We start from the raw sequence: 57,671 nt of genomic DNA on the forward strand, positions 1-57,671 counted from the left end.
GACACTCATTGAATTTGTGCAAGAGCCTTATTTTACCGAAAAAACAGTCGAAAAAGAAAAGGGCATCATTGGTCAAGAAATTAATATGTATGATGACAATCCGGACTGGCGTTTATTCTTTGGCCTGATTGAAAATCTTTATCAAGAACATCCGGTGAGAATTGATATTGCTGGAACAGTAGAGAGCATTGCTCCTATTACAAAAGACCATTTGTATGAATGCTACGAAACGTTCTATCACCCAAGCAATATGCTCCTTTTTGTTGTCGGTCCTGTTGATCCGAAGCAAATATTAGATCAAGTAAGAGCGAATCAGGCGAAAAAACCGTTTACAGACCAGCCTGAGATCAAGAGAAAAGAAATCAATGAGCCTGAAAGCGTGTATCGAAAAGAATACGAACTGAAAATGAACGTACAAGGCTCTAAATGTATGTTCGGTTTGAAAACAAAAAACCCGCATAAAAAAGGCAAACAGCTTCTAAAGCATGAGCTTGGTATGAATCTAATTTTAGAGACATTGTTTGGTAAAAGCTCCTTACAATATGAGCGGATGTATGAAAAAGGCTTGATTGATGAGACATTCAGCTACGATTATACAGAAGAGGGCGGCTTTGGTTTTACTTCAGTTGGCGGGGATACAAACGATCCTGATCAACTGGCAAAAGAATTAAAAGAAACCCTTCTTCAAGCAAAGAGCCTGATCACAGAAGAAAAAATTGAGCTCGCGCGTAAGAAAAAAATTGGCAGCTTTTTAAAAGCCATGAACTCTCCAGAATACATTGCCAATCAATTCACGAGATATGCGTTCTTGGATATGAGCTTATTTGATGTCGTGCCAGTGCTTGAGCAAATCCAATTAACAGATATTCAGCAGATATTAGAGGAAGAAATGGATGAAGAGCGGATGTCTGTTTTCAAAGTCGTCCCGAAAACAAAATAAATGAAAAAAGACAAACTCAGGTCAAAGGAGTTTGTCTTTTTTATGTCTAATGGAAGAAAGCGCTTGATTTGTGAGGATAATGATTGACAATTGTTTCGGTCATTAGTTAAACTCTTTAATAGTTAAACACTTAAACTAAAAGGAGCAGCGTATGGAACAAAATAAAATTGCACAGCTCATTCAGAGGTATGCAGACGTTTATCTCATGATGGAGAAAAAAGTATCGAGTATGATCACAGAAAAGCTTGATAAAGAGCTTACCCTTGATCAGTATTACTCGCTTCGATACATCAATTTACATCCAGGGTGTACATCAACGGACCTAGCTGATGTATGTAATGTGAATAAAAGTGCTGTGACATCAATGACGAACCGTCTATTTACAAAGAACTATATTGTTCGTGAGCACGATCAAGCTGATAGAAGAAATGTGCATCTGTACGTAACTCCAGAGGGCAAAGATGTCGTCAGCCGAATGGAAAAACAGCTTCAGGGTCTTGTTCGATCTTATTTTGAAAAGCTGGAAGAAAAGGAAATGGAATCATTTATTCAAACTTATGAAAAGATTTATCAGATTATCATCGAAGAGGAGGCACAAAGTACAAATGAGAGCAATCATAAAGGGTAGATGGCTTATCACGATCCTTTGGGTCGCATTAGCGGCAGTGTTACTTATCACCGCTCCTAATATGGCGCAATTAACAAAAGAAAAAGGGCAAATTTCCGTTCCGGATGGTTATCCGTCCTCATATGCGAATCAGCTATTAAAGAAAATGTCTGATAGCGGAGATACGGAAAAATCAATCGTCATTGTCTTTCAAGAAAAGAACATTGTCAAAGAAAGAGAAACATCTTTAAAAAAGGCAATGGAGATTATAGAAAAGGATAAAGATCTCCACGTAGAAGACATCACTTCTTATTTTGAAGCGAACAAAGATATCAAAAAACAAATGCTCTCTAAAGATCAAACGACGCTCCTTGTTCCAGTTACATACGACTCAAGTAAAATCAAAGCATCCGATTTTAAAGAAAGAGTCAATGAAAAGCTAAAGAGCCTGAACCTAAAATTTGAAATGACAGGGCAGCCGTTAATAGATGATGATGTTCTCACAAGCTCCCAGGAGGGCCTGAAAAAAACGGAGTTCATTACGATCGGGTTTATTTTAGTCGTTCTTGTACTTGTCTTTAGGTCAGCGGTGGCACCACTCGTTCCGTTAGTCGCAGTGGCACTTTCTTACTTAGTCAGTCAATCGATCGTAGCTTACTTAGTCAAATATCTAGACTTTCCGCTCTCAACCTTTACCCAGATCTTTATGGTTGCGATCATGTTTGGGATTGGAACGGACTATTGTATTTTACTCCTAAGCCGGTTTAAAGAAGAGCTGTCACATGGAAAAGATAAAATTGAAGCGATTATTACAACGTATAAAACAGCAGGGAAGACGGTTTTATTCAGTGGTATTGCTGTGCTGATTGGCTTCACTTGTATTGGTTTAGCGCAATTCCAGCTTTATAAATCAGCTGTTGCAGTCGCTGTTGGGGTCGCCGTGTTAATCTTGGCACTACTTACCGTTGTTCCATTTTTCATGGCTGTTTTAGGGAAAGTGTTGTTTTGGCCGATTAAAGGTGACATTGCCCACCCGCAATCGAAAATATGGGAAACAGCAGGTCGTTTTTCATTTAAGAAACCGCTTTTTAGTTTATTAATCGTAGGGATCATCACACTTCCGCCAATTCTGATGTATAAAGGGACTCTTTCCTATAACAATCTTGATGAAATCGGTAATAAATATGAATCCGTCAATGCGTTCAATACGATTTCTGACAAATTCGGACCAGGGGAAGCACTCCCGGCAACGGTTGTGGTGAAATCATCTGATCTGTTAGACAACAATAAAGGGCTGATTGCCGTTGAAAAGCTCAGCCGTGCGATTGAACAAACAGATGGCGTGAGTAAAGTAAGGAGTGCAACACGTCCTGTCGGCAAAGGCCTGAGTGATCTGTACGTGAAGTCACAAGCTAAAGAGCTGAATAGCGGACTGGATAAAAGTAATGAAGGCTTGAAAAAAATCCAAGATGCACTTACGAAAATGAGTAAATCCATTGAGGATCAAACGCCGCAAATCAAATCATCTGGAAAAGGCATTAATAAATTAATTTCTGGTACAGAATCAGTGCAAACAGGCATTCAAAACGTCGAAAAATCGTTAAAAGATTTGCAAAGCGGAATCGATCAAAACAAAAAAGGTGTAGCAGCCATTAAAGAGAAAATCAAAGGTGCGAAAAAGGAATTAACGGCTCAAGTCGCACAAGTGAATCAGCAAGTTGCCCTATATAAAAGCATTTCCAAAGAATTAAAGGCAGCATTAGCGCAAGTGGATACGTCATCCTCTGCCGCAGCGGATGTAAAAGCATTAATCACACAAGCAAATAAACAATTTAGTACACTCGAAAAACAAATTCCGCAGGTAAAAGAAAATCAATCGTATCAAGCCATCAAAGCTTCATACAATGAACTTTCTACTACCTTACAAGAAGGTGCCAAACAGGCAGACAGTTACGCAAAACAAGCAAAAGAAGCAAAAAAACAGCTTGAAGCAGCTGATGCTTTTATCGTAAAAGCTTCAGAGCAGCAAAAAGTGTTTACAAATCAAATCGATCAGCTCATTGCAGGCTTAGAAGAAATTGAAAATGGATTGGCTCAAACGTCTAAAGGGCAAGGACAGTTAGCTGATGGTATGCCAAAGCTTGCAAATGGAGCAGGTGACATCATTAACGGTCAAAAGCAAATGAAAGAAAAGATTGGCGGCTTTGGTGATGACCTCACCAAGCTGACAGATGGCCTGAACAAAAGTGTAGATGGACTTGAGAAAATTTCAAGCGGCTTAATGGGTGCAGGTGACTACTTAGACGAACTGAAAAATGCACCAGATCAAGACATGGCCGGCTGGTTTATTCCAAATGACGTCCTGAAAAATAAAGCATTCAAGCAAGTATTTGATTCATACATGTCGGATGACCGCAAAATGACAAAGATTGATGTCATTTTAGAAAAAAATCCATATGGCAATGAAGCCTTGTCGACGATTAAGCAAGTGGAAGCTTCTGTCGAGCGGGCACTCCCTGAAACAAACCTAAAAGATGTATCATTTGGCGTTTCGGGCGTATCAAGTATGAACGCTGATTTAAAACAGCTGTCAGACCAAGATTTCAATAAGACGGTTTTTTACATGATGATCGGTATTTTCCTCATATTGGTGATTCTGTTCCGGTCGCTTGTCATGCCGCTTTACTTAGTTGGTTCACTCATTTTGACTTACTTTACAGCAATAGGTGTAACGGAATTTATTTTCACCCATTTCTTCGGATATCCGGGTATCAACTGGGCTGTTCCATTCTTTGGCTTTGTCATATTGATGGCGCTGGGAGTAGATTATTCTATTTTCTTAATGGAGCGGTTCAATGAATACAAAACAAAAGACATTCAGTTTGCAATGACCGAATCAATGAAGAATATGGGATCTATTATCATGTCTGCTGCTGTTATTTTGGCAGGAACATTTGCAGCGATGCTGCCTTCAGGTGTGCTGTCGCTTTTACAGATTGCAACACTTGTCCTGACAGGACTTTTACTGTATGCACTTGTTGTGCTACCATTGTTCGTACCTGTTATGGTCAAATTGTTCGGATCAGCAAACTGGTTCCCATTTAAACGAAAAGAATAGGTATTTCATAAAGAAAGTAGGAACAATGTATGAGTCGTTGGGCGCTTATTACTGGTGCCAGTGGAGGGATTGGGCAGGCGGCAGCCAAAAAGCTTGCCCAGGAAGGCTGCCATCTGCTGCTTCATTATCACCAAAATGAACAGGCAGCCATGCGTCTCTCCGCTCATCTGGAAGAGACATATGAAATAGAGACGCACGTCGTTCGTGCAGATTTAGCTAAAACAGGCGGAGCAGATGAGCTTGTCAGGTGCCTGCCGTTATTTCCAGATATACTTGTTTTGAATAGCGGTAAGAGCCATGTCGGTTTAGTGACAGATACAGAAAAGGAAGTTCTAGCCAGCATGGTGCAGCTTCATGTCACAAGTCCATATGAGCTCACCCAATCCCTTTTGCCTGCAATGATTCAAAAAAAAGCAGGTCATATCATTGCGGTTAGCTCCATCTGGGGAGAAACGGGCGCATCGTGTGAAGTGCTGTACAGCATGGTCAAGGGTGCACAAAATGCCTTCATTAAAGGGCTCGCAAAAGAGCTTGCCCCAAGCGGAATTAGAGCAAATGCCGTCTCGCCCGGTGCTGTTCAGACTGACATGATGCAAAGCTTCACGCAAGAAGACATTGCGATGCTTGAAGAAGAGATTCCACTCGGCCGGCTTGCAGCACCCGAGGAGATCGCAGATGTCATTTGGTTTCTCGCTTCAAAACAATCAAGTTATATCACGGGTCAAATTTTATCCGTGAATGGCGGCTGGTACTGTTAAAAAACGTGTATAATTCGTCTCTCCATGACAAAAGCTATGGCTGTAATTCATCTTTTCGAATGGAGGAATCGACATGTCTGTACTTGAGAGCTGGGACCATTGGAAAAACTTTTTAGGTGACCGTTTAAATCATGCGCAGGATAAAGGTTTATCAGATGATACAATCAACAACCTTGCGTATGAAATTGGCGGATATCTAGCTAACGAAGTGGATGCAAAGAACGAGCAGGAAAGAGTGCTTGCTGACCTTTGGAGCGTTGCATCAGAAGATGAGCAGCGCGCCATTGCAAATATGATGGTCAAGCTAGTTGAAAATAATAGCTCGCACTAAACAAAAAGAGGGGTCGTTTGTGCCTCTCTTTTTATTTTAACCGTTTAGCAACATTGTGCTTTCTAAAAATGTGAAAATGCTTTATGATAAAGGAAGGTAAAAATTTGCCACAATGAAGGGGGTAATATCATTTGGCAAAGCTCGAATGGTATTTTGAATATGAGATATATGTAAACCGTCCCGGACTTTTAGGAGACATTTCTTCTCTAATGGGGATGCTTTCAATTAATATTGTGACAATTAATGGTGTTGATGTATCAAGACGCGGAATGCTTTTGCGCTGTGACCACACAGATCAAATTAAGCGCCTTGAATCAATTTTAAATACAATGGAAACGATAAAAGTAACAAAATTAAGGCAGCCAAAACTTCGTGACCGTTTAGCTGTTCGTCATGGACGATACATCCAGCGGGATGCTGATGACAAAAAGACGTTCCGTTTCGAAAGGGACGAGCTCGGTCTTCTTGTTGATTTTATGGCTGAACTATTTAAAAAAGAAGGACATAAATTGATTGGTATTCGCGGAATGCCGCGTGTTGGAAAAACAGAATCAATTGTTGCTTCAAGTGTATGTGCAAGCAAAAGATGGCTGTTTGTATCGTCTACTCTTTTGAAACAGACCATCCGCAGTCAGCTGATTGCTGATGAATACAGCCCAGATAACGTCTTTATTATTGATGGAATTGTGTCGACAAGAAGAGGTTCTGAGAAACACTTACAGCTTTTAAGAGAAATTATGAGACTGCCTGCAACGAAAGTGGTCGAGCATCCAGACATCTTTATTCAAAATTCAGAATATACAATGGATGATTTCGACTATATCATTGAACTGCGCAATAGTGCAGACGAAGAAATTACATACGAGCACGCTGAAGAACCACAAGTATTTGATCATTCTGGTTTTTCCGGCTTCGATTTTTAATATGGTAATGGTAGGTGTTTGTTTTGACTGAATTGGGAAAACGGCTCGTTGAGGCCAGAGAGGAAAAAGGGATGTCGCTGGAGGATCTTCAGGCGGCGACCAAAATCCAAAAGCGCTATTTGCTAGCAATCGAACAAGGAAACTATGATATTATTCCAGGTAAATTTTACGTCAGAGCGTTTATTAAACAATATGCCGAAGCCGTTGGACTAAATCCTGAACAATTGTTCGAAGAATTTCGTAAAGATGTACCAAGCACGTATAACGATGAAGTATCTGATAAATTATCAAATATTAAACCGCAGAGAGAGCTGCCAAAGCCTGCCTCGAAGGTGCTGGAGCTATTGCCGACGATCTTAATCATTGGAGGCATACTTGTGGTGATCGCCATCATATATGTGATCGTGCAAGCGGTCAATCAGGATAGCGGACAGAAGAATAATCAGGCAGCTCCTCAGAAATCAGAATCAAAATACGAAGTGTCTGAGGATTCATCACTCGCAAAGGATCAAAAGAAAAAAGAAAAAGCCTCGTCAGATGATAAAGAAAATACATCTAAAAAAGACGATTCATCAAAGGATGATTCATCAAAAGACGATGAAGCTGTTTCTTTGAAGGCGACGAATACAGAAGGATCCACGACAACATATGAAGTGTCAGGTGCAGATGAGATGGAGTTAACCATTTCTGCCTCGCAAGCTTCATGGCTGCGCGTGAGAGACGAATCTGGAAAAGTGCTGAAGATGGGTGAACTGAAAGATGGCGAATCGTTTAAAACAGACCTGTCAGAGCTCTCCCAGATCGATATCCGTCTCGGGAATGCGACTGGAATTGACATCAAGGTCAATGACGAGACACTTAAGTACGAATTAGACCCTAAAGACACGATGACACAAAACATTGTGATTGTGAATAAAGGAAAGGAAAAGTCATCTTAAGCAAGTAGATGACTTTTCTTTTGTTCCTACTATTATATACATAAAAAAATTGCTTTATTGGAGGATTGGATTTCATGTTTAACTTACCGAATAAAATTACTCTTTCTCGGATCGCCTTGATCCCTGTTTTTATGATCATTATGCTTGCACCTTTTGACTGGGGTGTTGCACGCTTTGGTGATGTCAGCATTGAAGTGACTCACCTTGCCGGAGCGATCTTGTTTATTGTGGCTTCGACAACCGATTGGATTGATGGTTACTACGCACGTAAGTTCAATTTAGTGACGAATTTTGGTAAATTTTTAGATCCGCTTGCAGATAAATTGCTTGTTTCAGCTGCTTTAATTATACTTGTTCAATATCACCTCACGCCGGCATGGATGGCCATTGTCATCATTAGCCGTGAATTTGCTGTAACAGGTTTAAGGCTTGTATTAGCCGGAGGCGGTGAAGTGGTAGCGGCCAATATGCTTGGAAAAGTGAAAACATGGGCGCAAATCATTGCGATTTCAGCACTTCTATTGCATAACCTGCCGTTTGAACTTGTATCATTCCCGTTCGGTGATCTTGCGATGTGGGTAGCGGTGTTCTTCACTGTTGTCTCGGGCTGGGATTACTTTGCGAAAAACTGGGAAGCTTTAAAGAATTCTAACTAACAAAGGACGTGTACGCTTTGAAGTCAGAGAGAAAAGCAGAAATTATTGCAGTCGGTTCCGAACTTTTGCTAGGGCAAATTACGAATACGAATGCACAATTCATCAGCAAACAGCTAGCTGAAATTGGTGTGAATGTTTATTACCACACAGCAGTTGGTGACAATCCAGAGCGTTTAAAACAAGCCATTCAAGTGGCGCAGGAAAGATCTAATTTTATTATATTCTCAGGCGGTCTTGGACCAACAAAAGATGATTTAACAAAAGAAACCATTGCAAATACACTCGGAAAAGAGCTTGTGCTAAATGAAGAAGCATTTGAATCGATTCAAGACTACTTTCGAAAGACCGGACGTGACATGTCACCGAACAACCGTAAGCAGGCACTCGTTCTAGAAGGATCTGATGTATTGGTGAACCGGTTTGGGATGGCACCAGGTATGTTTATTCAAGAAGAAGATACGTTTTATATTCTGCTTCCTGGACCACCAAGTGAACTGCACCCGATGTTTGAAAACGAGGCGAAGCCGCTGATTTCTGAGAAACTTGGCTTAAAAGAAAAAATCGTGTCTGTTGTGTTGCGTTTCTTCGGAATCGGTGAATCACAGCTTGAAACAGACCTTGAAGATTTAATCGATGCTCAGACCAATCCGACGATTGCACCGCTTGCAGCTGACGGTGAAGTGACACTAAGGCTCACAGCCAAGCACGAGGATGAAAAAGAAACGGAGCGTCTGTTAAAAGAAACGGAAGCGCAAATTTTAGAGCGGGTAGGCGAGTACTTCTACGGATATGGAGATACATCTCTTGTCCATGAAGCTTCCAAGGCCTTGCACGAACACGGGAAAACAGTAGCATCCGCTGAAAGTCTGACTGGCGGCATGTTCTCCGAATGGCTGACAGATCTCGAAGGGGCATCATCGATTTTTAACGGAAGTGTGGTTTGTTATACCAATCAAGTGAAGCAGCAGGTGCTTGGCTGCCGGGAGGAAACGTTGTCTTCTCATGGCGCTGTCAGCAAAGAGTGCGCTTTAGAGCTCGCTGAGGGCATTAGAAAGCTGACAGGAAGCGATATCGGTATTAGCTTTACTGGTGTGGCAGGACCTGCTAGCCAAGAAGGACAGCCTGTCGGAAAAGTGTTCATTGGGCTATCCACTAAAGATCAGAAAGTCGTGTTTGAATGGATGTTTACAGGCAGTCGATCAGGCATTCGAAAACGCGCTGTGAAATATGGTCTGCATCACTTGCTCAAATTATTAAAAGAGAGTTAATTTTGTTTTTTGTTAGGTTTACTCCTTTATAAAAGACTGTTTTTTCTAATAGAAACAGCTCTTTTCTTAAAAGATCTGCCAAGAAAAAATCGAATATGTGTTCGATTTTTTCTTGGCAAATGACGTAAAACAAGGTATAGTATAGATAGTGGAATTGATAAAGGAGGAAACAATAGAATGAGTGATCGTCAAGCAGCCTTAGATATGGCTCTTAAACAAATAGAAAAACAGTTTGGTAAAGGCTCTATTATGAAACTAGGAGAGCAAACAGATACACGTATTTCAACAGTACCTAGTGGTTCGTTAGCACTTGATACTGCGCTTGGAATAGGTGGATATCCTCGCGGTCGTATTATTGAAGTATACGGCCCAGAGAGTTCTGGTAAAACAACAGTAGCACTTCATGCAATTGCTGAGGTTCAGCAGCAGGGAGGACAAGCTGCATTTATCGATGCAGAGCATGCGCTAGATCCAGTTTACGCTCAAAAACTAGGTGTCAATATTGATGAGTTGTTACTTTCTCAGCCGGATACAGGAGAGCAAGCACTTGAAATTGCAGAAGCTCTTGTCCGCAGTGGTGCAGTTGATATTGTTGTCATTGACTCAGTAGCTGCTCTTGTACCAAAAGCAGAGATTGAAGGAGACATGGGTGATTCACACGTTGGTCTTCAAGCACGTTTGATGTCTCAAGCACTTCGTAAACTATCAGGTGCTATCAACAAATCGAAAACAATTGCCATCTTTATTAACCAAATTCGTGAAAAAGTAGGGGTCATGTTCGGTAACCCTGAAACAACGCCTGGTGGACGTGCTCTGAAGTTCTATTCGTCTGTTCGTTTAGAAGTGCGCCGTGCTGAACAGCTGAAACAAGGCAATGACATTATGGGAAATAAAACAAGAATTAAAGTTGTGAAAAACAAGGTTGCACCGCCATTCCGTATTGCGGAAGTAGACATCATGTATGGTGAAGGGATCTCAAAAGAGGGAGAAATCATCGACCTTGGAAGCGAACTAGATATCGTACAAAAGAGCGGAGCTTGGTATTCTTACCAAGAGGAACGTCTTGGACAAGGCCGTGAAAATGCGAAACAGTTCCTTAAAGAAAACAAAGATATCCTCCTCATGATTCAAGAACAAATCAGAGAACACTACGGTTTGGATACAAACGGAGTGAAAGAAACCGAAGAAGAAGGACAAGAAGAATTGGAATTTAAAGACTAAAAAGACGCTGAAAAGCGTCTTTTTAGATTGTTGACAAAGGGCTAAAATTGATCTTTATTTTAGCCCTTTGTCTTCTTTTTCAGCTTCAGCGTGAAGAGAAAGTGAGAGTTTTTAAGACAAGATGTCCACAAAACCCTCATTTTCGTCTTTTGAACTGTTCAAGAAACGATAAATGGTGTTTTTCACTTGAAAAGCGTCTTTTTTTTACAATTACATGACAGGTAGCGGTCAAAAGTTCTGTCTTCGCTTGAAATAACGACTTACGCCTCAGTCTGACTAGCTTGACAAGTATTTCCGACACAATTACAATGGAAATGTATCACTTGTTTTTCTTAACATGATTGATAACTAATTTAAACTTGACAAGGGCAGTGAGGATCTCATTCCCTGTGAAGGCCCTGTATGTTGAGGTACAAAACAATGTACATGCCGACACTTTATTTGTAAAACCAAGTTCATAGCAAGAGGAGGTGAAAATATGTCGCCTACGATGTTTACGATCATCTCCATTTTGCTGAGCCTAATCTGTTTAGTTGTTGGCTACTTTGTTCGTAAAACCATTGCAGAAGCAAAAATATCCGGCGCAAGAAACATGGCCGAACAAATTGTTGAGGATGCAAAGCGTGATGCGGAAGCATTGAAGAAAGAAGCGCTCTTGGAAGCGAAAGATGAAATTCATTCGTTTCGTGTAGAGGCGGAGCAAGAAGTTCGTGAAAGACGTAATGAGCTTCAAAGACAAGAAAACCGTTTACTTCAAAAAGAAGAAAATCTTGATCGCAAAGATGAAACTTTAGATAAACGGGAGTCCCTGTTGGAGAAGAGAGATCATTCTCTGAATGAACGACAACAACATATTGAAGAGATGGAAAGCAAAGTGGATGATATGATTCGTTTGCAGAAAGCCGAGTTGGAACGCATTTCTAGTTTAACTCGAGATGAAGCGAAACAAATCATTCTGGATCAAGTTGAAAATGAGCTTTCCCACGACATTGCAGTCATGACGAAAGAATCTGAAAACCGGGCGAAAGAAGAGGCTGATAAAAAGGCGAAAAACATTCTTTCACTTGCGTTACAGCGCTGTGCAGCTGATCATGTAGCTGAAACAACGGTATCTGTAGTCAATCTTCCAAATGATGAGATGAAAGGTCGTATTATCGGACGTGAAGGACGAAATATCCGTACGTTAGAAACGTTAACAGGTATTGACCTGATCATAGATGATACACCTGAAGCTGTCATATTATCGGGCTTTGATCCGATTAGACGTGAAACAGCGAGGATAGCTCTGGACAAGCTAGTCCAGGATGGCCGCATTCATCCTGCACGAATTGAAGAAATGGTGGAAAAATCACGCCGTGAAGTCGATGATTATATCCGCGAGATGGGTGAGCAAACGACATTTGAAGTCGGTGTTCACGGTCTGCATCCGGATCTCATCAAAATTCTCGGTCGCTTAAAATTCCGTACAAGTTATGGACAAAATGTCCTGAAGCATTCAATTGAGGTTGCACATCTTGCAGGTCTCATGGCTTCAGAGCTTGGAGAAGATGCAAAGCTTGCAAAACGAGCAGGTCTTCTGCATGACATTGGAAAAGCCATTGATCATGAAGTAGAAGGAAGCCACGTAGAAATTGGCGTTGAGCTTGCGACGAAATATAAAGAGCATCCTGTTGTCATCAACAGTATTGCCTCGCACCACGGTGACCAAGAACCGACATCTATTATCGCTGTTCTTGTTGCGGCAGCTGATGCATTATCTGCAGCACGCCCTGGTGCAAGAAGTGAGACGCTTGAAAATTACATTCGGAGACTTGAAAAATTAGAAGATATCTCTGAATCTTATGAAGGTGTTGAAAAATCGTTTGCGATACAGGCTGGACGTGAAGTACGTATTATGGTGAAGCCAGATTCAATTAATGATCTTGAAGCTCACCGTCTAGCAAGGGATATTCGTAAGCGAATCGAGGACGAGCTCGATTACCCTGGTCACATTAAAGTGACGGTCATTCGAGAAACTCGCGCAGTAGAGTATGCAAAATAAAGCGGTGCGCTTAGCGCCGCTTTATTTTTTTGTGTAAATATGCAACACTGATAGGAAGATCAATTTATAAGAGAAAGGGTACAAAACGCATGAAAATATTATTTGTTGGAGATATCGTCGGTTCACCTGGCAGAGATACACTGAAAGAATACTTGCCGAAGCTTAAGAAAAAATATCAGCCGCACTTTACAATTGTCAATGGAGAAAATGCGGCTCACGGGAAAGGTCTCACTGAAAAAATCTATCACGAGCTGCTGCAAGCAGGAGCTGACGTGCTCACAATGGGCAACCATACATGGGATAAAAGAGACATTTTCGATTTCATCGATGATGCAGCCAATATTGTTCGTCCTGCCAACTTCCCGCAAGGTACGCCTGGAAAAGGACTCACCTTCATTAAAAAGCAAGGAAAAGAATTGGCTGTCATCAACTTACAAGGACGTACTTTTTTACCTCCAATTGACTGCCCGTTTCAAAAAGTAGATGAATTAATTGCAGAAGCATCAAAACGTACACCATTTATTTTTATTGATTTTCATGGTGAAGCCACAAGTGAAAAGCAAGCGATGGGCTGGTATACAGACGGCCGTGCATCATGTGTTGTTGGAACGCATACACATGTTCAAACAGCTGATAACCGCGTATTGCCAAAAGGAACTGCGTATATTTCAGATGTTGGCATGACAGGTCCTTATGATGGCATTTTAGGGGTAGACCGGGAAACGATCATTAAACGATTCAAAACGAGCCTTCCAGTCCGTTTTGACATTGCAGAAGGCCGCACACAATTGAGTGCAGTGATCGTAGAAATTGACGAACAGTCGAAAAAAGCTGTCAAAATTGATCGAATTTTGATAAATGATGACCATATTTTCTTTGAATAAATGTTCACATATTTATTTCAGAAAAATATTAATCAGAAAGAAGGAATATGCGCCCTCTATCGTGAATATAGTAAAAATGGTAGGTAGCCTGCTATTTTTGAAAAACATTTTGGGGATGGATTTTCAAAAAAATAGCATCATCTAACAAAGATTGTTCTAATGAACACTCACTTATCCATTGTAAATTTAAGGGGGAGCAGAAATGGAAATTTTAAAAGTTTCAGCAAAGTCAAATCCGAATTCAGTAGCAGGAGCATTAGCCGGCGTTTTACGTGAACGCGGTGCAGCAGAAATACAAGCAATCGGTGCTGGAGCGCTGAATCAGGCAGTCAAGGCAGTCGCCATTGCAAGGGGATTTGTGGCGCCTAGCGGAGTGGATTTGATATGCATTCCAGCCTTTACTGACATTCTTATCGATGGAGAAGAAAGAACAGCAATCAAACTGATTGTTGAGCCACGATAATTCTAATTTTATTATTTTCAACCTGCTTACATCATGTAAGCAGGTTGTTTTTGTTTACTGCTATACATTTCTTATATAACATATTCAGTTCATGAAATAGATAAAAAAACTACATATTAGAGCTTGCATTTTTTCACCATGATGATAAATTAAGATTAAGTTGAAAATACTTCATCAAAAATAAATATTTAAGTAGGTGAAATAATGATTGAAGCTTTTTTGAAAAGAGGAAAGCTTGTTTTTATTTTGTTTTTTATCGTTCTCATTGCCGGGGGCTATCTATTTACGCAGCTTCCTAAAAGAGAACTGCCAGAATTCCAAGCAAATATCGTGACCATCTCCACTGTTTTTCCTGGTGCTGATGCAAAACAGGTGGAAAGTGATGTAACCAATAAGCTGGAATCAGCCATAACTGATATCAATGGTGTAGAGAAAACGAGCTCTGTTTCTGCCATTGGTTTTTCAAATATTGTGCTTGAAATTGATGATCAAGCCGATTTTCAAAAGGTGGCAGGTCAAATTAAAAATGAAACCACGAGTGCCGCATCTTCCTTTCCTGACGGTGTGATGGAGCCAGATGTAAAGGATGAGTTTGGCAACGTGCCGGTTGGTTCTTACATGATTGTGTCGAGTAAGTCATCTGACTTAGCGAAAAGTCAGGAATCGCTTCGTGCGTTGAAGGAAAAAGTAGAGGACATCAAAGGTGTTGACGGTGTCGTCATCAAAGGCTTCAATGACAAACAAGCGATATTGAACTTAGACTCAAGTAAGCTTGAGGATGAGGGGTTAAATGTGACCGATGTCACAAATGCCATCAATCAGGAATTTGACACTTCTCCACTAGGTGACATTCAGGCAGACGGAGAGAAGGTCAAGCTGTCTATTGATGCCTATGACCGCTTAGATCAAGTCGAAAAAATTGAGCTTTTCTCAAAAACGAATCGAGAGCCAGTCACAATTAGTCAGCTTGGCAGCTTAAAAGAAGTAGAAAAAGAGAAAAGTGATATTGTTTCGTATAACGGAAAGCCCGCCTATTCGTTTACAGTCAATATAAAACCAGGGCTTGATATTCCTAAAATGTATGACAAAGTCAGTGCTGTCATTGAAAAAGAGAAACAGCTGCCAAATGGTGTAGAGTGGGTAGACTACTATTCTCAAAAAAGTGAAGTAGATGCCATTTTTAATGATTTAATCAAAGAAGCCATCGTTGCAGTCATCGCTGTCATTATCGTCACCACACTTGGTCTCACCATTGGCGGTGCCTTTATCGTTTCACTAGCGATCCCATTATCGATCACGATTGGAACCATTCCGCTGCCATTTTTACAAGTGGACCTTAATCAAATTTCAATCATTGGCTTTATCATTGCCTTAGGGATACTTGTGGATGATGCCATTGTCGTTAACGATAATATTTTAAGGCAGATGAAAAAATACGAAAGCCCGCTTAAAGGAACGATTGCAGGGGTGAAAGAGGTCGCAGGCTCCATTTTGACATCAACGCTTGCGGTTGTGTTTGCCTTCTTGCCACTTGTTTTCCTATCTGGTGCGAACGGTTCATTTATTCGAGCATTACCGTCTGTTTTAGTGACGACTGTGCTTGCGTCTATGGTCATTTCATTGACACTTGTCCCAGTCTATCAATATACAGCGAACCGGAAAAGAAAGAACAAGAAGATTCAAAAGGAGCCGGGATTCTTAGGCAAACCATTAAAGAAATTAGCAGATTTTTATGCAGACCGCGTGCTGACAAAAATCGTGAGGCGTCCACTTCTCATTGGACTAAGTGGTTTGCTTGTTGCCACACTTGCCTTTTTACTTATCTTCGTCACACCGTTTGAATTTTTCCCTGCGGCGAATAAGAAAGAAGTTGTTGTCACTGTCACACTTCCAAGTGAAACGACATTAGACAAAACAAATGAAACATTAGAGAAAATAGAACAAGAGATCAAACAGCAAAAAGGCATTGAAGAGACGGCCATTTTTGCAGGTGGCGGTGTGCCGAACTTGTTTAATGAAAGCATCTCAAACGCAAGTGACCATACTGGTCAGGTTGTCGTGAGAGTAGACAATGAACAGATGACAAGTAAAGCATTGATTGACCGTATGACAGAGCCTTTGCGAGAGAAATTTAAAGATGCTGATATCTTTATGAAAACCATTGTTCAAGGGCCGCCAACCGGAGCGCCTGTGACTGTAACCATTGCGGGTGACTCTTTTTCAAAGCTGATTGATATCAAAGGAACGCTTACAAAAGAAATGAAAGAAAATGGAGCAAGCTTGATCACGGACGATGTCAATCAGCCGGTGAAAACCATCTCATTTGAATTAAACCGTGATCGTATGGCAGAGAATGGGCTCAGCGCTCAGTTTGTCAGTAGACAGCTTGGTCTTGTGACAGAAGGACTCCCATTAGGCACCTTTAAACAAGGAACAGAGGACATTGATCTCGTGGTCAAACAGGACATGGGTACACATCAAAATAGCCTGAAGCTAAACGAAATCAAAGTGCCTGTGAATACAAATGAGGGTGGTGTGCCTTCACTGGAGCCACTTAGCCGATATGTGAAAGAAAAAGAGACAGAGCAGTACGAGAGCATTCCACATGAAAATGGTATTCCGACCATCACGTTAAAGGCGTACCCTGGAACGTCAGATACATTTAAAGACGATATGAAAGAAGTTGTCAATCAAGTCGAAAAAAGTGATGCAGCGAAGGATTTGACCATTTCTCAAGGTGGAGAAAATGAAGATCAGACCCAATTTTTTATTGAAATTAGTCTTTTATTTGGAGTTGTCTTGCTGCTCATTTATGTGACGATCGCCTTCCAGTTCAATTCATTGATGCTTCCACTTTTAGTGATAGGAACTGTTTACTTAGCGATATCAGGAGCCGTTATCGGACTGTTTGTCACGCAAACGCCGTTCAGCTTTATGGCGACAATGGGGATTGTATCATTAGCTGGCATCGTGGTTCGAAATGCGGTTGTCTTATTCGAATTTATTGAACAGCGGCGCAAGCTAGGTCTTGATCAACGAACAGCCGTGATTGAAGCGGGAAGAGCAAGGATTAGACCAATTTTATTAACGGCATTTACAGCACTAGTTGCCCTAATGCCTGTTGCGTTAAGTAATGACCCACTCTTTAAGCCGCTTGCAATCTGCATTGTATCAGGTGTCTTTTTCTCAACGATTCTGACACTATTAATTGTACCGGCCCTATATGTTGTTGCCGTTTCAAAAAAACGCTGACAGCTAAAGCAAATCTCCTTCTATTCGGAGATTTGCTTTTTTTTATAGAAAAATATCTAAAAAATTATGTGGAGTGTTCATTTGTCTCTACTGAGTAGACAGTGGTATTTACGACTAAAATAATACGTGTTAAAATCTGATTGGGAGAAGTTTTTTAACAAAGGGGTTGTACGTCATGTGTGGAATGATGAAAGCGATTGTTAAAAAAGAAAGCGCTTACGGAGCGGTGTTGATAGACATGCCGATTCCAGAAATCAATGATCATGAAGTATTGATCCAGGTGAAAGCCACATCGATATGCGGAACAGATGTGCATATTTATAATTGGGATAATTGGGCAAAGGGAAGGGTCAAAGCACCTTACATTTTCGGACACGAATTTACAGGGGAAGTTGTCAAAGTGGGTAAACAAGTCTCACGTGCAAAAGCAGGGGATTTTGTATCGGCTGAGACGCATATTGTATGTAATCAGTGCTATATGTGTTTAACAGGACAGCAGCATTTGTGCAGTGAAACGAAAATTTTAGGGGTAGACATTGATGGCTGTTTTGCTGAGTATGTCAAAGTACCTGAACAAAATGTGTGGCACAATCCAGCCCAAATGCCAGTGGAGCTTGCGTCTATCCAAGAGCCGCTTGGAAATGCAGTTCATACAGTGTTGCACACACCTGTTTCAGGTAAGTCAATGGCGATTTTTGGCTGCGGACCCATTGGTTTAATGGCCATCGCAGTCGCAAAAGCCTCTGGGGCTGTCCAAGTGTTTGCCGTTGATAAAAATGAATACAGGCTTGAGCTTGCAAGGAAAATGGGCGCAGACCATATCGTGGATATCGGAAAAGATGATCCTGTTGCGATGATTAAGCAGCTCACGCGAATGGAAGGGGCAGACGTGATGTGTGAGATGTCAGGACACCCAGTGGCGATTCATCAAGCACTCGAAGCTTGTGCAAATGGAGGGAAAGTCAATATACTGAGTTTGCCAGAAAGGCCAGTGACCATTGACATTACGAATCAAATTGTTTTTAGGGGATTAACTGTTCAAGGGATCACGGGGAGAAAAATGTTTGAAACGTGGCGTCAAGTATCTGAGCTTTTAAGAACGAATACAATTGATGTACAGCCGGTTGTCACCCATACGCTGCCATTTGAAGATTTCGAAAAGGGGTTTGAACTCATGAGAAATGGTACATGCGGAAAGGTCGTGCTTATGATGCCATCATATCAAAGGGGGAAGAAATGATGAAAGAATTCACGTATTTACAAGATGAATTAGAAACAATGAAGCAGCAAGGCACCCACCAAACGCTCAAAGAGATCGACTCAAAACAATCATCCGTGGTCACATTAAATGACCAATCCGTTATACAACTCTCCTCAAATAACTACTTAGGCCTCACCTCGCATCCACGGCTGATGAAAGCAGCGAAAAAGGCGATTGATGAATTCGGTGCAGGAACAGGTTCTGTACGAACCATCGCCGGCACAATGACGATGCATGAACGCCTTGAAAAAAAGCTCGCTTCATTTAAAAAGACAGAGGCAGCCCTTGTGTTTCAATCAGGTTTTACGACCAACCAAGGGGTCTTATCAAGTATCTTAACAAAAGATGATATTGTGATTTCAGATGAGCTCAATCATGCCTCGATCATCGATGGCATTCGATTAACAAAGGCAGATAAAAAAGTATACGCCCATTCCAATATGGAAGAGCTTGAGAAAATTTTAAAGAAATCTATGAATTACCGCGCCCGGCTTATCGTAACAGATGGTGTGTTCTCGATGGATGGAGATATTGCACCGCTTCCTGAGATTGTGAGACTCGCAGAAGCATATGACGCATTTGTAATGGTTGACGATGCGCATGCGTCAGGAGTACTTGGCGAAAATGGACGCGGGACAGTCAACCATTTTAAACTCGACGGCAGAGTGCACATTCAGGTTGGGACACTTAGTAAGGCTGTCGGTGTGCTAGGCGGCTACGTGGCTGGTTCTGCGGTTTTAATCGACTACTTAAAGCATAAAGCAAGACCGTTTTTATTCAGCACCTCACATCCACCAGCTGTAACTAGAGCGTGTGAAGAAGCGATTGAAGTGCTGTTAGACGAACCGGAGCGAATTGATACGCTTTGGGAAAACGCTGCCTATTTTAAAGAAAAGGTCATCAATCTGGGATTTCAAGTTGCACCAACAGAGACACCGATTATTCCGATGATGATTGGAGACGAGGCACTTACTTTCCGCTTTTCAAAGGCATTAATAGAGCGAGGTGTCTTTGCTCAGGGCATAGCCTTCCCAACTGTTGCCAAAGGAAAAGCGAGAATTAGAGCCATCATCACAGCAGAGCACACAAAAGAAGAACTTGACCGTGCACTGGCAATCATTGAAGAAGAAGCGAAAAAACTGAACATACTTGATTGAGAGAGCGCGGCTCTCTTTTTCTTTTTATAAAGAGAATGGTTATGACTGTCCTGTTAAATAGGCATTTTTCATAGAAAAACCTCATATGAATTTATTTTCAATTCATAACAAAATAGTCTATACTGTAGGGTGGAGCTTGGTTTGAAAGGAGTACAAATTCATGAATGAAAAGCAGAGAAAAGAGAGCGGACAAGTAAGTTCATCGGACAAAAAATCCGAGAAGGACTACAGCCAATATTTTGAAGCTGTGTACATTCCGCCTTCCTTAAAAGATGCGAAAAAACGGGGTAAAGAAGAAGTCGAATACAATCAATTTCAAATTGACGAGCGGTTTCAAGGGTTAGGGAACGGCCGCAAGTTTTATATTCGCACATATGGCTGTCAAATGAACGAGCATGACACAGAAGTGATGGCTGGGATCTTTATGGCACTTGGTTATGAACCGACAAACTCAACGGAAGATGCGAATGTCATCTTATTAAACACTTGTGCGATTCGCGAGAATGCGGAAAACAAAGTGTTTGGAGAGCTTGGTCATTTAAAAGCATTAAAACGCGAAAAGCCAGATTTGATCTTAGGTGTCTGCGGATGTATGTCGCAAGAGGAATCTGTCGTCAACCGTATTTTGAAGAAACATCCATTTGTTGACTTGATTTTCGGAACGCACAACATTCACCGCTTGCCGGAGCTTTTATCTGAATGTTACCTTTCAAAAGAAATGGTCATCGAGGTTTGGTCGAAGGAAGGGGATGTCATTGAAAACCTTCCAAGAGCCCGCCAAGGTAAAATCAAAGGCTGGGTGAATATTATGTACGGCTGTGATAAGTTCTGTACATACTGTATCGTGCCTTACACACGCGGCAAGGAAAGAAGCCGCCGGCCAGATGAAATTATTCAAGAGGTCAGACGTTTAGCGGCAGAAGGATATAAGGAAATTACTCTTCTTGGTCAAAACGTGAATGCGTATGGAAAAGATTTTGAAGACATGGAATATGGTCTCGGCCACCTGATGGATGAGCTGCGTAAAATCGATATTCCGCGTATCCGTTTTACAACAAGTCATCCGCGTGACTTTGATGACCATTTAATTGAGGTGCTTGCAAAGGGCGGCAACCTGCTCGATCATATTCACTTGCCAGTTCAATCAGGAAGTTCTTCTGTGCTGAAACTCATGGCGAGAAAATATGACCGTGAACGTTACCTTGATCTTGTGCGCAAAATCAAAGAAGCGATGCCAAATGCTTCCCTGACAACAGACATTATCGTTGGGTTCCCAAATGAAACAGATGAGCAGTTTGAAGAAACCCTTTCCCTCTATCGTGAGGTGGAGTTTGATGCGGCTTATACGTTCATTTACTCTCCAAGAGAAGGAACACCAGCAGCCAATATGAAAGACAATGTCCCAATGCGTGTGAAAAAAGAACGCCTTCAGCGCCTGAATGCACTCGTGAATGAAATTTCCGCGAAAAAAATGAAGGAATATGAAGGGCAGACTGTCGAAGTATTAGTAGAGGGTGAAAGTAAAAATAATCCTGAGATCCTAGCCGGATATACAAGTAAAAGCAAGCTTGTGAATTTTAAAGCACCAAAAGAAGCGATTGGCAACATCGTCAAAGTGAAAATCACACAAGCGAAAACTTGGTCTCTTGACGGAGAAATGGTTGGAGAAGCTATCGAGGTGAATTAAAATGACGCTTTATTCAAAGAAAGAGATTGTCGAGCGCGCAAGAGAGCTCGCTAAAATGATTTCTGAAACAGAAGAAGTTGATTTCTTCAAGAAAGCAGAAGCACAAATCAATGAAAATACAAAAATTTCGACGATCATTAATCAAATTAAGGCGCTTCAAAAACAAGCTGTAAATTTAAAGCATTACGGCAAACACGAAGCCTTAAAGCAAGTCGAAGAAAAAATCGATGCCCTGCAAGAAGAACTGGATGAGATCCCAGTGATTCAAGAATTCAAAGAATCACAAATTGAGGTCAATTCCCTGCTTCAGCTTGTAGCGCACACGATTTCTAATCAAGTAACGGATGAAATCATTCTTTCAACCGGCGGTGACCTATTATTAGGAGAAACCGGTTCAAAAATGAAAAATTCATCACCAAGTTGCTCCATTAAATGAGAAAACCCCGCGCCTGCGGGGTTTTTTGTTACCTTTTTTTGAAACAATTTAAGAATGGAATTCCCCGCTCTACTTCAAAGCTCCATCAACCTAAATCTCTCACTCTCCAACTTTTCCAATTTTCAAGGCAAGTTTATGGGCGACCATGCATACACTGAAACAGAAATGAATTTAATTGAACATGAAGCTCAAAATCGTGACACACTAGACGAATGCCCAGCATAAGATAAAACGATCAAGAACAAGGAGGCATGCCGGAATGTCTGAATACCGAGAGATTATTACAAAAGCGGTGGTTGCAAAAGGGAGGAAATTCACCCAAAGCACACACACCATTTCTCCATCGCAAAAACCAACCAGCATCCTAGGTGGTTGGATCATTAATCATAAGTATGATGCTGAAAAGGTCGGTAAAACTGTTGAGATTGAAGGAACATTTGATATTAACGTGTGGTACTCTTACGCTGACAACACGAAAACAGAAGTGGTCACAGAACGTGTGAAATATGTAGACATCATCAAACTGAGATATAAAGATAAAAATTTCCTTGATGATGAACACGAAGTGATTGCGAAAGTGCTGCAGCAGCCCAATTGCTTAGAGGTGACCATTTCTCCTAATGGCAATAAAATTGTTGTTCAGGCGGAGCGTGAATTCATTGCTGAAGTGGTAGGAGAAACAAAAATTGTCGTAGAGGTCAATTCAAGCTGGAAAGAAAAAGATGATCACGAGTGGGAAGAAGAAGTGGATGAGGAGTTAGAGGATATTCATCCAGAATTCCTAGCAGGTGATCCAGAAGAGTAATAGATGACTAGGGCGCATATCTCCCTAGTTTTTTTGTGCCTCGATCTAGGAAAAAAAGGTGCTTTTTTATGCTATAATGTAAGATGGTATGAATTCGAAAGTGATATAGTGAGGGATTAGAAATATGGCAAGTTATACGCCCATGATACAGCAATATTTAAAGATCAAGGCAGATTATCAAGATGCCTTTTTATTTTTTCGCTTAGGCGATTTTTATGAAATGTTTTTTGATGACGCAAAAGAAGCGGCACAAGAGCTAGAAATTACGTTAACAAGCAGAGACGGCGGGACGATCCCAATGTGCGGCGTCCCTTATCATTCTGCTTCTGCATACATAGAACAGTTGATTGCAAAGGGCTACAAAGTCGCCATTTGTGAGCAGGTGGAAGATCCTAAAACGGCAAAAGGTGTGGTCAAAAGAGAAGTTGTCCAACTGATTACACCAGGTACGGTCATGGACGGTAAAGGGCTTAGTGAAAATGAGAACAACTTTATTGCGTCTGTTTCCAGCTTTCAAAATGGGTACGGCCTTGCGCTTTCCGATTTATCAACAGGGGAAAACATGGCCGCTTTCATCGATCGATTAGATGAGGTTGTGTCTGAAATTTATTCTGTCGGTGCAAAAGAAATTGTGGTGTCAAAGCAGCTGGATGAGGAAACAGTGAAGACCCTTAAAGAGCGCTGTCATGCAACGATTTCATACGAAGATAGCGGCCAATTAATGGATGAAGCTGAACCGCTCGTTTCCCACCTTGACGAAAATCTGAGATCAGCATTTTTAACGCTATATGCCTACTTAAGAAGAACGCAAAAAAGAAGTCTTGATCACCTTCAGCAAGTTCAAGTGTTTGAGCTTGAACAAACGATGAAAATTGATCTTTACTCAAAGCGAAATCTTGAATTAACAGAAACGATCCGTTCAAAAAGCAAAAAGGGCTCTTTATTATGGCTGCTAGATGAAACAAAAACAGCGATGGGCGGAAGACTGCTCAAGCAATGGATCGATCGGCCGTTAATTCGCCTTTCGCAAATTAAGGAACGCCAGGAAATGGTGCAAATTCTCATGGATCATTTCTTTGAACGAGAGGATCTGCGTGAACGATTAAAGCAAGTATATGATCTTGAGCGTCTAGCAGGCCGCGTGGCATTTGGAAATGTGAATGCCCGCGATCTCATTCAGCTGAAGGAATCCTTAAAACAAGTACCGGCCATTAAAGAGCTCGTCCATTCACTGCCAGAGGAAATAGCGAAATCAAGAGCGAATGATATTGACCCTTGTGGTGACTTGCTTGATTTATTAGAAGATGCTCTTTTTGAAAATCCGCCGATGACGTTAAAAGAAGGCAATTTGATTAAAGATGGCTACAATGCAAAATTAGATGAATATCGTGATGCCAGCCGAAACGGTAAGGACTGGATTGCACGGCTTGAACAGCAAGAAAGAGAATATACTGGCATTCGTTCCTTAAAAGTCGGTTTTAATAAAGTATTTGGTTATTATATCGAAGTGACCCGGGCGAATACGCATCTGCTGGAAGAAGGCCGTTATGAAAGAAAACAAACCCTTGCCAATGCAGAGCGGTATATCACACCTGAATTGAAAGAAAAAGAGGCCCTTATTCTTGAGGCAGAATCAAATATTAGCGAATTGGAATATGAACTATTTACAGCTCTTAGGGAACAAGTGAAAACTTATATTCCTAGATTACAGCTGCTCGGAAAACAAATGAGTGAGCTGGATGCGCTGCAATGCTTTGCCACTGTGAGCGAAAAACGCCGTTATGTCCGTCCCGAATTCTCAGAGGATGAGGTGGATGTCATTGATGGCCGTCACCCTGTCGTTGAAAAAGTGATGGATCACCAGGAGTATGTGCCGAATGACTGCCATATGGGAAGAGGCAGACAAACCTTGCTCATTACTGGACCGAATATGTCAGGGAAAAGCACGTATATGAGACAAATGGCGCTCATCTCAATTCTTGCGCAGATTGGCTGTTTTGTGCCGGCATCAAAGGCGACTCTTCCGATATTTGATCAAATCTTTACACGTATTGGTGCGGCAGATGATTTGATTTCAGGTCAAAGTACTTTTATGGTAGAGATGCTCGAAGCAAAAAATGCGATGGTGCATGCAACGAAAAACAGTTTGATTTTATTTGATGAGATTGGACGCGGGACAAGCACCTATGATGGAATGGCTCTTGCACAGGCGATCATTGAATTTGTTCATGATCATATTGGTGCCAAAACCCTCTTCTCAACACATTACCATGAGCTCACGGTACTTGAGTCTCAATTAAGTGAGCTGAAGAATGTCCATGTACGAGCTGAAGAGCATGAAGGAACGGTCGTTTTCTTACATCAAATCAAAGAAGGTGCAGCTGACAAAAGCTATGGCATTCATGTAGCGCAGCTTGCTGAATTGCCTGATGCCATCATTGATAGAGCCCAGACGATCTTAACGGAGCTTGAGAGCGGATCACATGAAGTGATTCCGCACGTGGCTTCAGCTCCAAAAACAGAAAAGCCCGAGGAGAAGCAGCAGCTTTCTTTCTTTGAAGTGGAAGAAAAACCGCAAACAAAAGCCGTCCTCAAAAACAAAGATCAAGCGGTGATCGACGAATTAAAGTCATTTAACTTAATGGATATGACACCACTGGAAGCCATGACAAAGCTATATGAATTGCAAAAGAAATTATAATGTAAGGTGAGGTGAGCAGAAATGGCAAAGATTATTCAGTTATCCGATGACCTATCAAATAAAATTGCTGCTGGTGAAGTGGTCGAACGGCCGGCTTCTGTCGTAAAGGAGCTTGTGGAAAATGCGATCGATGCAAGTAGTACAGTCATTGAAATCGATGTAGAAGAAGCAGGTCTTTCTTCTATTAGAATCATTGATAATGGTGTTGGAATCGATGCTGAAGATTGTAGGCTCGCCTTCCAGCGCCATGCAACGAGTAAAATCAAAGATGAAAATGATTTGTTCCGTGTCAGAACACTAGGTTTTAGGGGAGAGGCGCTGCCAAGTATCGCGTCCGTCTCTCACCTAGAAATGAAAACAAGTACCGGTAAAGGAGCTGGAACGCACTTAGCCCTCCAAGGCGGGAAGATCATTTCAGAGACAAAAACCTCTGGCCGTCGCGGCACCGAAATTGTGGTCACCAACTTATTTTATAATACGCCAGCCCGCTTAAAATACATGAAAACCGTTCATACAGAGCTTGGCAACATATCGGATGTCGTCAACCGAATTGCACTTGCTCATCCAGAAGTATCGATTCGCTTGCGTCATCAAGGGAAAGTCTTACTTCAGACAAATGGAAACGGAGATGTACGGCATGTGCTTGCGGCCATTTATGGAACGGCTGTGGCGAAAAAAATGCTGCCACTTCACGTACAATCACTTGATTTTGAAGTGAAAGGGTATATTTCCTTACCAGAAGTGACAAGAGCATCGCGGAATTATATGTCTTCTGTTGTAAACGGCAGATATGTAAAGCATTTCCCGCTCGTGAAAGCCATCCATGAAGGGTATCACACGCTGCTTCCGATCGGTCGCCATCCGATTACATTTATTGAGATGAAGATGGATCCAATTTTAGTCGATGTGAACGTTCATCCTTCGAAGCTTGAAGTGAGACTAAGTAAAGAGCAGGAACTTCATGAGCTGATTAAACAAGGAATTAAGGAAGTGTTTCAAAAGCAGCAGCTCATTCCAAGTGCTTCAGTGCCAAAAAAAGCACCAATGCCAGCTGTGAAAAATGAGCAGCAATCCTTAACCTTTGATGCGAAACAAGGAAACCCAAGCCGGACGGAAACACCACGATCCTATCAGCCGGAGCCGCTCGAATCGTTTGTATACGAGACAAGCCAAACCGCAGCATACGAGATGCCTGAGCAGGAGAAGAAGGGAGCATCATTACCCGCATTTTATGAAGAAGCTCCAGCTGAGAATGTTCATTTAGAGGAATCCGCAGCTTCACTTGAATATGAAGAGACAGTACTAAAAGAAGATGTTACAGAAACGATTCCAGAAAACGACCGCGTTCCTGTGATGTATCCAATTGGGCAAATGCATGGCACATATATTTTGGCTCAAAATGAACAAGGGCTTTATATCATAGATCAGCATGCGGCTCAAGAAAGAATCAAGTATGAGTATTATCGTGAGAAGGTAGGAGAGATCGAACAGGAAGTGCAAGAAATGCTCGTCCCATTAACATTTCACTACTCTAAAAACGATATGCTGATCATTGAAGAGCATAAGGATATTCTAGCAAAAGTGGGCGTCTTCTTAGAACCCTTCGGATCAGGAAGCTACATCGTTCGATCGCATCCGCAGTGGTTTCCGAAAGGAGAAGAGGCTGAACTGATCGAAGAGATTATTCAACAAGTGCTTGATGAAAAGCGTGTTGATATCAAGAAACTGAGAGAAGAAGCGGCGATCATGATGAGCTGTAAAGGCTCTATTAAAGCAAATCGCCATTTGCGTCATGATGAAATCAAAGCCTTATTAGATGAACTCCGGCAAACGAAGGACCCATTCACATGTCCGCACGGCCGACCAATCATCATTCATCACTCCACATATGAAATGGAGAAAATGTTTAAACGGGTCATGTGACCAATGAGAAAAAGCGCTCTTAGAGCGCTCAGCGTGTAGACAAACCCTCGCATTCGGTGTCACTCCTGCGTGCCAGTGCTCACGAATGTCAAATTCGCTCTGGTACTCGTCCTTACTAGACTTCAAGGGTTTTCATATCACGCTGAAAAGAAGACAAAGAGCTAAAATAATCTTTATTTTAGCCCTTTGTCAAAAATCTGAAGGCGCTCTTAGAGCGTTTTTTATTTAACATCCACAAGGATTTGGTGGTGTGACGACAACTGGTCGTTTATTAATATCAATCGTATCTTCTGCATAAAATGTGGAACCAATGCTGATTCCACGATTTTCTGCACGGAATGTATATGTACCTGCCGCAGGGAGTACTTTATGTGAAAGCTGTAATGTATATTGTGAACTTCCAAATAAATCGATTCTAGCCGGAATGCGGACCGTTTTTCCGCTATTCAAAATATAGCTGTCTTTTAATGCTTTTCCGTTAAAGATGTCTTTTGTTGTGGCTTGAAAGCCTGCAGGCAATGTAAACTCAATTGCACCGATACTTAGGACTGAATTTGGACGGTATGTCAGCTCAATGTCAGAAAAAGACCATTCCTGCTTACTTGCTCCTGTAATTTTCGCATAAAGTGCAGCTGGTCTGGCATTGGTCGAAGCTTTGCCTTCTTCCGTCTTGGCTCCTTCAGCGGATGCGGCAAGCGGTACCGATAGTGCCATGACCAGTGTAAGCATCCCCATCATTAAGATTGTCCATGTTTTTTTCATTTCTTCCTTCCCCCTTGGTTGATTATAGGTAAATAATAGATAATAACATCCATTATTTACCTACAAGATTACCATATTCCTATATGTCATTAAATGATACATTATACCCTTATTTTGTCTATTTGTTTAGTAATAGCGGGGGAGGAACGCATTAGGTTGATTCATTCCGTAAGCGTGGCCTGCCATATGATGGTGTGGCATCATATGCATATTTTGATATCCGTATGGCTGCTGATATGGAGGCATCCCATATCCACCACCATAGTGGCCTAGATGCTGGTGATCTTTCATTGGAACATGTGAAAATGAATCATGCTGATTCGTATACGGGGAATATGGTGAATGGTGATGCGGGTAGTGTCCGCTATAAGCATCTTTTTTACCAGTATGATAATGGTTTGGCATATTCATATGCTCATGCATGTTTGGTGCGATCACATGCTCATGATTGGCTGTATACACATTTTCAAACGTGTGATAGGGATTTCCTTGGTGGTAATGATTGGTCTGGTTATTCATATTGTTCATTTTGTATCTCATCCTTTTTGTCAGGTTGCCATATCCTATGAGGGTCACCCGTTTCATGAGCCTATCCATATGAAAGAAAAAGTGAATCACACGAGAAAAAAACCGGCTTTTCAGCCGGGAAAACAAAAAGCAGGTGAAGCGTCAAACACTAAAATGAGGTGCTATGCTTTCTTCTGCGACGCTTCTTACAGCTGCTGCAGACACTTTTAGGATAATAATAGGGATCGTAGCTTCTAGAAGTATCCCAAAAATCGCTCTCAAACCAATCATCTTTTTTATGATAAAACTTCTTTTCTTTACATGGATCAACATGGCGATGATCGTCATGCTTCTTATAACAGTTTGAGTGGGAATGTTTGCACTTGCATTTGCATTTGCACATTGTCATCCCTCCTAAATGTGACTCAATGCTAGTATATGCAAGGAAGATACACGAGGACTGGATGGTGGTGCTTGTTTTGTAAAAAAGGCTTTTTCTTTAAAAACTCAAATGAAAAGAATTGACTATTGCTAAAATAACATGATAAAATATAAATTTTTATCCTCTGGTGAAATGTGTTATAATCATATTGTGAATACTTTCGGAGGTGGCGGATTTGTTTCAAATAGGTGATAAAATTGTTTATCCTATGCATGGAGCCGGTGTGATTGAAGGAATGGAAGAAAAAGAAATTTTAGGTAAGACGGAGGAATATTTTCTGATTCAAATGCCGAATATGCAGATGATGATCCCAAGAGGCAGAATCAATCAACTAGGTATACGTCCGGTAGTTGATCAAGCAACGTTGAAAGTTGTGATGAACAATTTTGCAGAAGAAACAAACGACGACACGCTTACTTGGAAGCAAAGATATGATGAAAATCTGAAAAAGCTAAAAACAGGTACGATCGAAGATGGTGCAGACGTTGTGAAAGATCTGATGAGACGAAATCAGAAGAAAGCATTAAATTCAAGTGAAAAGAAAATGCTTGAAGATGCACGAGGCATGTTAGTGAGTGAAATTTCACTTGCACAAGGGTTATCGCAAGATGAAGTGCTGACAGTCTTAGAGAATGAATTAAGAGTTTAATGATGGATATACAGTAATTGGCTGTAAACAGAAGGGTATACACCTTTTGTTTACAGCTTTTTTGTTTGAAAAAAGAGTAATATTTCCATTTTTGCAGGAGTTTTTTACTAAATCTGAAATAAGGTCATAGGATTTAAATTTTACTTGCAAATGAGCGTTTCAAAGAAGTCTGAAATACCTAGACAACATAAAAAAAACAGGTAAGTTCTCCTGATTCGTTAAAAAGAGCCGGACATTCTTTGAATTTTCTTAGCCATTGATAGTAAAATAATGCGATAAGATGGCATCTAAGAGAATGAAAAGGAGCGGTGAAATGAAAAGGCTACTTATATGTGGATTCATCTTTCTGATCCTGTGTGCTCTTTTAATGGTGAAATGCAGCCATTCCGTTCAAGAAAAAAAAGAGCAAAAACAACATCAAGAAGAAGTAGAAAAGTTTAAGAAAGAGCGAAAAAAAGGTGATCAATATGAAAGTTTTAAACAGCTCATACGACATGAAAGGGACGGCTATGAGATAGAATTTCACGAAAAGGGTGGTAGTGATTTACTCGTATTTTCTCCTCATGGAGGTGAAATTGAACCAGGAACAAGTGAAATTGTAGAAGCATTTCAAGAAAGGTACTCTACGTATTTGTTTGAAGGTACGAAACAAGACAATAATCGAGACTTGCATATCACGAGTACAAAATTTGATGAACCCATTTTGGTTCAAATGATTAAAACGTATCCCTTTTCAGTTTCCATCCACGGCTATAAAAGTGATAAAAGGCATACGTTAGTTGGCGGGACAAACCCAGAAATGAAAAGAGCTGTTGTACGAGAATTAAAAGATCGTGGCTTTTCCGCAGAAATGGTGCAAGAGGGGGAACGGCTTTCTGGAACAGATCCCAAAAACATTAATAATCAAAATGCAAGTGGTGAAAGTGTTCAGCTAGAAATTAGTACGGCGCAGAGAGAAGCCTTTTTTGACAATTTTGATACGAGAAAAGGAAAGAAGAAAGCATTCAGACGATATATTAGTGCCTTAAAAAAAGTGCTAAGAGAATTCGATCCATCTTCGTAGAAAAAGGTTTTGATGGGCAAAAGTACTCTATTTAAACTTGGTAAAAAAGATAGAAACACACGAATTGAAGATGAAATATGAAAAAAATGACAATTTGCCTTAAAAACATAAATTATGTAAAATAATAGTTATCAGTTTGATATGATAGAATGGGGCTGAAGTGGGTGGCACACAAAATACCATCTTCCGAAGTAGGTGTAAAGATCAATCAATGGTACACGCATATTTGCAAATTTGAAGTGGAACAGGCAAACGACATGAAGCACCTTGTTGAAGAAAAAATTCATGAGATGGAAGAGGATCAAGATTTATTACTTTATTATTCTCTAATGGATTTTCGCCATCAAATGATGCTTCAGCACTTAACGCCAGTCCATGCAGGGAGTGAAACGCTTCAAGCTGTGTCCTTTCCTAAAGAAATTGAAGATGCAGAAGATGAGATGACAGGCTTACTGGGCTATTACTTTCATTTTTTCCATGGGATGTATGCGTTTATCCAGCGCCGATATATCGAGGCCATTTCATATTACAAGCATGCGGAACATCAACTGATCTTGGTGACAGATGAAATCGAAAAAGCGGAATTTTACTATAAAATCGCTGAAGTATACTATCATATGAAACAAACCTATTTCTCTATGCACTATGCCAAAAAAGCGAGAGACATCTATAAGAAACATCAGCTTTATGGAAAAAGAAGCATTCAATGTGATTTTGTGATGGCAGGTAATTGGATTGATGTCAATCAGCACCAAAAAGCGCTTCCTTATTTAGAAAAAGCGTTAAAGGTCTGTGAAGCGATGGAAAGACAAGAATGCACGTCTTATTTTAAAGCGATGGCTCTTAATAACTTAGGAACTTGTCATTATAGTATGGGCACGTACCATACAGCAACTGTCTTTTTTGAACAAGCCATTTCACTTTATCAAAAAGACCAAGCAGCCACGATGATAAAATCATTGTTTTCACTTGCTCTTACTTGTTTTAAACTCGGAGATATGGAGCGAGCGAGTGAAGCCATAACCAAAGGAATGAATCAGGCTTGTTTATTGGAAGATGAGATTTATCAGTTGAAATTCCAATTTTTGCAGGCGCTCTATATAGAGAAAGACAGCGGTGATCAATTGAGATCGGCACTTTTTGGTCTAAGAAGCAAAAAAATGTTTGCTGATTTAGAGGAATTAGCACTTGATGCGGCTAATTATTATAAGGAACGCGACATGTACAAGGAATCTTCCACTTTTTTTGAAATTGTGATCGAAGCGCGTATGCACATTCAAAAAGGAGATGAGATGTATGAGAACGAAGCATAACATGTCAGCTGCTCAAGTAGATGAAAGACTTCACACATAAAAACAGACAAACAACACCCTTTACGCAAAAACGTAAAGGGCTTTTTTATTTATTCTTTCATCGCTTTCTCTGCGTCAATTGCACCTGCTCCATAAATCATTGGATCATCTCCAGACCACTTGCTTGTATTTTCTATTAATAGGGCTTTGACATCATCAGGTGTTAAATCCGGGGAATGCTCTAAAAGAAGAGCGCAAATACCGGCGCAAATCGGTGTTGCCATTGATGTGCCAGATAGCGTCGTATAATCATCATCGACTCTGCTTGATTTATCTAGTTTATCCAAAAAGGATCTTGGTGATCTGAGAGATACGATGTTGACTCCTGGTGCAAGGATATCTGGCTTTGCTTCACCATAGACAGTTGGACCTCTGCTCGAAAATGGTGCCACGATATCGTCACTTGATTCTGGTGTATTCCGGTCATCATAGGCGCCGACCGTAATGACTTTTTGACTGACAGCCGGGCTCGCAATCGTTTGACTGTTAGGACCAGAGTTTCCAGCAGCGACGCAAACAACAATGCCTTGATCCCAAGCCGCATTGACAGCGCGCACCATCGGATCATCTTGTTCATCATCATAACGCTGAGCATCTCCGCCTAGTGACATACTCATAATATGAATTGGATCATCGGGATGGTCTTCGTTGAACTGTATGCACCACTCAACACCTTCTATAATAGTAGAAAGTGATCCAGCGCCTTGTTTATTTAACACTTTCACGCCAATGAGATTTGCTTTTGGGGCAGGTCCCTTGTATAAGCCGTCTGAGGCGGCTCCGTCTCCAGCCACATCTCCAGCGCAGTGAGTACCGTGCCCGTTATCGTCATAAGGCTTCGTTTTTTGTTTGACTAAATCCACAAATCCGCGAATCCGTCCATCTAAATCTTCATGCGGATAAATCCCCGTATCAATGACAGCCACCGTCATGCCTTCACCGGTTAATGTCGTGCCATTTCGTTTGACTTGGTCAGCATGACTTGCTTGTGTTGCGATATCGAGCAGCGCATGAACTTGTCGGTCTAAATAAATCTTTCGAATATGCTCCCCATTCGCTAACAGTTCCTCTAAAGCAGCAGGTGTCAAATCAGCTGCGCAGCAATCGATGTGGGTAAAGTGCTGTTTTATCTTTGTTTTTCTATTTTTTTTCATTAGCTGCTTTGTACTTTGAATACCTGCTTCGACTGCATCCTCCTTAAATTCAATGATCACACGAAGCTTCTTTTTCTTCTTTAATCTTCCTTCAAAAAAGCGATGAAGAAAACAAGGCGTCCACTTAAAGGGTTTATAGAGGTGAAGGACGGTTTCTCTTAACGGCTGATCCAGTTTACTAGCATGCGTTCTGACCATTTGCACCATGGAAAATCCAAACATGTGATGCCCTCCATTCTAGCTATCAATTCTCGTACACTCTTACGTTATGAGACTGAAAGCTGCTTTGTTCGGATTCTTGTCCCTCCTTTTCTTCATATTGGCGGCTTGCTCATTTATTCTAAAAAGAAAAACGCTTACATTTTGTAAAATAATAGAAAAAGGTGGAAATCATGTAGAATCTGCCGATGATAGGTGGGAGAGTTTTTCTTAGAGCATCAGTGAAACAATGGATTTTGCAGAAAAAGGGGGGCTAGACAGGGTCAATGCTCATACAAATGTGATGCGTCACAGTTGAAAAAAATCAAATTCGCATAAAAAAAAGCCGAATTAAAGAAAACAGACTGGGTAGGACTAGGTCATTTTAAACATAACTTCATTTGTTTGTCATACTATTCTAACTCTGTTTTCAAACAGGAGAGACGTTTCTGTGTATATAAATGCAATTATCTTATTTTTGAGGAATCTCATGATCTAGAGTGTTATGATCAAATTTGAAGAGAAAATGTGGAAAAAATGAAAAGAAATGATGATTCAATATTAATCATAGAAACGGCTTAGAAATCTGTTAAAGGAGAACGGGAATGAAGAAGTTTTTTGCTTTGCTTCTCCTGCTTGCGATCGGATGGGGCGTTTATTATACCATGCAAGCACAGGAACATGATGAGCCATTGTCATCAGGTGGGGAAGACGAAAGCGGTTCAAATGATATTTATCGCAATTTTAAAGAACTGGAAGAGAACGAATCAACAAGCAGCTATCAAATTACAGCCAACCCAGTGCCTGGCAGCCGTCTTCTTGTGATGTCACCCCATGGCGGGAGAATTGAAGGCGGCGTTAGCGAGATCGTCCATTTTTTTGATAACGATTTTTCTACGTATTTATTTGAAGGTTTAAGGGAGAGTGCGTCAGAACTTCATATTACTAGCACAAACTTTGATGAACCTATCGGAGTCGCACAGGCAAAAGCACATGATTATGTATTAGCAGTGCACGGCTATAGAGGTGAGGAAGGAATTGACCATACTCTTGTAGGCGGAACCGATTACGACCGTGCAGAGAAAATTGTGAACTCATTAGAGCGGAATGGATTTTCTGCTGAACTTGCTGTTGCACACGCATCCCTAAGCGGAACGAGCAATCATAATATTAATAATCTTACAAAAACAGGGCGAAGTGTGCAGCTTGAGATCAGTAGAAGTCAACGTGAAGCTTTATTTGACAGTTTCGATTTTCGGAGGCGGTCGAGTACGAAAAATGAAGCGTTCTACCGTTATGTCAGGGCGATTCGGACGGTGCTGGATGAAGAATATACATAAGGATTGTGCACATCTTAAGACAAGCAGGGTGACTTCTTGTTACACTATAAAAAGTGATAACAAAAGGAGAGACGGATATGGCGCGTCATCATTTTCATCTTCAGGCAAACTGGCCTGGTCTGCGTAACGATGTTGGTACAATTACATGTGAGCAATTAAAAACGAAGATTTCGATTCCAAAAGAAATGGACGGCCCGGGCATCGGAACAAATCCAGATGAGATGCTCTTAGGTGCAGCGGCCACGTGTTATATCATTACACTTGCCGCCATGATGGAGCGGAGTCAATTAGAGAAAGAGGATCTATCGATGAGCTCTGAGGCCGTCGTAGATGTGACAAATGGTGTGTTTACATATGAGAAAATCATTCATCGACCTGTCATTATCCTCAAAGAGTCCGCTTCCACGCATGATATTGAACTAGCCCGTAAGCTTGCACATAAAGCCGAAAGCTCATGTATGATCTCAAGAGCTGTTCAGGGAAATGTGGACATTTCCTTAGAAGAAACCATTCAAGTCGGCCGTTAAGGCAAAAAAGTCATTTTCTCTTTTACATGGAGAAAATGACTTTTTTTATGACGTCCATTCGGTTTGATCCATTTGTTCTTTGTTTTCTTCCTTTTGTTTCTTGGACTGATTTAAGACAATCACACCGCATATCACGAGTGCAAGACCGATGAAGCCTTTCATATGAATGGTTTCGTTAAACAACACGAGCCCTACAAGAGCGGTGAGTGCTGTTCCGACGCCAGACCATGTGGCATAGGCGGATGAGAGCTCAATTGTTTTAAGTGCCAAACTAAGAAAAGTAAAGGCACATCCAAATCCGATCAGCACCCCAATACTCGGCAGCACTTGTGTAAAACCTTGCGAAAGCTTCAGCATCGTACTGCCAAAAACCTCCGTCAAAATGGCCCCTGTTAAATAGAGCATTCCTTTCATGATCTCCTCACATCCTTTATGACATATTTAAAAGTACGACCCCTAAGACAAGCATAGCCATCCCAATGATTGCTCTCTGGTTCAAGGTTTCTTTAAAAAAGAGCACGCCAAAAAAAGCCGTGAGGACGGTACCAACCCCAGACCATGTTGCGTACGACATGCTAAGTGGAATAATGTTAAGTGTTAATGACAGCATATAAAAAGCAAGTGTATAGCCAGCGACAACGACAGCACTAGGTTTAAAGCGCGTAAAGCCATTTGATAGTTTTAACATCGCGGCCCCAATTGCTTCTGAAAAAATGGCAACAGCTAAAAAAAGATATCCGAGGATCATCATCATCCCTCCTCTAATATGTGTAAAATCCGATGAAGTAAAAGGGTTTTTTCCTCTCGGTTCAGTGGTTCAAGCTGAAACATCTCTGAAAACCATATCCCATCACATGCAAGGCGGATCAGCTGGCTCAGCGCAGGATCGTTTATTTCCTCAGCTGCTTTCTCTTTGAACTCCGCATAAAAATCACGCCAAGGGTTCAATAACGCTTCATCAAATGACATAGTGGCCAGCATGCTTGTACATAACTGGGTCGTATTTTGCATATCAAGATCATTTAATGTCGCCAAAATATATGCACGTACATAAGGAGCCTTTTCGTTTTTGTATGTTTCCTGATACGACTCGAGCTGCTGACGAAAGCAGACAATCGCGTGCTCATTCATTTTTTGGATGAGCTCTTCCTTGCTTGAAAAATGATAAAGCAGGCCGGCTTTGGTCATATTTGCATGCTCTGCTACCTGCTGAAGGGTCAGCTGACTTAATCCTTCTTTTAAAATTGTACGAGCAGCTGCCTCAAAAATTTGTTCTTTTTTGGTTTTAGACATAAAAAAACACCTACTTTACTGAACGGTCGGTAAAGTAAATGTTAACCCATGAAAAACTAGTGTGTCAATTGATTCATTTTATGAAAGGATGTTTTCACTAAATAGTCATATTTAATAATAAGGGTATGGTCCATATGGCGGATATGGCGGTGGATAAGGATATCCATATCCTGGAGCGAGCAGGGATCCAGCAAGTAGTCCTCCGGCAAAACCACCTAAAAATGGAGGTCCAAAAAATCCAGGTCTACCATAACCGAAGCCAGGTCTTCCAAACCCAAAGCCAGGGCGTCCAAACCCAAAAGGTCTTCTCATGTCTTCTTGAATAAACGGCGGTGTTTCAAAATAATTCATAAAAAAAGGCTCCTCTCACATAAAATCACTGTAACTGACATCAGTGTATGCGAATGGCCTACATGTGTTTGGGTGACCGCCTAATATAAGGAGGAATGTCAAAAATGGGCCTGTATCCATCTGATTGGGCAAAATGTCCGCCGCATGCTCATGCATATAAAGCACGTACGGATGTAACAGAAGAGCATTATCATTTAATAGAAGGTATTTCTCAGCCTGTGAATGGAAGCAGTACCGATCAGCATACTCATTTTTACCGCGGAATCACATCTTTTGAGAGAGGGCATTTCCACAGATACTACGGCATCACAGGGCCTGCGATTCCGAGAGTGGATGGAACGCATTATCATGAGATCGAGGAAGTCACCTTTTCTGCCTATAATGATTCTGTCCCTATCCCATATGGTGGTGTCGTTTATAGTCCAGATGAAGAGCGGCCAACCCATACGCACCGTTTGAAAGGAAAAACATATGAAGTGGTGGGAAATGAACCAATCGGCTGGTGATGGGCAGGGCAGTATATAGGAGTGAAAGAGAAGTTGTGCTATACTGTAGGCAGTTTGTAAAAGAGAGTGATGTTATGAAAAAAGCGAAACAACCAGTGATTGTGTTAGTAGGACCGACGGCTGTCGGGAAAACAAAGCTGAGCATTGATATAGCCAAAGCATTTAATGGAGAGATCATCAGCGGGGATTCTATGCAGGTTTATAAAGGAATGGATATTGGAACAGCGAAAATCACCCCTGAAGAAATGGATGGCGTCCCGCACCATCTAATTGATATGAAACAGCCGGATGAATCATTTTCTACAGCTGAATTTCAGCAGCTTGTCCGTTTGAAAATCAAAGAGATTGCGGGTAGAGGAAAAACGCCAATGATTGTCGGCGGAACAGGTCTGTATATTCAATCTGTTTTATATGATTACACATTTACCGAAGAGAAAAGTGACCCCGCCTTTAGAGAGGAAATGACGCTGTTTGAACAGCAGCATGGGCCGCTTCAGCTGCACGAAAAGCTAAAGGCAGTAGATCCTGACGCTGCAAAAGCGATCCATCCGAATAACGTCCGCCGTGTGATTCGGGCGCTAGAGGTGATACATACAACCGGTCAAAAAATGTCTGAGATGCAAAACGGGCATCAGGAAGTTCCTCTTTACGACACAGCCTTCATTGGGCTGAAAATGGAGCGAGAGCTTTTGTACGAGCGCATTCATCAAAGAATTGATATCATGTTAGATGAAGGCTTAATGGAAGAAGTGAGAGCGCTATATCAATCTGGTTTGAAGGATTGTCAGTCTGTTCAAGCAATTGGTTATAAAGAACTGTATGCCTATTTTCAAGGTGACTGCTCTCTTAATGAAGCCATCGAGCAATTAAAGCAAAATTCCCGGCGATATGCGAAGCGTCAGTTTACGTGGTTCCGTAATAAAATGGATGTCACCTGGTTTGATATGACACCACCTTGCCACTTTTCAGACAAAAAAGAGGAAATTTTCGCATATATAGCAGGAAAGCTTGGACTTAAAGCGAAACTGTAGTTATCAGAATCAAGGAGGACGAAACATGAAACCGATTAATATTCAGGACCAATTTTTGAATCAGATCCGCAAAGACAATACATTTGTCACCGTATTTTTACTGAATGGCTTTCAGCTTCGCGGTCAAGTGAAAGGATTTGACAATTTCACAGTGCTGCTTGAGACAGAAGGGAAGCAGCAGCTTATTTATAAACACGCCATTTCTACATTTGCACCTCAAAAAAATGTAAATCTAGAATTAGAATAGGACAATTTGTACCTAATAGCCCCATGCATCTGCGAATAAACCGGCCGGAACCCGCTACGTTTTTTGTCAGTGCAGAGGGGCTATTTTGTATGCCGTGAAACTTTTCTGGCCATTTTGTGTATGATTCCTTATTGGACTTTTAAAAAGGTGAGGGGATTTATATGGAAAATGCAGAACTTGAATTAAGAAGGATTAGAGTGATACTCCTTTTGATTGGAATCGTTGTCTTATTTGGATCTTGCGCCATCTCAAACATCGAAACGAGACAAGAAAATTGGCAAAACGATTCTTATCAAAATGACGAGGATCATGTAAAAGGCATTTTACAATCGTCTGTTGCGCTAAAAAATAATCACTTTGCTGTTGTGAAAGATGATGAAGTACATGTGTATCAGTTTGATGAAAAAGAGGGGAAGCTAAGCACGTCAATTTACAAATGTATGTGAAGTCGCTACACTATAATCATGCATCAGACATCTAGACAGAAAAGGATGAGTTCATGACACACAAAATTAAAATTAATCACTGGGAACAAACTTGTGAAGACGACTCCTGTTTCGAATATGGAACAAGCGTTTCTGTAAATGGGAAAGAATTAGTGAGAGAAGCTTCAATCGTCTCTGCGCTTGAAGAGGTGCTAAAAGAATTGGGTGTTGAAGTGGAAATAACAGAAGTGTCAGAAGATTTACAGTGCGATGCCTACAAAAAATAAAACAAAAAGTCTAGTCTACTAAGCGATTTTTTTTCGTGTTATGATAGATTTCGGTTTCAGTTGAATAGGGAGTAGGGCAGTCTATTTTTAGATCCTGCTCTGCTCTATTTATTTGAACGTACGAGTTCGGCTATGAATGTTCGGCCGGGTTGGTTGATTTTTTTCGTTTCGAACATCTATATGTTGTGTTTTAAAAAAACATAGTATACTATATATAGTGAATAACGAAATGATCAACAATACTAAAAACTAGGTCGTGATGGAATTGATTCAAATCGTATTTGATTCAAAAACAGGAAATGTTCAACGCTTTTTGGACAAGACCCCTTTTACAGACAAACAAAAATTGACTGGAGAAGAGTTTTTGGATACGCCGTTTATTCTCGTCACCTTTACGACAGGATTTGGACAAGTCCCTAGTACCACTCAGTCCTTTTTAGAGAAAAATGCTCACCTTTTACTAGGTGTAGCAGTGAGTGGCAACAAAGTGTGGGGAGATAATTTTGCAAAAAGCGCCGATACGATTTCTAAACAATATCAAGTTCCTATTTTGCACACCTTTGAACTAAGCGGAACAAAAAGGGATGTTGAATTGTTTACACAGGAGGTAGAAAGAATTGTCACAAAATCAGGTTCCGAAGTGGATACAATTAAATAACGAGATTATGATTCAAAAAGAAGGAAAGTTTCAGTTCGATAAGGACAAAGAAGCTGTACATAGTTATTTCGTAGATTATATTAATCAAAACACGGTCTTCTTTCACAACTTAGAAGAGAAGATTGATTACTTAATAGAAAACGACTACTATGAGGAAGAATTTTTAAGGCAATACAGCATGGCAGATATTAAAGAAGTATTCGAAGCTGCATATGCCAAAAAATTTAGATTCCCATCATTTATGAGTGCGTTTAAGTTTTACAATGATTATGCACTGAAAACAAATGATAAAAAGAAAATTCTTGAACGCTATGAAGACCGCATTTCAGTTGTGGCTCTTTTCTTCGCGGGCGGAGACAAAGAAAAAGCACTTGAGTTTGTAGAACTAATGATCAACCAAGAATATCAGCCAAGTACTCCAACATTTTTAAACGCTGGACGTAAAAGACGCGGTGAGCTTGTGAGCTGCTTCTTGCTTGAAGTGAATGACTCTTTAAACGATATTTCAAGAGCGATTGATATTTCCATGCAGCTTTCGAAACTAGGCGGCGGCGTCAGTTTGAACCTGTCAAAACTTCGTGCGAAAGGCGAAGCAATCAAAGATGTAGAAAACGCGACAAAAGGTGTCGTAGGCGTGATGAAGCTTCTTGATAATGCATTCAGGTATGCAGATCAAATGGGACAAAGACAGGGATCAGGCAGTGCCTACCTCAATATTTTCCACAGAGATATCAATGATTTCTTAGATACGAAAAAAATCTCTGCTGATGAAGATGTTCGTGTGAAAACACTTTCCATTGGTGTTGTCATCCCAGACAAATTTATCGAGCTTGCAAGAGAAGATAAAACAGCTTACACTTTCTATCCGCACACAGTCTATAAAGAATATGGACAGCACCTTGATGAGATGGACATGGAAGAAATGTATGACGAGCTTGTAGAAAACCCGAAAGTTAAAAAAGAAAAAGTCAATCCGAGAAAGCTTCTTGAAAAATTGGCTGTTCTACGCTCAGAATCAGGCTATCCATATATCATGTTCCAAGATAATGTGAATAGAGAGCATGCACTGAACCATATTTCACGTGTGAAATTCTCAAACCTTTGCTCAGAAGTGCTTCAGGCTTCAGAGGTATCTTCTTACACGGACTATGATCAAGAAGATGAGATCGGTCTGGATATTTCTTGTAACCTTGGTTCATTAAATATCATGAATGTCATGAAAAACAAATCAATTGAAAAAACAGTCAAGCTTGCAACAGACTCATTAACGCTTGTATCTGAAACAACGGATATTCGCAATGCACCGGCTGTTAGAAAAGCAAACAAAGCAATGAAATCAATTGGGCTTGGCGCGATGAACCTTCACGGGTATTTAGCTCAAAACCAAATGGCATATGAAAGTGAAGAAGCAAGAGATTTCGCTAATACGTTCTTTATGATGGTGAACTATTACTCGATTAAACGCTCAAGTGAGCTTGCAAAAGAAAAAGGAGAAACATTCCACCGTTATGAGGGTTCTGGCTATGCAACTGGTGAGTACTTTAATAAATACGTGGAGAATGATTTCACACCAAAAACAGAAAAAGCGGCAGCACTATTTGAAGGCATGCACATTCCAACAAAAGAAGACTGGGAAGCACTTAAAGAATTTGTAGCGGAAAATGGGATGTACCATAGCTATAGATTATGTATTGCACCAACAGGTTCGATTTCTTATGTTCAATCGGCAACAGCATCTGTTATGCCAATTATGGAACGTATCGAGGAAAGAACATACGGCAACAGCAAAACATATTACCCAATGCCAGGTCTTTCAGCGCAAAACTGGTTCTTCTATAAAGAAGCGTACGATATGGACATGTTTAAAGTGGTCGATATGATCGCAACGATTCAGCAGCACGTCGATCAAGGTATCAGCTTTACATTATTCCTGAAAGATACGATGACAACGCGTGACTTAAACCGCATCGATCTGTATGCACACCATAAAGGCATTAAGACACTTTATTATGCAAGAACGAAGGATACAGGGCAGGAAGGCTGTCTTTCTTGTGTTGTTTGATTAAAGGAGAGTTTAACGTGACAAAAATTTATGATGCAGCCAACTGGTCAAAACACGAAGACGATTTTACACAAATGTTTTACAACCAAAATGTGAAGCAGTTCTGGCTTCCTGAAGAGATTTCCTTAAACGGGGATCTCTTGACATGGAAGTATTTAGGTGAAGAAGAGCGGGATACGTACATGAAGGTACTTGCTGGACTGACTTTACTTGATACAGAACAAGGAAATACAGGTATGCCGATTGTGGCAGAACATGTAGACGGCCATCAGCGTAAAGCGGTGTTGAACTTTATGGCGATGATGGAAAATGCGGTACATGCGAAATCATACTCAAATATCTTCATGACACTTGCACCAACTGAAACCATTAGTGAAGTGTTTGAATGGGTCAAGAAAAATAAATTCTTGCAAAAGAAAGCTGATATGATTGTAAGTCTATACCGTTCGATTCAAAAGGATGATCCTATTTCCTTGTTTAAAGCAATGGTTGCTTCTGTTTATTTAGAAAGCTTCCTATTTTATAGCGGCTTTTACTACCCGCTTTATTTCTATGGACAAGGAAAGCTCATGCAAAGTGGTGAAATCATTAACTTGATTTTGCGCGACGAAGCGATTCACGGTGTGTACGTTGGGTTATTAGCGCAAGAAATTTACAACAAACAAACACCTGACGTGCAAAAAGAGCTATATGATTTCTCCATTGATTTGCTGAACGAGCTTTATGAAAATGAGCTTCATTACACTGAGGATATTTATGACCAAGTCAATTTATCGCATGATGTGAAAAAGTTCATTCGTTACAATGCCAATAAAGCGTTAATGAACCTTGGATTTGCCCCTTACTTTGAAGAAGAAGAGATTAACCCGATTGTATTGAACGGACTCAATACAAAAACAAAGTCACATGATTTCTTCTCAATGAAAGGGAACGGCTACAAAAAAGCAACAGTTGAGCCGTTAAAAGATGACGACTTCTTCTTTGGAGATGAATCATAAGTAAAACGCAAAAGTCAAAACGCATCACTCGTTTTGGCTTTTTGCCATTTCTTACAACGTGTTACAAACAACTGGAGGTTACCGAACATGGGAAAAATGGATGAAATCATTTTAGTCGCACCGCGCAAACGTGTTTTCCAAAACGAAACACTTGCGTTTAATGGGGTGAATAGTGAAGAGGAAACAATCAAAACGATCATGAAAGAAATCGAAGAGCACTTCGAGCAGATGCGAAGAGGGGATGCAGAAGAAAATCCTGACTTCAAACAGCCGATTCCTTATGTCGTCATTAAGCGTGAAGACGAAGTGTATGTATATGAAAGACTTCAAGGCGGGGGAGAGACAAGATTACATCATAAGTTATCTCTTGGTTTTGGCGGTCATATGAATTTTATCGAAGGAAAAGATTTTGCAGAGATCCTAAAAGAAAATACGGATCGTGAGCTGGACGAGGAACTTTCGATTCAAGAAAAAGACAAACTTGAGATGAAAACCCTTGGATTAATCAATGATGATGACAACAGTGTCGGCCGTGTGCATATTGGGCTGTTATCAGCCCTTGAATTATCACCTGGTGCTCATGTGGAAGTAAAAGAAACAGATCAAATCTCAGGAAAATGGATGAAAGTAGCTGACTTGAAAAAGCCTGAATACTTCGATCGTCTTGAAACGTGGTCTCAATTTGTCGTGAACATCTTAGCATAAATCAATAAACAACAAACCGGCTCTGCAGATGACTTGAGCCGGTTTGTTTCGTTATAACAGCTTCAGTTTATTGGAAAACGAATGCGTCGTGACCGGCCTGCTTCAATCTGGCTACGAGGTCATCCGCATTTTGCTTTGAACGAAAAGCCCCAGCTTGCACCCGGAACATACTGCCTCGTAGTACGACTAATGCTTCGAATCCTTTGGATCTAAGTGTGGCAGCCAGTTCATCAGCATTGGCTTTCACCTTGAAAGCCCCTGCCTGCACTTTATAAAGATTACCTGCTTTTTTTTTCAACTGAAAGGCCTTCTCTAATCCATTGGCATGAGCGCGAGCGATGCCTTGAAGGAAGGAAGCATTGCGGAGCTTATTTGCATCAGCTGTCGTATCAATGAAACCGTTCTCTGTTAAAATAGCGGACATAGAAGTTTCCCGAAGAACGTGGAAGTTTGCAGTTTTCTTGCCGCGGTCGGCAAAATCAACCGAGCGGACAATTTCATCATGAAGGGCATTGCGATACGTGGTTGTCGGTGCTGAAACGCCAGGATACACATAACTTTCAAAACCTGTGCCCCCGCCAGCATTAATATGAATAGACACGAAATAGTCAGCTCCCCAGCTATTTGCGGCATTCGTACGCTGGGATAAAGTGACGGATTGGTCAATTGAACGACTTAAGCGGACGGAAACCCCATCATATTCACTAATCAAGATATCTCTTAGTAAAAGCGCAATTTGAAGTGTTATATTTTTCTCCAAAAGTCCATTAGCAGCAGCTCCAGAATCTGTTCCTCCGTGGCCAGGATCAATAAAAATTTTCACCATCTATTCATCACCTCGTCTTTATTTTATGAGAAAACAGAAGAATTGCCTGTACAAAATGCGGAAATCATTGGGACCCTTTTCTGCATCATTTGTGATCAAAAAGCTACATTTTTCTAAGAAAAAGCAAATTGTTGGTTTGTCCGCCCAAAATGGATGAATACAATAGAGATAGCACATCATTTCCTGGGAAACCGCAGAAATCCCTACAATAACAGGTATCTCGGGTCATTTTGACAGCAAACTTGGGCTTAAGCGGGCGATTGTCACGATTACAGCTCCACCCGAATAGAATAAAGAGAGAAGAGCGAGAGGTGAATACGTTGGAGCGAGCTGTCACATATAAAAACAACGGCCAAATCAATATTATACTTAACGGACAAAAGCAAGTATTGGTTGATGCAGATTCAGAGGCAGAATACCTAGAAGCCTTGCAGAAAAATGAGGCAAAACACAGCATCTTACGGGAAATAGAGCGTGAAATGAACAGCCTTGTCGGTATGGATGAAATGAAACGAAACATAAAAGAGATTTATGCCTGGATTTTTGTCAATCAAAAAAGACAGGAACAAGGATTAAAGGTAGGAAAACAAGCGCTTCATATGATGTTCAAAGGGAATCCAGGCACAGGGAAAACAACGGTTGCGAGGCTTGTCGGAAAGCTATTCTTTGAAATGAATGTCCTCTCAAAGGGGCACTTAATAGAAGCCGAACGCGGTGATCTCGTCGGAGAGTACATTGGGCATACTGCGCAGAAAACAAGGGATTTAATTAAAAAATCACTAGGCGGCATCTTGTTCATTGACGAAGCCTATTCTCTTGCCCGCGGAGGAGAAAAAGATTTTGGGAAAGAAGCGATTGATACCCTTGTTAAACATATGGAGGATAAACAGCACGAATTTATTCTCATCCTTGCTGGTTACTCTAAGGAAATGGATCATTTTCTGTCTTTAAATCCCGGCCTTCAATCAAGATTTCCAATCAATATCAGCTTTCCTGATTATACAGTCGATCAGCTTATGGATATTGCAAAACGAATGATGGCTGACAGGGAATATGTCTTTACCCAAGAAGCAGAATGGAAGCTGCGAGATTATTTGATGCACATTAAAAGTACCACAAGCCCTGCAAAATTCAGCAATGGCCGGTTTGTGCGAAACACCATTGAGAAGGCCATTCGAACCCAGGCGATGAGGCTGCTTCTTGTTGATCATTACGATAAAAAAGATTTGCTTACCATTAAAAGTCACGACCTTCAAATGAAAGAGGATACGCCTTCTTGAAATGGCGTATCCTTTTTGTGAAGAGACGCTAAAATAAAGCCTCCGAATAGTGGTATACGTGTGATGTGTTTGGTATGATGGTACTACTGAAAACTTAAGTACAGAAAGGAAACAACTGACGTTGAATGAACACGAAATGACTGAAAAAGCGATCCTTGTCGGCTGTCAATTGCCGCATGTAACGGATGAACGCTTTCAATACTCAATGGAAGAATTAGCTTCCTTAACCAAAACAGCTGGCGGTGAAGCTGTCAGCGTGATGACGCAGAAAAGAAATAGACAAGACAGCGCAACATACATCGGAAAAGGGAAAGTAGAAGAGCTTGAAGTACTTTGCGAGGAATTAGCATGTGATGTCATTATTTTTAACGACGAGCTTTCTCCAAGCCAGTTAAAAGCTTTGGCGACTGCCTTAGATGTGAAAATTATTGATCGTACCCAATTGATTTTAGACATCTTTGCTAAAAGAGCCCGTACAAGAGAGGGGAAGCTGCAAATAGAGCTTGCCCAGCTTCAGTATGCCTTGCCGAGACTAAGTGGACAAGGGATCAGCCTCTCAAGACAAGGGGGCGGAATTGGCGCAAGAGGTCCAGGTGAAACAAAACTTGAAACAGATAGACGCCATATTCGAAACCGTATTCACGAAATTAATGGGCAATTATCTACAGTCAAAGAACACCGAACAAGATACCGAGAACGACGGAAGAAAAATGGTGTTTTCCAAATTGCCATTGTCGGGTATACGAATGCCGGAAAATCCACTTTGTTTAACCAGTTAACAGATGCTGATAGTCATGAAGAAGATTTGCTGTTTGCGACACTTGATCCAATGACACGTAAGATGACATTAGAATCTGGCTACAGTGTGCTGATTTCAGATACAGTTGGTTTTATTCAAGACCTTCCAACAACACTCATTGCCGCATTTCGCTCCACACTCGAAGAAGTGAAGGAAGCAGATTATTTGCTTCATGTGATCGATTCTTCTAATGAGGATTACGAAGGACACGAACGGACGGTTCATGAGCTTTTGGAAGAATTAGAAGCAGACCGTATTCCTATGCTGACCGTCTATAACAAGGAAGATCAAATCAGACCGGATTTTATCCCATCTTCAAAGCAGCGCCATATTTTAATCAGTGCTAGACGCGAGGAAGACGTGAAGCGATTAAAGGCAGATATGATGGCTGAGCTGAAAAAAGACTTTTTAAAGCCATATCATGTGAAGATTCCAGCGTATGAAGGGAAGCTCATATCCGCATTAAAGTCAGAAACCCTCGTGGAATCATTAGCATTTCAAAAAGAAGCAGAGCTTTATGACATCACCGGATTTAGTGGTGAGGAGCAGACCATATTAGGTCAAATCAAGAAGTATATGTTGTAGGAAAGGAACTAAATGAAGATGTTTCACACTTTAAAACATGGCACCATTTTAGAAAAAGTAGCAGCAGAAACAGAACAAGAGATTTTACACATGCATCAGCAAATTGATCAAAAGAGCGAACAAAATGAGTGGCGGGTTCTTGAAAGCTACCGAAAGCATAAAGTCAGTGACTCTCACTTTAATCCGACAACTGGATATGGCTATGATGATATGGGGAGAGACACATTGGAAAAGATCTATGCGGATGTATTCGGAGGAGAAAGCGGCCTTGTGCGCCCGCAAATTATTTCCGGAACACATGCGATTTCCATTGCCTTATTCGGTGTGCTAAGACCAGGCGATGAATTGATCTACATGACAGGGAAGCCATACGACACCCTAGAAGAAATTGTCGGGATTCGCGGGAAAGAAGGGACAGGCTCATTAAAAGACTTCAAGATTGACTACAAAGCCATTGATTTGCGCCAAGATGGATCAGTTGATTACGACAAAGTAAAAGAGTCTATTTCCTCTAAAACAAAAGTCATTGGCATCCAGCGTTCAAAAGGCTATGCTTCAAGACCCTCCTTTACAATTGAAGAAATCGGACAAATGATTTCATTTGTGAAAGAGATCAATGAGGAAATCATTGTGTTTGTTGACAACTGTTATGGTGAATTTACTGAATTACAAGAGCCGTGTCATGTTGGAGCAGACCTCATGGCCGGTTCTCTCATTAAAAATCCAGGCGGCGGTCTTGCCAAAACAGGCGGCTACATCGTCGGAAAAGAGAAATGGGTAGAAGCTTGTTCTTATCGAATGACATCTCCAGGCATCGGCAGTGAAGCGGGTGCATCGCTGTATGCGCTCCAGGAAATGTATCAAGGATTTTTCTTAGCACCACATGTCGTTGCGCAGAGCTTAAAGGGTGCAGTGTTTACGGCTCGTTTTCTTGAAAAGCTTGGGTTCCAAACAAACCCTGCGTGGAATGCGAAAAGAACGGACTTGATTCAATCTGTAGAATTTGGAGATCCTAAAAAAATGATTGCGTTCTGCCAGGCCATTCAATATGCATCTCCGATCAACAGTCACGTCACACCGCATGCAAGCTATATGCCGGGCTATGAGGATGATGTCATTATGGCAGCTGGCACTTTTGTGCAAGGAGCTAGTATCGAATTATCAGCCGATGGTCCGATCAGGCCTCCTTATACCGCCTACGTTCAAGGCGGCCTCACGTATGCCCATGTGAAAAATGCGATTTGCAGTGCTGTAGATGCCTTATTAGAACAAGGTTTTATCGAAGTACCTGCTCAATAAAAAAATCCATGTTAATATTCCTAACATTTCGTTGACACATAATATAACATGACATATAATAAATTTAAGCAAAGAGGAGGAGACAGTTGAGATGAGTGATAACATTCGCCGCTCAATGCCTTTATTCCCAATTGGGATTGTCATGCAGCTAACAGAATTATCTGCAAGACAAATTCGCTATTATGAGGAAAATGGTTTAATATTTCCAGCAAGAAGTGATGGGAATCGCCGATTATTTTCTTTCCATGATGTTGATAAATTACTAGAAATTAAAAACCTCATCGAACAAGGTGTAAACATGGCAGGAATTAAAAAACTTTTTGCCAAAGCTGAGGCGGAGAATCCTGCGTCCGAAACAAAGACTGAGGAGAAAACCACAGCGAAGCACAACTTGACAGATGATGAACTCAGGAAGCTACTGAAGAAGGAACTCATTCAGGCTGGACGTTTCCAACAAGGAACGACCTTTAGGCAGGGGGATATGTCAAGGTTCTTCCGTTAACAGATTAGCAAAAGCATTGCTATAAACATTTTACCTTTTGTAGGGGAGGAGTTTTACGAAATGGCAAAGTACACAAGAGAAGATATCGTAAAATTAGTAAATGAGGAAAACGTAAAGTACATCCGTCTGCAATTTACAGACATTCTCGGAACAATTAAAAATGTTGAGATTCCTGTGAGCCAGTTAGAAAAAGCTCTCGATAACAAATGTATGTTTGACGGTTCATCTATTGAAGGGTTCGTACGTATTGAAGAATCAGATATGTACCTATATCCAGATCTAAACACATTTGTTATTTTCCCTTGGACAGCAGAAAAAGGTAAAGTTGCACGCTTTATTTGTGACATTTATAAGCCGGACGGGACACCATTTGATGGAGACCCTCGTAACAACTTAAAGCGTGTCTTGAAGGAAATGGAAGAACTAGGATTTAGTGATTTCAACCTTGGACCTGAGCCAGAATTCTTCTTATTTAAACTAGATGAAAAAGGCGAGCCAACGCTTGAACTAAACGATAAAGGTGGATACTTTGACCTTGCACCAACAGATCTAGGCGAAAACTGCCGCCGTGATATCGTACTAGAGCTTGAAGAAATGGGCTTTGAAATTGAAGCATCTCACCACGAAGTAGCACCTGGACAGCATGAAATTGATTTCAAATATGCAGGCGCGATCCGTTCTTGTGATGACATTCAAACGTTCAAACTCGTTGTCAAAACCATTGCAAGAAAGCACGGTCTTCATGCGACATTTATGCCAAAACCATTGTTCGGTGTAAACGGATCTGGTATGCACTGTAACCTATCATTATTCAAAAATGGCAAAAACGCATTCTTTGATGAAAAAGCAGATTTACAATTAAGCGAGACGGCTAGACACTTTATCGCAGGGATCGTCAAGCATGCAACAAGCTTTACAGCGGTCACAAACCCTACGGTGAACTCTTACAAGCGTCTTGTACCCGGTTATGAAGCACCTTGCTATGTTGCATGGAGTGCACAAAACCGCAGTCCATTGATCCGTATCCCTGCATCACGCGGCATCAGCACACGTGTAGAAGTGCGCAGCGTAGACCCATCTGCAAACCCATACCTTGCACTAAGCGTATTACTTGCAGCAGGTCTAGACGGAATCAAAAACAAACTGGACGCACCAGCGCCAATCGACAGAAACATCTATGTCATGGACAAAGAAGAGCGTCTTGAAAACGGTATCTCTGACCTACCTGCAACACTTGCAGAAGCGCTTGAGCTGCTGAAATCAAACGAAGTCATGATCAGCGCACTAGGCGATCACTTATTCGAGCACTTCATCGAATCAAAAGAAATCGAATGGGATATGTTTAGAACCCAAGTACACCCATGGGAACGCGATCAGTATATGTCCCAGTATTAATAGAGAAACGTTGACTTAATAGGGTTTAAGAAAAGAATTTGGTGGTCAAATTTATAGTGACCATAACCAAAAAAAGGTTTGACCACTTTTTGACCACCAAATTCAATAAAAATTTCAACTCAGAATTGAGTTGATGTAATTCTCGAAACTGTCCACAGATTTATTTTCGAGTTTTTCACTTATATGAGCATATACGTCAGAAGTTATGCTTATATTTTTATGTCTTAATCTTTCTTGGATGAACTTCATGCTTTGGCCAGCTTCTAGCAAAAGAACGGCATGAGTGTGTCTTAGTCCATGGATTGGGATATTTTCTATTTCATCTTTTTTTAATATTCTTTTTAGAGCATTGAAGAGGGAGGACTTTGGTAAAGGATCTCCTTTTTCTCTGCAGAAAACAAGGTCTAGATCATGATCATATATTTCATTAAAGACCATTTTGTTATCGTTGATCCAATTCATATGAGCGTGAAGTTCCTTTGCAAGAGATTCAGTAATCTTAATTGTCCGTTCCGAGTGGTATGTTTTTGTGTTTCCGAATGCTTCTTCACCAGGTTCTCTTTGGAAGTCTGGTGATTTATTTATTGTCATTGGTGTTATGTCTTTTAGCTTAATCTCTTTGAAGTAGGGGGGGAATTTTTTCGAAATTTCTCTTGTAAATATTAAATGTGTTTTTTGCAACTTTTCCTTTTTTATAGACTTCTAACCATTCGATAAAAAAATGTTTTAAAGTTGTTTCTACGCCACCAACTTCAATATCACTTCTAAGCAATTCTTCATGTTTTGAAACAGCAACTTGCGCTTCTTTTTTGTACTAAATCCACCTTTAGAAAGCTCTGTTATTTCTTGTGTTACTGGATCCCTATGTTTAATTCTGTACTGCCATGTTGTTCCTCTTTTAATGCACTCTACATAAAACATACCTTTTATAGATAAGCATTTTTGCATTTTGCGGGATACCGAAAACTTTATAAATGAACACCCCGACTTTACATATGTTGTAAATATCATGTTAAAATTATACAAAGGAAATGATAGCAAGGGGGTAATGGGATGTCGAGTTTGATTTCCTCTGTAGATGTAGCAAACACTCTCAACAAATGGTATTTACATATTAAAAAGAGGGAAGTTTCACAAGCAGTAGAGTTGAGGGATGAGATTCAAGATATGTTAGGCGAAATGGAAGAAAATCAAGATGTTTTACTCTATTTCAATATTCTTGATTACAGATTTAAGGTACTTATGGAAGATTTAGTGGGGCAACCAACAATAACAGAAAGTGAAAGAGTCAAAACAGATGACATGCTAAGGTTTTACTTTTATCTTTTCAAAGGTATGTATGAGAGTGCAAAAAATAACTATTCAGAAGCTCTAGTCCTATTCAGAGTAGCTGAAAGACAATTGGACAAGGTTCATGATGAAATTGAAAAAGCTGAGTTCCATTATAAAATTGGCACACTCTACTATTTCAATAAGGTCACGCTACTTTCTCACCATCATCTACAAACAGCAAAGGACATCTACAAAGGTCATGAAGGCTACAGCATACAGACCATAAACTGTAATATGTTGTTGGCACTGAATTTGATTGATGATGGTAGACTAGACAAAGCTGAAAGAATGCTTTTGGAGTGTGTTGATAGACTGATTGAGAAGAATGATAAGAGATTGTTAGCGTTGGCTTATTATGATTTAGGATTTCTCAAAATTCAGGATGACCACCATATAGAAGCAATTGAATATTTCAACAAAGCAATTTCCGCAGATGATCTAAAACAGTCAGCTCCTGTTTCTTACTTACAATGTGCGTATGAATTTGCAAGATCAAGTTATAAATCAAATCAGTTGGACCAGGCAATAAGTTGGGTTGCTGAGGGGAAAACCTTTTCTAGAGAACAGCAGAATACAAACTTTATTCTGAAATTCAATATCCTTGAGAAATGTTATACAACACCACGGGAAAGCTATGAGGGCATCAAGAAAGGGCTATGTCTTTTGGAAGAAAGAAAAGCATATGTTGATATTGAGGCATTAGCTCCTGATGTTGCCTCCATATACAAAAAGTTAAATCTTTATGAAGAGAGTAACTACTTCTTGGAATTGGCTTTGAAATCTTGTACGCTTATAGGAAAGGAGGTCATATGATCATGAAAAAAATAATGTTGATTATTAGTACTGCTTTGCTTATAGGCACAATTCTTGGAATGCCTGTTTTTCAACATACTCAGGCAGATGCTAAAAGTGATACAGTGTTACTTTCCTCAAGAGGTGCAGGATCATAAATAAGGTGTTAATTGATCGCTACAGAGGTTTAATGGTTGAAAATAGATAAAATGGATTAAAGTATGAGACTCCTTATGGTATTCTAGTAAAAGAATATGCCATTAAAGGAGTCTTTTTCATATGAAGATATTAGACGCTCCTTCCCTGATATCAGCTGTAGAGAAAAGATCGAAGGTATATCAACAGCTTAGGGAAGAAATAACAGATTTGAAAAAAGCATTAAAAAGTGTATCGGGATTAGGTGATGAATTTACTGGAAAAGGTGCAGATAATATCAAAGCTTTTTATAATGATCTTGCGCTATATACGGACACTTATCTTGATTTTATCGATATGCAAAAAGCTTTTTTAGATGGGGTGAAAGGAAAGCTTGATGATGAATCATTAGGCGGGAGTACATTTATTGATGAGCATTTCTTAGACGCTCAATTGAAGCAAGGCATTCAGAACAATAAAGATATGGTCAAGGAACAAAAAGAAGCCCTCACAGCTATTTTTGACGATATCAGTGATTTAATGGATTTACGCACATTTTCCAGCAAAGAGGTAGATGAGCATTTAGATGATGCGAACAAAAAAAGAAAAGATGCAATTGAGGCAGTACATAAATTAGATCATGCACTAAAAACAGAATACGAAAAATCAGAAGCGATTGAGAAACATCTTGCAACTTTTTATACAAAAATGATGGCTGCAACAGGAAAAGGAAAGAATGCTCAGCCAATGTATTATGATGCAAAAGCATTTCATAAGACAGATGTGTACAAGAACCATGATAAAATTGATGCTCAAGTGAAAGCATATTTAAAGGTGAAAAAAGAAGAAAAAGAGAAACGAAGAATCAAAGAATTGAAGGAAAAGCTCAATGATCCTTCGTGTATATCAGAAGAGAAATACTTTGAGATTGTAGACGAAATTGGATATGAGAATCTTTCTTACGATCAAAAAATGTATTACAGCCAGCTTCTCCAAATCAAAGCACAGGAAGAAACATCAAATGTCTTCATTGATGGTGTAAAAGGCGCAGCAGTTGGTATATATGATGTGGCAAAGGATACAGTGACCGGAATATATGATCTTGTCACTGACCCTGGTGGGGCTGTAGAATCAGTTGTGACAGCTGTTTCACATCCAATTGAAACATCGAAAGCAATTGGGAAATCTATTTCAGACTCATTTCAAAAAGAGGTCATTGAAGGTGATGCCTACTCAAGATCACACTGGTTTGCCTATGCCGCAGGCTCTCTAGCAGAAATTGCTTTTGGTTCTAAAGGTGCAGGAGCCATTACAAAAACGGGGACATCTGCAGCAAAAACAACCGTTAAAAAAGGACTTGAACAAGGGGCAAAATCAATAGATAATGCCTCCATTCCGAATCTATTGCCATACTCACCAAAGTTTCAAATAGCTGGTGGGGGGAGACTACCGTATAACGTTTTTGACGGGGAGAATATCAAAAATAAACTTCTTTCCATGGCAAAACGTTTAGATAATAATTCAGGCTATGGAATCTCCAAAACGGGAAGGCGATTACCAGCACCTAAATCACCACCGACCGTCGTCAAATACGGAGATCATTATGTAAGGTGGAAACGCAAAAAAGTATTAAAACCAAATGTCGTTTATTCAACTAAGCAAGGATACACCTACACAACAGATCACTACGGACGCATTGTCAAAGTTGAAGCAAGTGATTTAAAATACGGAGAGGTCAAAAGAAACCAATACGCCCAATCCAATTCAGGCAAGCCAGATCGATTACTAAATGATGATGGAGGTCATTTAATCGCATCTATTTTTAAAGGTTCTGGGGATATTGATAACCTGCTTCCGATGAATTCACAGATCAACAGAAGTGGTGGGAAATGGTACACTATGGAACAGGAATGGTTGGTTGCACTAAAAGAGGTTCCACCTCAACGAGTAGAAGTTATTATTGAGCCTATCTATAAGACTGATTCATTAAGACCCGTTAGTTTTTCAGTTGAGTATAAAATTGGAGAACGGTATATTACAGAATTAATTAAGAATCAACCTGGAGGTTAAGATTTATGGAATCATTAGATCGTTATTACAAAGAAATAGCAGAATCAATTAATGAAATAATACCATGTGATTGGGATAAAGTTTGGATGTACGCAGAAATACTTGATGATTCTGCAGGGATTACTTTTTATTTTACTGAACCTAATAGTGAAGAGTTAATATTTGGACATGATATTTCAAAAAAGTATGAAGTAAGTAAATCTATTTATAATAGTTTACTATTCGAACTAAGTGAAATTTTTGAAGAGTTGAAAAAGGAATATACAAAAAATGGTTTAGGTGCTTGGACAACAGCTACTATCGAGCTGGAGAAATCGGGAAAATTCTCAATTGATTATGGATACGAAGATATTCTCAATATAGGGCTTTATGGTATTCAGAGAATAGAGGTTTGGGAATATGAGACTTTTGGACTTCTACCTGAAAATGAAAAAAATAAAGAAATTGTGTTGAATCATATTAAAAATAAAAAAGAAAACAACTAACGCAGTGCCCTCCAAATTAAAGGAGGGTTTTTGTATACCAATATTTACATCGAACAAAAGTTCTTGAAACACATTCGCAAAGAATGTATGTTCTGTTGCTATTTCATCATTCAAAAAGGAGTGATTGTATCCTGAGAGACAGAGGTCCGATTAAATGGACAGCTATTATGTGACCTGAGCATGTTGCACGACTAAAACACAATTTAGCAGAAACAAAAAAAGATAAAATCAACAATTGCCTATACGGTGGTCTATATGATATTGCCAAAGATACAGTAGTTGGAATCTACGATCTTATGACAGACCCCGGGGGTGCCGTTGAATCGGTCGTAACGGCTGTTTTACATCCAATTGTAACATCCAAAGCGATTGGAAAATCGATTTCAGACTCATTCCAAAAAGAAGTGATTAATGGTGATGCATATTCTCGATCACATTGTTTCGCCTATGCGACTGGCTCTCTAGCAGAAATCGTCTTTGGTTCTAAAGGGGCAGGCACCATTACAAAAACGGGAACAACAGCAGCCAAAACTACAGTGAAGAAAGGTCTTGAACAAGGAGCACAATCAATAGACAGAGTCTCTATTCCTCGCCTGTTGCCATATTCACCAAAGTTCCAAATGGCAGGTGTCCCTAAACTGCCTTACAATGTTTTTGACGGAGAAAATCTCAAAAATAAACTCCTCTCCATGGCAAAGCGTCTAGACAACAATTCAGGATATGGAATCTCTAAGACAGGCAGACGATTACCAGCACCAAAATCACCGCCGACCGTTGTTAAATATGGAGATCATTATGTCAGATGGAAACGCAAAAAAGTATTAAAACCAAATGTTGTCTATTCAACCAAACAAGGCTACACATACACAACCGATCACTATGGACGCATTGTCAAAGTCGAAGCTAATGATTTAAAATACGGAGAGGTTAAAAGAAACCAATACGCCCAATCCAATTCAGGAAAGCCTGATCGATTACTGGATGATGATGGAGGGCATTTAATTGCGTCTATTTTTAAAGGATCTGGGGATATTGATAACCTACTTCCGATGAATTCACAGATTAATCGCAGTGGTGGGAAATGGTATCAGATGGAGCAGGAGTGGTTGGCAGCCTTGAGGAAAGATCCACCTGAGACAGTGTCAGTTTCCATAGGAAGCATTAGATATGAAGGAGATTCTATGCGACCAACTTTATTTAAAATTAAGTATAAAATTGGAGATCGGAGAGTTAAAAAGGTATCGATTGAAAATAAGTCAGGAGGTTAATTCAAATGGAAATGGAACCATCGAATGAAGTTTATCAAGAAATTTTGAATACAATAAATGAAATAATACCTGTTGATTGGGAGAATGTTTTGCTATATGCGGAAATTCTGGATGACTCTCGTGAAGTTTATTTTTTCTTTAATACAAACAAACAACAAGAATATATTTATTCTCATGATATTCCTGATATATTTGAGGTCAGTGAAAATATATATGATGACTTATTAATTAATTTACAGGATTCTTTTAAGAAACTCAGAGATGAATTTAAAATTAACGAGCAAAAAGCTTGGACAAATTTAACGCTAAAAATCAAGAATAGGAATCAATTTGCCATTGATTTTAATTATGATGATGTATTGAACTCTCATTACAATACCTATCAACGAATGGCTATTTGGGAATATGAAAATTTGGGAATTTTCCCTGAAGATGAGGAAGATAAAGAAATTGTGTTGAATTATATTAAAAATAAAGAAGAAAACAACAATTAGTTCTTTACCCTCCAAATTAAGGAGGGTTTTTGTATACCTGTATTTATATTTTTCATAAGAACCTCTCATTTCCCTTTATTTAAACCGATAAACCGTCACTTCACAATCACCCAGTACCTCTTCAATCATGTCTTCGACAATCGTCCAATCGCCGCCCGCCAATCCGCAGCCGATCCCATAAGGAATGGCAATAGAAGTTCGATTTTTCGCTTCATTTGTCTTTGTCCCTGTATTTTTTAGGCTTTGAAAGCAGCTGCGTAATGCTTCGTAATCTGTCTGTTTTACTTTTCTTCCGTACACAGCTTGAGCAAATAAGTTGGCAATTGTTTTTCCGTCGCTTGTTGTGATGAGCTGAACGGAACTTAATAAATCATCTCCTTGTTCTGAACATAAACGTTTATAGTCTTTATACACATTTGGATATTTGCTTTTGATCTGTTTGGCTAATCCAGCCTTTACAGTTCACCTGGTGACAGATGATG

The 57,671-nt window shown here is 40.4% G+C and carries 55 protein-coding genes and 1 pseudogene (1 of these 56 only partly in view); 46 read left to right on the forward strand and 10 right to left on the reverse strand.

Annotated features, from left to right (window positions below; all coding sequences use genetic code 11):
• From yfmH to mutL, 21 genes are all read left to right on the forward strand, one after another.
• Nucleotides 1-940, forward strand: partial view of an EF-P 5-aminopentanol modification-associated protein YfmH gene (gene yfmH / locus ACSLGF_RS01130; RefSeq protein ID WP_456001791.1) — the 3' portion only. The gene continues 350 nt to the left of window position 1, outside the view; only the last 940 of its 1,290 coding nucleotides appear in the window; its start codon lies off the left edge, out of view; its stop codon occupies nucleotides 938-940.
• A gap of 151 nt (nucleotides 941-1,091) precedes the next feature.
• Nucleotides 1,092-1,568: a MarR family winged helix-turn-helix transcriptional regulator gene (locus ACSLGF_RS01135; RefSeq protein ID WP_456001594.1), complete on the forward strand. Its 477-nt coding sequence runs from the start codon at nucleotides 1,092-1,094 to the stop codon at nucleotides 1,566-1,568.
• Complete coding sequence (locus ACSLGF_RS01140) at nucleotides 1,546-4,665, forward strand: MMPL family transporter (RefSeq protein WP_456001596.1); 3,120 nt, start codon at nucleotides 1,546-1,548, stop codon at nucleotides 4,663-4,665. The genes ACSLGF_RS01135 and ACSLGF_RS01140 overlap by 23 nt, the downstream gene beginning before the upstream one ends.
• A gap of 29 nt (nucleotides 4,666-4,694) precedes the next feature.
• Nucleotides 4,695-5,423: an elongation factor P 5-aminopentanone reductase gene (gene ymfI / locus ACSLGF_RS01145; protein ID WP_456001598.1), complete on the forward strand. Its 729-nt coding sequence runs from the start codon at nucleotides 4,695-4,697 to the stop codon at nucleotides 5,421-5,423.
• A 73-nt stretch (nucleotides 5,424-5,496) separates the two neighbouring features.
• Nucleotides 5,497-5,754, forward strand: a complete 258-nt coding sequence (locus ACSLGF_RS01150; protein ID WP_034317570.1) for a DUF3243 domain-containing protein — start codon at nucleotides 5,497-5,499, stop codon at nucleotides 5,752-5,754.
• A 131-nt stretch (nucleotides 5,755-5,885) separates the two neighbouring features.
• Nucleotides 5,886-6,677: a DUF3388 domain-containing protein gene (locus ACSLGF_RS01155; protein WP_456001600.1), complete on the forward strand. Its 792-nt coding sequence runs from the start codon at nucleotides 5,886-5,888 to the stop codon at nucleotides 6,675-6,677.
• Nucleotides 6,678-6,700: 23 nt separating this feature from the next.
• Complete coding sequence (locus tag ACSLGF_RS01160; RefSeq protein WP_456001602.1) at nucleotides 6,701-7,615, forward strand: helix-turn-helix domain-containing protein; 915 nt, start codon at nucleotides 6,701-6,703, stop codon at nucleotides 7,613-7,615.
• 74 nt (nucleotides 7,616-7,689) lie between these two features.
• Entirely contained in the window at nucleotides 7,690-8,271 is a 582-nt protein-coding gene (pgsA, locus tag ACSLGF_RS01165) for a CDP-diacylglycerol--glycerol-3-phosphate 3-phosphatidyltransferase (protein ID WP_456001604.1), read from the forward strand.
• A gap of 17 nt (nucleotides 8,272-8,288) precedes the next feature.
• The gene (locus ACSLGF_RS01170; RefSeq protein ID WP_456001606.1) at nucleotides 8,289-9,539 is read left to right on the forward strand and encodes a competence/damage-inducible protein A; all 1,251 of its coding nucleotides are present in this window, start codon (nucleotides 8,289-8,291) and stop codon (nucleotides 9,537-9,539) included.
• A 177-nt stretch (nucleotides 9,540-9,716) separates the two neighbouring features.
• The gene (recA, locus tag ACSLGF_RS01175; protein WP_456001608.1) at nucleotides 9,717-10,760 is read left to right on the forward strand and encodes a recombinase RecA; all 1,044 of its coding nucleotides are present in this window, start codon (nucleotides 9,717-9,719) and stop codon (nucleotides 10,758-10,760) included.
• A gap of 478 nt (nucleotides 10,761-11,238) precedes the next feature.
• Complete coding sequence (gene rny, locus ACSLGF_RS01180; protein WP_007499477.1) at nucleotides 11,239-12,801, forward strand: ribonuclease Y; 1,563 nt, start codon at nucleotides 11,239-11,241, stop codon at nucleotides 12,799-12,801.
• A gap of 89 nt (nucleotides 12,802-12,890) precedes the next feature.
• Nucleotides 12,891-13,685: a TIGR00282 family metallophosphoesterase gene (locus tag ACSLGF_RS01185; RefSeq protein WP_456001610.1), complete on the forward strand. Its 795-nt coding sequence runs from the start codon at nucleotides 12,891-12,893 to the stop codon at nucleotides 13,683-13,685.
• 202 nt (nucleotides 13,686-13,887) lie between these two features.
• Nucleotides 13,888-14,148 (forward strand): stage V sporulation protein SpoVS, encoded by a 261-nt coding sequence (gene spoVS / locus ACSLGF_RS01190; RefSeq protein WP_003211281.1) that lies wholly within the window; start codon nucleotides 13,888-13,890, stop codon nucleotides 14,146-14,148.
• Nucleotides 14,149-14,352: 204 nt separating this feature from the next.
• Nucleotides 14,353-17,400 carry an efflux RND transporter permease subunit gene (locus ACSLGF_RS01195; RefSeq protein ID WP_456001612.1) on the forward strand — a complete coding sequence of 1,016 codons (3,048 nt, stop codon included), beginning with the start codon at nucleotides 14,353-14,355 and terminating at the stop codon, nucleotides 17,398-17,400.
• A 175-nt stretch (nucleotides 17,401-17,575) separates the two neighbouring features.
• Nucleotides 17,576-18,640, forward strand: coding sequence for an L-threonine 3-dehydrogenase (gene tdh / locus ACSLGF_RS01200; protein WP_456001614.1), 1,065 nt, complete (start codon nucleotides 17,576-17,578; stop codon nucleotides 18,638-18,640).
• On the forward strand, nucleotides 18,640-19,818 hold the full coding sequence (locus ACSLGF_RS01205; RefSeq protein WP_456001616.1) for a glycine C-acetyltransferase: 1,179 nt from the start codon (nucleotides 18,640-18,642) through the stop codon (nucleotides 19,816-19,818). Before tdh ends, ACSLGF_RS01205 begins: the two co-directional genes overlap by 1 nt.
• 160 nt (nucleotides 19,819-19,978) lie before the next feature.
• Nucleotides 19,979-21,505: a tRNA (N6-isopentenyl adenosine(37)-C2)-methylthiotransferase MiaB gene (miaB, locus tag ACSLGF_RS01210; RefSeq protein ID WP_456001618.1), complete on the forward strand. Its 1,527-nt coding sequence runs from the start codon at nucleotides 19,979-19,981 to the stop codon at nucleotides 21,503-21,505.
• A 1-nt stretch (nucleotide 21,506) separates the two neighbouring features.
• A complete protein-coding gene (locus ACSLGF_RS01215) occupies nucleotides 21,507-21,941 on the forward strand; it encodes a RicAFT regulatory complex protein RicA family protein (protein ID WP_456001620.1) in 435 nt (144 codons plus the stop codon).
• Between the two features lie 259 nt (nucleotides 21,942-22,200).
• Nucleotides 22,201-22,746 carry an outer spore coat protein CotE gene (cotE, locus tag ACSLGF_RS01220; RefSeq protein ID WP_007499466.1) on the forward strand — a complete coding sequence of 182 codons (546 nt, stop codon included), beginning with the start codon at nucleotides 22,201-22,203 and terminating at the stop codon, nucleotides 22,744-22,746.
• A 124-nt stretch (nucleotides 22,747-22,870) separates the two neighbouring features.
• Nucleotides 22,871-25,447, forward strand: coding sequence for a DNA mismatch repair protein MutS (mutS, locus tag ACSLGF_RS01225; protein ID WP_456001622.1), 2,577 nt, complete (start codon nucleotides 22,871-22,873; stop codon nucleotides 25,445-25,447).
• Between the two features lie 21 nt (nucleotides 25,448-25,468).
• Nucleotides 25,469-27,370, forward strand: coding sequence for a DNA mismatch repair endonuclease MutL (gene mutL, locus ACSLGF_RS01230; RefSeq protein ID WP_456001624.1), 1,902 nt, complete (start codon nucleotides 25,469-25,471; stop codon nucleotides 27,368-27,370).
• Nucleotides 27,371-27,595: 225 nt separating this feature from the next.
• On the opposite strand, the gene bslA is transcribed toward mutL, so the two are convergent.
• Together bslA and ACSLGF_RS01240 are read right to left on the reverse strand one after the other, a co-directional pair.
• Nucleotides 27,596-28,132, reverse strand: coding sequence for a biofilm surface layer hydrophobin BslA (gene bslA, locus ACSLGF_RS01235; protein WP_456001626.1), 537 nt, complete (start codon nucleotides 28,130-28,132; stop codon nucleotides 27,596-27,598).
• 126 nt (nucleotides 28,133-28,258) lie between these two features.
• On the reverse strand, nucleotides 28,259-28,660 hold the full coding sequence (locus ACSLGF_RS01240) for a hypothetical protein (protein ID WP_456001628.1): 402 nt from the start codon (nucleotides 28,658-28,660) through the stop codon (nucleotides 28,259-28,261).
• A gap of 596 nt (nucleotides 28,661-29,256) precedes the next feature.
• On the opposite strand from ACSLGF_RS01240, the gene ACSLGF_RS01245 reads away from it, so the two are divergent.
• The 3 genes from ACSLGF_RS01245 (at nucleotide 29,257) to ACSLGF_RS01255 (ending at nucleotide 32,106) form a co-directional block, all read left to right on the forward strand.
• Nucleotides 29,257-29,730, forward strand: coding sequence for a CarD family transcriptional regulator (locus ACSLGF_RS01245; protein ID WP_456001630.1), 474 nt, complete (start codon nucleotides 29,257-29,259; stop codon nucleotides 29,728-29,730).
• Between the two features lie 313 nt (nucleotides 29,731-30,043).
• Nucleotides 30,044-30,793: a poly-gamma-glutamate hydrolase family protein gene (locus ACSLGF_RS01250; protein ID WP_456001632.1), complete on the forward strand. Its 750-nt coding sequence runs from the start codon at nucleotides 30,044-30,046 to the stop codon at nucleotides 30,791-30,793.
• Between the two features lie 164 nt (nucleotides 30,794-30,957).
• The gene (locus ACSLGF_RS01255) at nucleotides 30,958-32,106 is read left to right on the forward strand and encodes a response regulator aspartate phosphatase (protein WP_456001634.1); all 1,149 of its coding nucleotides are present in this window, start codon (nucleotides 30,958-30,960) and stop codon (nucleotides 32,104-32,106) included.
• A gap of 89 nt (nucleotides 32,107-32,195) precedes the next feature.
• On the opposite strand, the gene ACSLGF_RS01260 is transcribed toward ACSLGF_RS01255, so the two are convergent.
• Nucleotides 32,196-33,521 carry a S8 family peptidase gene (locus tag ACSLGF_RS01260; protein ID WP_456001636.1) on the reverse strand — a complete coding sequence of 442 codons (1,326 nt, stop codon included), beginning with the start codon at nucleotides 33,519-33,521 and terminating at the stop codon, nucleotides 32,196-32,198.
• 581 nt (nucleotides 33,522-34,102) lie between these two features.
• Between ACSLGF_RS01260 and ACSLGF_RS01265 the strand changes: the two genes are divergently transcribed.
• Both ACSLGF_RS01265 and ACSLGF_RS01270 read left to right on the forward strand, forming a co-directional pair.
• Nucleotides 34,103-34,837 (forward strand): poly-gamma-glutamate hydrolase family protein, encoded by a 735-nt coding sequence (locus ACSLGF_RS01265; protein ID WP_456001638.1) that lies wholly within the window; start codon nucleotides 34,103-34,105, stop codon nucleotides 34,835-34,837.
• A gap of 77 nt (nucleotides 34,838-34,914) precedes the next feature.
• Nucleotides 34,915-35,364, forward strand: coding sequence for an OsmC family protein (locus tag ACSLGF_RS01270; protein WP_456001640.1), 450 nt, complete (start codon nucleotides 34,915-34,917; stop codon nucleotides 35,362-35,364).
• A 45-nt stretch (nucleotides 35,365-35,409) separates the two neighbouring features.
• Here the strand turns inward: ACSLGF_RS01270 and erbB are convergent, their stop codons facing one another.
• From erbB to ACSLGF_RS01290, 4 genes are all read right to left on the reverse strand, one after another.
• Nucleotides 35,410-35,778, reverse strand: a complete 369-nt coding sequence (gene erbB, locus ACSLGF_RS01275; RefSeq protein WP_099725764.1) for an SMR family multidrug efflux transporter EbrB — start codon at nucleotides 35,776-35,778, stop codon at nucleotides 35,410-35,412.
• 16 nt (nucleotides 35,779-35,794) lie between these two features.
• Entirely contained in the window at nucleotides 35,795-36,112 is a 318-nt protein-coding gene (gene erbA, locus ACSLGF_RS01280) for an SMR family multidrug efflux transporter EbrA (RefSeq protein WP_456001642.1), read from the reverse strand.
• A gap of 2 nt (nucleotides 36,113-36,114) precedes the next feature.
• Entirely contained in the window at nucleotides 36,115-36,657 is a 543-nt protein-coding gene (locus tag ACSLGF_RS01285; RefSeq protein ID WP_456001644.1) for a TetR/AcrR family transcriptional regulator, read from the reverse strand.
• 111 nt (nucleotides 36,658-36,768) lie between these two features.
• The gene (locus ACSLGF_RS01290) at nucleotides 36,769-37,008 is read right to left on the reverse strand and encodes a spore coat protein (RefSeq protein WP_099725761.1); all 240 of its coding nucleotides are present in this window, start codon (nucleotides 37,006-37,008) and stop codon (nucleotides 36,769-36,771) included.
• Nucleotides 37,009-37,112: 104 nt separating this feature from the next.
• Here ACSLGF_RS01290 and ACSLGF_RS01295 point away from each other — a divergent pair, with 104 nt between their 5' ends.
• The 9 genes from ACSLGF_RS01295 (at nucleotide 37,113) to ACSLGF_RS01335 (ending at nucleotide 43,927) form a co-directional block, all read left to right on the forward strand.
• Nucleotides 37,113-37,514 carry a YmaF family protein gene (locus ACSLGF_RS01295; protein WP_456001646.1) on the forward strand — a complete coding sequence of 134 codons (402 nt, stop codon included), beginning with the start codon at nucleotides 37,113-37,115 and terminating at the stop codon, nucleotides 37,512-37,514.
• Nucleotides 37,515-37,588: 74 nt separating this feature from the next.
• Entirely contained in the window at nucleotides 37,589-38,545 is a 957-nt protein-coding gene (gene miaA, locus ACSLGF_RS01300; protein ID WP_456001648.1) for a tRNA (adenosine(37)-N6)-dimethylallyltransferase MiaA, read from the forward strand.
• A 25-nt stretch (nucleotides 38,546-38,570) separates the two neighbouring features.
• The gene (gene hfq, locus ACSLGF_RS01305) at nucleotides 38,571-38,792 is read left to right on the forward strand and encodes an RNA chaperone Hfq (protein WP_003211269.1); all 222 of its coding nucleotides are present in this window, start codon (nucleotides 38,571-38,573) and stop codon (nucleotides 38,790-38,792) included.
• 161 nt (nucleotides 38,793-38,953) lie between these two features.
• A complete protein-coding gene (locus ACSLGF_RS01310) occupies nucleotides 38,954-39,238 on the forward strand; it encodes a YmzC family protein (RefSeq protein WP_456001650.1) in 285 nt (94 codons plus the stop codon).
• A gap of 53 nt (nucleotides 39,239-39,291) precedes the next feature.
• Entirely contained in the window at nucleotides 39,292-39,504 is a 213-nt protein-coding gene (locus tag ACSLGF_RS01315; protein ID WP_456001652.1) for a hypothetical protein, read from the forward strand.
• Between the two features lie 265 nt (nucleotides 39,505-39,769).
• Nucleotides 39,770-40,162 carry a class Ib ribonucleoside-diphosphate reductase assembly flavoprotein NrdI gene (gene nrdI, locus ACSLGF_RS01320; RefSeq protein ID WP_456001654.1) on the forward strand — a complete coding sequence of 131 codons (393 nt, stop codon included), beginning with the start codon at nucleotides 39,770-39,772 and terminating at the stop codon, nucleotides 40,160-40,162.
• Nucleotides 40,122-42,224 (forward strand): class 1b ribonucleoside-diphosphate reductase subunit alpha, encoded by a 2,103-nt coding sequence (nrdE, locus tag ACSLGF_RS01325; RefSeq protein ID WP_456001656.1) that lies wholly within the window; start codon nucleotides 40,122-40,124, stop codon nucleotides 42,222-42,224. The genes nrdI and nrdE overlap by 41 nt, the downstream gene beginning before the upstream one ends.
• Nucleotides 42,225-42,241: 17 nt before the next feature.
• A complete protein-coding gene (nrdF, locus tag ACSLGF_RS01330) occupies nucleotides 42,242-43,222 on the forward strand; it encodes a class 1b ribonucleoside-diphosphate reductase subunit beta (RefSeq protein ID WP_035700843.1) in 981 nt (326 codons plus the stop codon).
• Nucleotides 43,223-43,309: 87 nt separating this feature from the next.
• A complete protein-coding gene (locus ACSLGF_RS01335; protein WP_456001658.1) occupies nucleotides 43,310-43,927 on the forward strand; it encodes a hypothetical protein in 618 nt (205 codons plus the stop codon).
• A gap of 67 nt (nucleotides 43,928-43,994) precedes the next feature.
• Here the strand turns inward: ACSLGF_RS01335 and ACSLGF_RS01340 are convergent, their stop codons facing one another.
• Nucleotides 43,995-44,753 (reverse strand): N-acetylmuramoyl-L-alanine amidase, encoded by a 759-nt coding sequence (locus tag ACSLGF_RS01340; protein ID WP_456001660.1) that lies wholly within the window; start codon nucleotides 44,751-44,753, stop codon nucleotides 43,995-43,997.
• A gap of 320 nt (nucleotides 44,754-45,073) precedes the next feature.
• On the opposite strand from ACSLGF_RS01340, the gene spoVK reads away from it, so the two are divergent.
• The 5 genes from spoVK to glnA all read left to right on the forward strand — a co-directional run bounded on the left by spoVK (nucleotide 45,074) and on the right by glnA (nucleotide 50,613).
• A complete protein-coding gene (gene spoVK / locus ACSLGF_RS01345) occupies nucleotides 45,074-46,033 on the forward strand; it encodes a stage V sporulation protein K (RefSeq protein WP_024424083.1) in 960 nt (319 codons plus the stop codon).
• A 121-nt stretch (nucleotides 46,034-46,154) separates the two neighbouring features.
• A complete protein-coding gene (gene hflX / locus ACSLGF_RS01350) occupies nucleotides 46,155-47,417 on the forward strand; it encodes a GTPase HflX (RefSeq protein ID WP_456001662.1) in 1,263 nt (420 codons plus the stop codon).
• An 18-nt stretch (nucleotides 47,418-47,435) separates the two neighbouring features.
• On the forward strand, nucleotides 47,436-48,716 hold the full coding sequence (locus ACSLGF_RS01355; RefSeq protein WP_456001794.1) for a methionine gamma-lyase family protein: 1,281 nt from the start codon (nucleotides 47,436-47,438) through the stop codon (nucleotides 48,714-48,716).
• A gap of 91 nt (nucleotides 48,717-48,807) precedes the next feature.
• Nucleotides 48,808-49,218: a MerR family transcriptional regulator gene (locus ACSLGF_RS01360; protein WP_034324181.1), complete on the forward strand. Its 411-nt coding sequence runs from the start codon at nucleotides 48,808-48,810 to the stop codon at nucleotides 49,216-49,218.
• A gap of 60 nt (nucleotides 49,219-49,278) precedes the next feature.
• Entirely contained in the window at nucleotides 49,279-50,613 is a 1,335-nt protein-coding gene (gene glnA, locus ACSLGF_RS01365; RefSeq protein ID WP_456001664.1) for a type I glutamate--ammonia ligase, read from the forward strand.
• Between the two features lie 114 nt (nucleotides 50,614-50,727).
• On the opposite strand, the pseudogene ACSLGF_RS01370 reads toward glnA, so the two are convergent.
• A pseudogene (locus ACSLGF_RS01370) lies at nucleotides 50,728-51,534 on the reverse strand (tyrosine-type recombinase/integrase).
• A 132-nt stretch (nucleotides 51,535-51,666) separates the two neighbouring features.
• Between ACSLGF_RS01370 and ACSLGF_RS01375 the strand changes: the two are divergent.
• From ACSLGF_RS01375 to ACSLGF_RS01400, 6 genes are all read left to right on the forward strand, one after another.
• Nucleotides 51,667-52,758 carry a Rap family tetratricopeptide repeat protein gene (locus tag ACSLGF_RS01375; protein WP_456001666.1) on the forward strand — a complete coding sequence of 364 codons (1,092 nt, stop codon included), beginning with the start codon at nucleotides 51,667-51,669 and terminating at the stop codon, nucleotides 52,756-52,758.
• A 2-nt stretch (nucleotides 52,759-52,760) separates the two neighbouring features.
• Nucleotides 52,761-52,895, forward strand: coding sequence for a hypothetical protein (locus ACSLGF_RS01380; RefSeq protein WP_456001669.1), 135 nt, complete (start codon nucleotides 52,761-52,763; stop codon nucleotides 52,893-52,895).
• A 121-nt stretch (nucleotides 52,896-53,016) separates the two neighbouring features.
• A complete protein-coding gene (locus ACSLGF_RS01385; RefSeq protein WP_456001672.1) occupies nucleotides 53,017-54,942 on the forward strand; it encodes a T7SS effector LXG polymorphic toxin in 1,926 nt (641 codons plus the stop codon).
• Between the two features lie 5 nt (nucleotides 54,943-54,947).
• A complete protein-coding gene (locus tag ACSLGF_RS01390) occupies nucleotides 54,948-55,427 on the forward strand; it encodes a TIGR01741 family protein (RefSeq protein WP_367307605.1) in 480 nt (159 codons plus the stop codon).
• 296 nt (nucleotides 55,428-55,723) lie between these two features.
• Nucleotides 55,724-56,695: a DNA/RNA non-specific endonuclease gene (locus ACSLGF_RS01395; RefSeq protein WP_456001675.1), complete on the forward strand. Its 972-nt coding sequence runs from the start codon at nucleotides 55,724-55,726 to the stop codon at nucleotides 56,693-56,695.
• A 5-nt stretch (nucleotides 56,696-56,700) separates the two neighbouring features.
• Nucleotides 56,701-57,189 carry an antitoxin YezG family protein gene (locus ACSLGF_RS01400; protein WP_456001678.1) on the forward strand — a complete coding sequence of 163 codons (489 nt, stop codon included), beginning with the start codon at nucleotides 56,701-56,703 and terminating at the stop codon, nucleotides 57,187-57,189.
• 75 nt (nucleotides 57,190-57,264) lie between these two features.
• On the opposite strand, the gene ACSLGF_RS01405 is transcribed toward ACSLGF_RS01400, so the two are convergent.
• A complete protein-coding gene (locus ACSLGF_RS01405; protein WP_456001681.1) occupies nucleotides 57,265-57,603 on the reverse strand; it encodes a macro domain-containing protein in 339 nt (112 codons plus the stop codon).
• Between the last annotated feature and the right edge of the window lie 68 nt (nucleotides 57,604-57,671).

This window comes from Bacillus sp. A015 (assembly GCF_053851875.1).

Bases quoted from the DNA above. Each gene is read 5' to 3' on its own strand.
- ACSLGF_RS01135 (WP_456001594.1), top strand. From the start codon at position 1,092: ATGGAACAAAATAAAATTGCACAGCTCATTCAGAGGTATGCAGACGTT.
- ACSLGF_RS01140 (WP_456001596.1), top strand. From the start codon at position 1,546: ATGAGAGCAATCATAAAGGGTAGATGGCTTATCACGATCCTTTGGGTC.
- ymfI (WP_456001598.1), top strand. From the start codon at position 4,695: ATGAGTCGTTGGGCGCTTATTACTGGTGCCAGTGGAGGGATTGGGCAG.
- ACSLGF_RS01150 (WP_034317570.1), top strand. From the start codon at position 5,497: ATGTCTGTACTTGAGAGCTGGGACCATTGGAAAAACTTTTTAGGTGAC.
- pgsA (WP_456001604.1), top strand. From the start codon at position 7,690: ATGTTTAACTTACCGAATAAAATTACTCTTTCTCGGATCGCCTTGATC.
- recA (WP_456001608.1), top strand. From the start codon at position 9,717: ATGAGTGATCGTCAAGCAGCCTTAGATATGGCTCTTAAACAAATAGAA.
- rny (WP_007499477.1), top strand. From the start codon at position 11,239: ATGTCGCCTACGATGTTTACGATCATCTCCATTTTGCTGAGCCTAATC.
- ACSLGF_RS01185 (WP_456001610.1), top strand. From the start codon at position 12,891: ATGAAAATATTATTTGTTGGAGATATCGTCGGTTCACCTGGCAGAGAT.
- spoVS (WP_003211281.1), top strand. From the start codon at position 13,888: ATGGAAATTTTAAAAGTTTCAGCAAAGTCAAATCCGAATTCAGTAGCA.
- ACSLGF_RS01195 (WP_456001612.1), top strand. From the start codon at position 14,353: ATGATTGAAGCTTTTTTGAAAAGAGGAAAGCTTGTTTTTATTTTGTTT.
- tdh (WP_456001614.1), top strand. From the start codon at position 17,576: ATGTGTGGAATGATGAAAGCGATTGTTAAAAAAGAAAGCGCTTACGGA.
- ACSLGF_RS01205 (WP_456001616.1), top strand. From the start codon at position 18,640: ATGAAAGAATTCACGTATTTACAAGATGAATTAGAAACAATGAAGCAG.
- miaB (WP_456001618.1), top strand. From the start codon at position 19,979: ATGAATGAAAAGCAGAGAAAAGAGAGCGGACAAGTAAGTTCATCGGAC.
- ACSLGF_RS01215 (WP_456001620.1), top strand. From the start codon at position 21,507: ATGACGCTTTATTCAAAGAAAGAGATTGTCGAGCGCGCAAGAGAGCTC.
- cotE (WP_007499466.1), top strand. From the start codon at position 22,201: ATGTCTGAATACCGAGAGATTATTACAAAAGCGGTGGTTGCAAAAGGG.
- mutS (WP_456001622.1), top strand. From the start codon at position 22,871: ATGGCAAGTTATACGCCCATGATACAGCAATATTTAAAGATCAAGGCA.
- mutL (WP_456001624.1), top strand. From the start codon at position 25,469: ATGGCAAAGATTATTCAGTTATCCGATGACCTATCAAATAAAATTGCT.
- bslA (WP_456001626.1), bottom strand. From the start codon at position 28,132: ATGAAAAAAACATGGACAATCTTAATGATGGGGATGCTTACACTGGTC.
- ACSLGF_RS01240 (WP_456001628.1), bottom strand. From the start codon at position 28,660: ATGAACAATATGAATAACCAGACCAATCATTACCACCAAGGAAATCCC.
- ACSLGF_RS01250 (WP_456001632.1), top strand. From the start codon at position 30,044: ATGAAAAGGCTACTTATATGTGGATTCATCTTTCTGATCCTGTGTGCT.
- ACSLGF_RS01260 (WP_456001636.1), bottom strand. From the start codon at position 33,521: ATGTTTGGATTTTCCATGGTGCAAATGGTCAGAACGCATGCTAGTAAA.
- ACSLGF_RS01265 (WP_456001638.1), top strand. From the start codon at position 34,103: ATGAAGAAGTTTTTTGCTTTGCTTCTCCTGCTTGCGATCGGATGGGGC.
- ACSLGF_RS01270 (WP_456001640.1), top strand. From the start codon at position 34,915: ATGGCGCGTCATCATTTTCATCTTCAGGCAAACTGGCCTGGTCTGCGT.
- erbB (WP_099725764.1), bottom strand. From the start codon at position 35,778: ATGAAAGGAATGCTCTATTTAACAGGGGCCATTTTGACGGAGGTTTTT.
- erbA (WP_456001642.1), bottom strand. From the start codon at position 36,112: ATGATCCTCGGATATCTTTTTTTAGCTGTTGCCATTTTTTCAGAAGCA.
- ACSLGF_RS01285 (WP_456001644.1), bottom strand. From the start codon at position 36,657: ATGTCTAAAACCAAAAAAGAACAAATTTTTGAGGCAGCTGCTCGTACA.
- ACSLGF_RS01290 (WP_099725761.1), bottom strand. From the start codon at position 37,008: ATGAATTATTTTGAAACACCGCCGTTTATTCAAGAAGACATGAGAAGA.
- ACSLGF_RS01295 (WP_456001646.1), top strand. From the start codon at position 37,113: ATGGGCCTGTATCCATCTGATTGGGCAAAATGTCCGCCGCATGCTCAT.
- miaA (WP_456001648.1), top strand. From the start codon at position 37,589: ATGAAAAAAGCGAAACAACCAGTGATTGTGTTAGTAGGACCGACGGCT.
- hfq (WP_003211269.1), top strand. From the start codon at position 38,571: ATGAAACCGATTAATATTCAGGACCAATTTTTGAATCAGATCCGCAAA.
- ACSLGF_RS01310 (WP_456001650.1), top strand. From the start codon at position 38,954: ATGGAAAATGCAGAACTTGAATTAAGAAGGATTAGAGTGATACTCCTT.
- ACSLGF_RS01315 (WP_456001652.1), top strand. From the start codon at position 39,292: ATGACACACAAAATTAAAATTAATCACTGGGAACAAACTTGTGAAGAC.
- ACSLGF_RS01335 (WP_456001658.1), top strand. From the start codon at position 43,310: ATGGGAAAAATGGATGAAATCATTTTAGTCGCACCGCGCAAACGTGTT.
- ACSLGF_RS01340 (WP_456001660.1), bottom strand. From the start codon at position 44,753: ATGGTGAAAATTTTTATTGATCCTGGCCACGGAGGAACAGATTCTGGA.
- ACSLGF_RS01355 (WP_456001794.1), top strand. From the start codon at position 47,436: ATGTTTCACACTTTAAAACATGGCACCATTTTAGAAAAAGTAGCAGCA.
- ACSLGF_RS01360 (WP_034324181.1), top strand. From the start codon at position 48,808: ATGAGTGATAACATTCGCCGCTCAATGCCTTTATTCCCAATTGGGATT.
- glnA (WP_456001664.1), top strand. From the start codon at position 49,279: ATGGCAAAGTACACAAGAGAAGATATCGTAAAATTAGTAAATGAGGAA.
- ACSLGF_RS01375 (WP_456001666.1), top strand. From the start codon at position 51,667: ATGTCGAGTTTGATTTCCTCTGTAGATGTAGCAAACACTCTCAACAAA.
- ACSLGF_RS01380 (WP_456001669.1), top strand. From the start codon at position 52,761: ATGAAAAAAATAATGTTGATTATTAGTACTGCTTTGCTTATAGGCACA.
- ACSLGF_RS01385 (WP_456001672.1), top strand. From the start codon at position 53,017: ATGAAGATATTAGACGCTCCTTCCCTGATATCAGCTGTAGAGAAAAGA.
- ACSLGF_RS01390 (WP_367307605.1), top strand. From the start codon at position 54,948: ATGGAATCATTAGATCGTTATTACAAAGAAATAGCAGAATCAATTAAT.
- ACSLGF_RS01395 (WP_456001675.1), top strand. From the start codon at position 55,724: ATGACAGACCCCGGGGGTGCCGTTGAATCGGTCGTAACGGCTGTTTTA.
- ACSLGF_RS01400 (WP_456001678.1), top strand. From the start codon at position 56,701: ATGGAAATGGAACCATCGAATGAAGTTTATCAAGAAATTTTGAATACA.